This window comes from Pseudomonas kuykendallii, from assembly GCF_900106975.1.
Taxonomy (GTDB): Bacteria; Pseudomonadota; Gammaproteobacteria; order Pseudomonadales; family Pseudomonadaceae; genus Pseudomonas_O; species Pseudomonas_O kuykendallii.
The window spans coordinates 945594-1001650 of record NZ_FNNU01000002.1; the positions used below are offsets into that span (position 1 = coordinate 945594).

At 65.9% G+C, this 56057-nt stretch carries 50 protein-coding genes (1 of these 50 only partly in view); 34 read left to right on the forward strand and 16 right to left on the reverse strand.

What is annotated here, in order from left to right:
* The 11 genes from fdx to der form a co-directional block, all read left to right on the forward strand.
* Nucleotides 1-35 carry the 3' end of an ISC system 2Fe-2S type ferredoxin gene (gene fdx, locus BLV15_RS09580; RefSeq protein WP_090227112.1) on the forward strand. It extends 304 nt beyond the left edge of the window, so 35 of the gene's 339 nt are visible here — the last part of the coding sequence; its start codon lies beyond the left edge, outside the window; the stop codon is at nt 33-35.
* Nucleotides 36-42: 7 nt separating this feature from the next.
* A complete protein-coding gene (iscX, locus tag BLV15_RS09585; protein ID WP_090227114.1) occupies nt 43-243 on the forward strand; it encodes a Fe-S cluster assembly protein IscX in 201 nt (66 codons plus the stop codon).
* A gap of 133 nt (nt 244-376) precedes the next feature.
* Nucleotides 377-808, forward strand: a complete 432-nt coding sequence (gene ndk / locus BLV15_RS09590) for a nucleoside-diphosphate kinase (RefSeq protein WP_090227117.1) — start codon at nt 377-379, stop codon at nt 806-808.
* Between the two features lie 24 nt (nt 809-832).
* Complete coding sequence (gene rlmN, locus BLV15_RS09595; protein ID WP_090227120.1) at nt 833-1981, forward strand: dual-specificity RNA methyltransferase RlmN; 1149 nt, start codon at nt 833-835, stop codon at nt 1979-1981.
* A gap of 11 nt (nt 1982-1992) precedes the next feature.
* A complete protein-coding gene (gene pilW, locus BLV15_RS09600; RefSeq protein ID WP_090227123.1) occupies nt 1993-2751 on the forward strand; it encodes a type IV pilus biogenesis/stability protein PilW in 759 nt (252 codons plus the stop codon).
* A complete protein-coding gene (locus BLV15_RS09605) occupies nt 2751-3734 on the forward strand; it encodes a RodZ domain-containing protein (protein WP_090227124.1) in 984 nt (327 codons plus the stop codon). Before pilW ends, BLV15_RS09605 begins: the two co-directional genes overlap by 1 nt.
* Before the next feature lie 6 nt (nt 3735-3740).
* Entirely contained in the window at nt 3741-4853 is a 1113-nt protein-coding gene (gene ispG / locus BLV15_RS09610; RefSeq protein ID WP_090227127.1) for a flavodoxin-dependent (E)-4-hydroxy-3-methylbut-2-enyl-diphosphate synthase, read from the forward strand.
* Nucleotides 4854-4871: 18 nt separating this feature from the next.
* Nucleotides 4872-6170 carry a histidine--tRNA ligase gene (gene hisS, locus BLV15_RS09615; protein ID WP_090227129.1) on the forward strand — a complete coding sequence of 433 codons (1299 nt, stop codon included), beginning with the start codon at nt 4872-4874 and terminating at the stop codon, nt 6168-6170.
* Nucleotides 6171-6230: 60 nt separating this feature from the next.
* Complete coding sequence (locus BLV15_RS09620; RefSeq protein ID WP_090227454.1) at nt 6231-6839, forward strand: tetratricopeptide repeat protein; 609 nt, start codon at nt 6231-6233, stop codon at nt 6837-6839.
* Nucleotide 6840: 1 nt separating this feature from the next.
* A complete protein-coding gene (gene bamB, locus BLV15_RS09625; RefSeq protein ID WP_175534326.1) occupies nt 6841-7983 on the forward strand; it encodes an outer membrane protein assembly factor BamB in 1143 nt (380 codons plus the stop codon).
* A 104-nt stretch (nt 7984-8087) separates the two neighbouring features.
* On the forward strand, nt 8088-9554 hold the full coding sequence (gene der / locus BLV15_RS09630) for a ribosome biogenesis GTPase Der (RefSeq protein ID WP_090227134.1): 1467 nt from the start codon (nt 8088-8090) through the stop codon (nt 9552-9554).
* Between the two features lie 65 nt (nt 9555-9619).
* On the opposite strand, the gene cysE is transcribed toward der, so the two are convergent.
* Nucleotides 9620-10408 carry a serine O-acetyltransferase gene (gene cysE, locus BLV15_RS09635; RefSeq protein WP_407072466.1) on the reverse strand — a complete coding sequence of 263 codons (789 nt, stop codon included), beginning with the start codon at nt 10406-10408 and terminating at the stop codon, nt 9620-9622.
* Between the two features lie 185 nt (nt 10409-10593).
* Between cysE and BLV15_RS09640 the strand changes: the two genes are divergently transcribed.
* Both BLV15_RS09640 and BLV15_RS09645 read left to right on the forward strand, forming a co-directional pair.
* Entirely contained in the window at nt 10594-11742 is a 1149-nt protein-coding gene (locus tag BLV15_RS09640) for a pyridoxal phosphate-dependent aminotransferase (RefSeq protein ID WP_090227139.1), read from the forward strand.
* Between the two features lie 96 nt (nt 11743-11838).
* On the forward strand, nt 11839-12621 hold the full coding sequence (locus tag BLV15_RS09645; RefSeq protein WP_090227142.1) for an amidohydrolase: 783 nt from the start codon (nt 11839-11841) through the stop codon (nt 12619-12621).
* A gap of 116 nt (nt 12622-12737) precedes the next feature.
* On the opposite strand, the gene BLV15_RS09650 is transcribed toward BLV15_RS09645, so the two are convergent.
* The 3 genes from BLV15_RS09650 to BLV15_RS09660 form a co-directional block, all read right to left on the reverse strand.
* Nucleotides 12738-13799: an NAD(P)-dependent alcohol dehydrogenase gene (locus tag BLV15_RS09650; RefSeq protein ID WP_090227143.1), complete on the reverse strand. Its 1062-nt coding sequence runs from the start codon at nt 13797-13799 to the stop codon at nt 12738-12740.
* A gap of 212 nt (nt 13800-14011) precedes the next feature.
* Complete coding sequence (gene leuA / locus BLV15_RS09655; RefSeq protein WP_090227146.1) at nt 14012-15688, reverse strand: 2-isopropylmalate synthase; 1677 nt, start codon at nt 15686-15688, stop codon at nt 14012-14014.
* Between the two features lie 309 nt (nt 15689-15997).
* Nucleotides 15998-16666, reverse strand: a complete 669-nt coding sequence (locus BLV15_RS09660) for a glutathione S-transferase (protein WP_090227148.1) — start codon at nt 16664-16666, stop codon at nt 15998-16000.
* Nucleotides 16667-16796: 130 nt separating this feature from the next.
* On the opposite strand from BLV15_RS09660, the gene BLV15_RS09665 reads away from it, so the two are divergent.
* Complete coding sequence (locus BLV15_RS09665) at nt 16797-17207, forward strand: DUF6491 family protein (RefSeq protein ID WP_090227150.1); 411 nt, start codon at nt 16797-16799, stop codon at nt 17205-17207.
* Nucleotides 17208-17211: 4 nt separating this feature from the next.
* On the opposite strand, the gene BLV15_RS09670 is transcribed toward BLV15_RS09665, so the two are convergent.
* Together BLV15_RS09670 and xseA are read right to left on the reverse strand one after the other, a co-directional pair.
* Nucleotides 17212-18039, reverse strand: coding sequence for a M23 family metallopeptidase (locus BLV15_RS09670; protein ID WP_217632877.1), 828 nt, complete (start codon nt 18037-18039; stop codon nt 17212-17214).
* Nucleotides 18040-18093: 54 nt separating this feature from the next.
* A complete protein-coding gene (xseA, locus tag BLV15_RS09675) occupies nt 18094-19470 on the reverse strand; it encodes an exodeoxyribonuclease VII large subunit (protein WP_090227152.1) in 1377 nt (458 codons plus the stop codon).
* Nucleotides 19471-19576: 106 nt separating this feature from the next.
* On the opposite strand from xseA, the gene BLV15_RS09680 reads away from it, so the two are divergent.
* The 8 genes from BLV15_RS09680 (at nt 19577) to BLV15_RS09715 (ending at nt 28223) form a co-directional block, all read left to right on the forward strand.
* Nucleotides 19577-20128, forward strand: a complete 552-nt coding sequence (locus tag BLV15_RS09680; RefSeq protein WP_090227154.1) for a sugar ABC transporter ATPase — start codon at nt 19577-19579, stop codon at nt 20126-20128.
* A gap of 61 nt (nt 20129-20189) precedes the next feature.
* Nucleotides 20190-21080 (forward strand): alpha/beta fold hydrolase, encoded by an 891-nt coding sequence (locus tag BLV15_RS09685; protein WP_090227157.1) that lies wholly within the window; start codon nt 20190-20192, stop codon nt 21078-21080.
* A gap of 201 nt (nt 21081-21281) precedes the next feature.
* The gene (gene guaB / locus BLV15_RS09690) at nt 21282-22751 is read left to right on the forward strand and encodes an IMP dehydrogenase (protein ID WP_090227159.1); all 1470 of its coding nucleotides are present in this window, start codon (nt 21282-21284) and stop codon (nt 22749-22751) included.
* 150 nt (nt 22752-22901) lie between these two features.
* Nucleotides 22902-24479, forward strand: a complete 1578-nt coding sequence (gene guaA / locus BLV15_RS09695) for a glutamine-hydrolyzing GMP synthase (RefSeq protein WP_090227162.1) — start codon at nt 22902-22904, stop codon at nt 24477-24479.
* Nucleotides 24480-24779: 300 nt separating this feature from the next.
* Complete coding sequence (locus tag BLV15_RS09700) at nt 24780-26039, forward strand: tyrosine-type recombinase/integrase (protein WP_090227165.1); 1260 nt, start codon at nt 24780-24782, stop codon at nt 26037-26039.
* Between the two features lie 11 nt (nt 26040-26050).
* Complete coding sequence (locus BLV15_RS09705) at nt 26051-27016, forward strand: type IV toxin-antitoxin system AbiEi family antitoxin domain-containing protein (protein WP_245728153.1); 966 nt, start codon at nt 26051-26053, stop codon at nt 27014-27016.
* Nucleotides 27000-27944, forward strand: a complete 945-nt coding sequence (locus tag BLV15_RS09710) for a nucleotidyl transferase AbiEii/AbiGii toxin family protein (RefSeq protein WP_090227171.1) — start codon at nt 27000-27002, stop codon at nt 27942-27944. Before BLV15_RS09705 ends, BLV15_RS09710 begins: the two co-directional genes overlap by 17 nt.
* 36 nt (nt 27945-27980) lie before the next feature.
* The gene (locus BLV15_RS09715) at nt 27981-28223 is read left to right on the forward strand and encodes an autophagy-related protein 101 (RefSeq protein ID WP_090227458.1); all 243 of its coding nucleotides are present in this window, start codon (nt 27981-27983) and stop codon (nt 28221-28223) included.
* 25 nt (nt 28224-28248) lie between these two features.
* Here the strand turns inward: BLV15_RS09715 and BLV15_RS09720 are convergent, their stop codons facing one another.
* Nucleotides 28249-28611, reverse strand: a complete 363-nt coding sequence (locus BLV15_RS09720; RefSeq protein WP_090227173.1) for a helix-turn-helix transcriptional regulator — start codon at nt 28609-28611, stop codon at nt 28249-28251.
* A 414-nt stretch (nt 28612-29025) separates the two neighbouring features.
* Here BLV15_RS09720 and radC point away from each other — a divergent pair, with 414 nt between their 5' ends.
* Nucleotides 29026-29535 (forward strand): RadC family protein, encoded by a 510-nt coding sequence (radC, locus tag BLV15_RS09725; RefSeq protein WP_090227176.1) that lies wholly within the window; start codon nt 29026-29028, stop codon nt 29533-29535.
* A gap of 634 nt (nt 29536-30169) precedes the next feature.
* On the opposite strand, the gene BLV15_RS09735 is transcribed toward radC, so the two are convergent.
* From BLV15_RS09735 to BLV15_RS09745, 3 genes are all read right to left on the reverse strand, one after another.
* On the reverse strand, nt 30170-30889 hold the full coding sequence (locus BLV15_RS09735) for an SDR family oxidoreductase (RefSeq protein ID WP_090227461.1): 720 nt from the start codon (nt 30887-30889) through the stop codon (nt 30170-30172).
* Nucleotides 30890-30930: 41 nt separating this feature from the next.
* A complete protein-coding gene (locus BLV15_RS09740) occupies nt 30931-31596 on the reverse strand; it encodes a peroxiredoxin-like family protein (protein ID WP_090227179.1) in 666 nt (221 codons plus the stop codon).
* Nucleotides 31597-31664: 68 nt separating this feature from the next.
* Complete coding sequence (locus BLV15_RS09745) at nt 31665-32435, reverse strand: enoyl-CoA hydratase/isomerase family protein (protein ID WP_090227181.1); 771 nt, start codon at nt 32433-32435, stop codon at nt 31665-31667.
* Between the two features lie 129 nt (nt 32436-32564).
* Between BLV15_RS09745 and BLV15_RS09750 the strand changes: the two genes are divergently transcribed.
* The gene (locus BLV15_RS09750; RefSeq protein WP_090227184.1) at nt 32565-33449 is read left to right on the forward strand and encodes a LysR family transcriptional regulator; all 885 of its coding nucleotides are present in this window, start codon (nt 32565-32567) and stop codon (nt 33447-33449) included.
* Between the two features lie 50 nt (nt 33450-33499).
* Here the strand turns inward: BLV15_RS09750 and BLV15_RS09755 are convergent, their stop codons facing one another.
* On the reverse strand, nt 33500-34261 hold the full coding sequence (locus BLV15_RS09755) for an SDR family oxidoreductase (RefSeq protein WP_090227187.1): 762 nt from the start codon (nt 34259-34261) through the stop codon (nt 33500-33502).
* Nucleotides 34262-35464: an MFS transporter gene (locus BLV15_RS09760; protein WP_090227188.1), complete on the reverse strand. Its 1203-nt coding sequence runs from the start codon at nt 35462-35464 to the stop codon at nt 34262-34264.
* A gap of 82 nt (nt 35465-35546) precedes the next feature.
* Here BLV15_RS09760 and BLV15_RS09765 point away from each other — a divergent pair, with 82 nt between their 5' ends.
* A complete protein-coding gene (locus BLV15_RS09765; RefSeq protein WP_090227191.1) occupies nt 35547-36455 on the forward strand; it encodes a LysR substrate-binding domain-containing protein in 909 nt (302 codons plus the stop codon).
* A gap of 96 nt (nt 36456-36551) precedes the next feature.
* Here the strand turns inward: BLV15_RS09765 and BLV15_RS09770 are convergent, their stop codons facing one another.
* The 4 genes from BLV15_RS09770 to BLV15_RS09785 all read right to left on the reverse strand — a co-directional run bounded on the left by BLV15_RS09770 (nt 36552) and on the right by BLV15_RS09785 (nt 45655).
* Nucleotides 36552-37532, reverse strand: coding sequence for an aldo/keto reductase (locus BLV15_RS09770; protein ID WP_090227193.1), 981 nt, complete (start codon nt 37530-37532; stop codon nt 36552-36554).
* Between the two features lie 81 nt (nt 37533-37613).
* Nucleotides 37614-37850 carry a hypothetical protein gene (locus tag BLV15_RS09775; RefSeq protein WP_090227195.1) on the reverse strand — a complete coding sequence of 79 codons (237 nt, stop codon included), beginning with the start codon at nt 37848-37850 and terminating at the stop codon, nt 37614-37616.
* 301 nt (nt 37851-38151) lie between these two features.
* The gene (locus BLV15_RS09780) at nt 38152-44034 is read right to left on the reverse strand and encodes a two-partner secretion domain-containing protein (RefSeq protein WP_090227198.1); all 5883 of its coding nucleotides are present in this window, start codon (nt 44032-44034) and stop codon (nt 38152-38154) included.
* Nucleotides 44035-44065: 31 nt separating this feature from the next.
* Nucleotides 44066-45655, reverse strand: coding sequence for a ShlB/FhaC/HecB family hemolysin secretion/activation protein (locus BLV15_RS09785; protein ID WP_090227200.1), 1590 nt, complete (start codon nt 45653-45655; stop codon nt 44066-44068).
* 314 nt (nt 45656-45969) lie between these two features.
* On the opposite strand from BLV15_RS09785, the gene BLV15_RS21815 reads away from it, so the two are divergent.
* The 9 genes from BLV15_RS21815 to sorA all read left to right on the forward strand — a co-directional run bounded on the left by BLV15_RS21815 (nt 45970) and on the right by sorA (nt 56056).
* Nucleotides 45970-46581 (forward strand): hypothetical protein, encoded by a 612-nt coding sequence (locus BLV15_RS21815; RefSeq protein WP_139210698.1) that lies wholly within the window; start codon nt 45970-45972, stop codon nt 46579-46581.
* A gap of 364 nt (nt 46582-46945) precedes the next feature.
* Nucleotides 46946-47203: a hypothetical protein gene (locus tag BLV15_RS21820; protein WP_139210699.1), complete on the forward strand. Its 258-nt coding sequence runs from the start codon at nt 46946-46948 to the stop codon at nt 47201-47203.
* A gap of 199 nt (nt 47204-47402) precedes the next feature.
* Entirely contained in the window at nt 47403-49361 is a 1959-nt protein-coding gene (locus tag BLV15_RS09790) for a BCCT family transporter (RefSeq protein ID WP_090227203.1), read from the forward strand.
* A 229-nt stretch (nt 49362-49590) separates the two neighbouring features.
* On the forward strand, nt 49591-51015 hold the full coding sequence (sauS, locus tag BLV15_RS09795) for an acylating sulfoacetaldehyde dehydrogenase (protein WP_217632878.1): 1425 nt from the start codon (nt 49591-49593) through the stop codon (nt 51013-51015).
* A gap of 9 nt (nt 51016-51024) precedes the next feature.
* On the forward strand, nt 51025-52149 hold the full coding sequence (locus BLV15_RS09800; protein ID WP_090227208.1) for a succinate--CoA ligase subunit beta: 1125 nt from the start codon (nt 51025-51027) through the stop codon (nt 52147-52149).
* On the forward strand, nt 52146-53024 hold the full coding sequence (locus BLV15_RS09805) for a succinate--CoA ligase subunit alpha (protein WP_090227210.1): 879 nt from the start codon (nt 52146-52148) through the stop codon (nt 53022-53024). The genes BLV15_RS09800 and BLV15_RS09805 overlap by 4 nt, the downstream gene beginning before the upstream one ends.
* A gap of 126 nt (nt 53025-53150) precedes the next feature.
* On the forward strand, nt 53151-53333 hold the full coding sequence (locus BLV15_RS21825; RefSeq protein ID WP_139210700.1) for a hypothetical protein: 183 nt from the start codon (nt 53151-53153) through the stop codon (nt 53331-53333).
* Between the two features lie 73 nt (nt 53334-53406).
* Entirely contained in the window at nt 53407-54738 is a 1332-nt protein-coding gene (locus tag BLV15_RS09810) for an MFS transporter (protein WP_090227212.1), read from the forward strand.
* Between the two features lie 70 nt (nt 54739-54808).
* A complete protein-coding gene (gene sorA / locus BLV15_RS09815; RefSeq protein WP_090227216.1) occupies nt 54809-56056 on the forward strand; it encodes a SorA family sulfite dehydrogenase catalytic subunit in 1248 nt (415 codons plus the stop codon).
* The last annotated feature ends 1 nt before the right edge of the window (nt 56057 follow it).

Sequence of the window (56057 nt, forward strand, 5' to 3'; positions counted from 1 at the left end):
GCTACACCATCAACCAGGTTTCGGAAAGACACTGAGGGCGCCATGGGTCTCAAATGGGTCGATGTTCAGGAAATCGCCATCCAGTTGGCCGAGAGCAGGGCGGATGTCGATCCGCGCTTCGTCAATTTCGTCAATCTGCGCAGTTGGGTAGTGGCGCTGCCGGAGTTCGACGACGACCCGCAGCGGGGCGGCGAGAAGGTTCTCGAGGCCATCCAGGCGGCCTGGATCGAAGAGGCCGAGTGAGCGCGCCGTAGCACTGCGGAGCGCCGCCTTCGGCTCCGACGTGCGAGCACCGCAGCTTCTACGCATTTGACCGGAACCCGCGTATAATTCGCGGGTTTAATTTTTGCTTAATCCTTGTTTCATGGAGTTTTTCATGGCTGTCGAACGTACTTTTTCCATCATCAAGCCCGATGCCGTCGCCAAGAACGTAATCGGCGAAATCGTCACCCGCTTCGAGAAGGCCGGCCTGCGCGTCGTTGCTTCGAAGATGGTCCAGCTGTCCGAGCGTGAAGCGGGCGGTTTCTACGCCGAGCACAGCGAGCGTGGCTTCTTCAAGGACCTGGTTGCCTTCATGACCTCCGGTCCGGTGGTTCTGCAGGTTCTGGAAGGCGAAGGCGCCATCCTGAAAAACCGTGAGCTGATGGGCGCTACCGATCCGAAGAAAGCCGACGCCGGTACCATCCGCGCCGATTTCGCCGTGTCGATCGACGAGAACGCCGTTCACGGTTCCGACTCCGAAGCCTCGGCCGCTCGCGAAATCGCCTACTTCTTCGCCTCCACCGAGGTCTGCGCTCGCATTCGCTGAGGCGAAGAGCGCGAGGGTGAAACCATGACCGAAGCCACCGGCAAGACCAACCTGCTGGGTCTGACCCAGCCGGAAATGGAGCAGTTCTTCGAACGGATCGGGGAAAAGCGTTTTCGTGCCGGCCAGGTGATGAAATGGATTCACCACTTTGGCGTCGATGATTTCGACGCCATGAGCAACCTTGGCAAGGCCCTGCGCGACAAGCTCAAGGGTTGCGCCGAGGTTCGCGGTCCGGAAATCGTCAGCCAGGACATCTCCACCGACGGCACCCGCAAATGGGTGGTGCGCGTGGCATCCGGCAGCTGCGTCGAGACCGTGTACATCCCGCAGGGCGGGCGCGGCACCCTGTGCGTGTCGTCGCAGGCCGGCTGCGCGCTGGACTGCAGTTTCTGCTCCACCGGCAAACAAGGATTCAACAGCGATCTGACCGCGGCCGAAGTCATCGGCCAGGTCTGGATCGCCAACAAGTCGTTCGGCACCGTGCCGGCGAAGATCGACCGCGCCATCACCAACGTGGTGATGATGGGCATGGGCGAGCCGCTGCTGAACTTCGACAACGTGGTCGCCGCCATGACCATCATGATGGACGACCTCGGTTACGGCATCTCCAAGCGCAAGGTGACGCTGTCCACCTCCGGCGTGGCGCCGATGATCGACAAGCTCGGCCAGGTGATCGACGTGTCGCTGGCGCTGTCGTTGCACGCGCCCAACGACGCGCTGCGCAACAAACTGGTGCCGATCAACCGCAAGTACCCGCTGGCGGTGGTGCTGGACGCCTGCAAACGCTACATCGGCGGGCTCGGCGAGAAGCGCTTCCTGACCATCGAGTACACGCTGCTCAAGGACGTCAACGATCAGCCCGAGCACGCCGCCGAGATGATCGCTCTGCTCGCCGACGTGCCGTGCAAGGTCAACCTGATCCCCTTCAATCCGTTTCCCCATTCCGGCTACGAGCGGCCGAGCAACAATGCGATACGGCGGTTTCAGGATCTTCTCCACAAGGCCGGCCACAATGTTACCGTGCGCACCACGCGCGGCGAGGACATCGACGCGGCCTGCGGCCAGTTGGTGGGCCAGGTGCTCGATCGGACCCGCCGCAGCGAGCGCTACATCGCCGTGCGCGAGCTGAGTGCCGAGACAGAGACGCCGCGCAGCGCCGCGAATCGGACTTGAAGGGAGACACCATGACACTGCGCGTCGCGCTGCTCGTATGCGTTATCGGCTGGTTGACAGGGTGCGTGTCCACCGGCCATGTCGACCCGATGAAAACCTCCAAGGGTCGGGATCAGGCCCGTGATGCCTACATCCAGCTGGGCATCGGCTATCTGCAGCAGGGCGACACCGAGCGCGCCAAGTCGCCATTGAAAAGCGCGCTGGAGATCGACCCGAGCAACGCCGATGCGCATACGGCGCTGGCGCTCGTGTTCCAGGCGCAGATGGAGCCCAAGCTCGCCGACGAGCACTACCGCAAGGCCTTGGCCGAGCGCGGTAACGACCCGCGCATCCTCAACAACTACGGCGGCTTCCTTTTCGAACAGAAGGATTACAAGCAGGCCTACCAGCGTTTCGAGCAGGCCTCCACCGATACCCTGTATTCCGAGCGCTCGCGGGTGTTCGAGAACCTCGGCATGACCGCCCTGGCGATGAACCAGCGTGACCTCGCCAAGCAGCATTTCGAGCGTGCCCTGCGGCTGAACAACCAGCAGCCGAGGGCGCTGTTCGAGCTGGCGCAGATGTCCTACGAGGACAAGGAATACGTTCCCGCACGTGCCTACTACCAGCGTTTTAGTAGCCTGGCCCCGCAGAACGCCCGTACCCTGCTGCTCGGCATTCGCCTGGCGCGGGTCTTCGAGGATCGGGACACCGCGGCCAGCTATGGCCTGCAACTGAAACGGCTGTATCCCGGCTCGCCGGAATACAAGCAATATCTATCGGAGCAGTGATGAAAACGTCGCAAACCGAAGCTGTCGCGGCGACTCGTACCAACCCGGGCGAGACATTGCGTGCGGCGCGCGAAGAAAAGGGCTGGACGCTGGAGTACGCGGCCAGCCAGTTGAACCTGACGCCCACCTCGCTGGGCCAGATCGAAGCCGGTTCGTTCGACAAGCTGCCCGGGCACACTTTCGCCCGCGGCTACATCCGCGCCTACGCCAAGCTTCTGGGCATGGACCAGGCGCAGATGGTCAGCGCGTTCGACCATTACACCGGTACCGACGCCAGCGGCAGCAGCGTGCATGCGCTCGGACGCATCGAAGAGCCGATGCGGCTGTCGCAGAACATCCTGCGCTTCGTCAGCTTCGCCTTGCTGGTGGCCCTCGGCCTGGCCGGATTCTTCTGGTGGCAGGGGCAGAGCGACCAGGTCGCGCGCGAGCAGGCCGGTGCGCCGATCGAGCACGTGGAAGTCGAGAGTGCCGACGGCACCACCCAGATCCATCCGCTGGACGAGCCCGAGGACCAGGCCGTCGTCGAGGCGCGCGAGCCCGACGAGCTGAGCCTGCCGGTTTCGCCCGAGGTCGCCAGCGGCAACGACGAAGCGGCGGCTACGGCGCCGAATGCTGCGGCCGGCGTTGGCCAATCCGCTTCGGGCAGTGCGCCTGCCTCTGCTCCGCTGGCGCTGCCGGCCGCCCCGACCGCGACGCAGGCGCAAGCGGCAGCTTCCGAAGTACCTGTCGCCCCGGCGGCGGGTGAGGGCGTGGTCGCGATCCAGTTCGTCGCGGACTGCTGGACCCAGGTCACCGATGCCTCCGGCAAGGTGCTGGTGAGCATGCTCAAGCGCAAGGGCGACAGCCTGCAGGTGACCGGCAAGGCACCGCTCGAGCTTCGTCTCGGTTACGCCCGCGGCGCTCAGGTCAGCTACAACGGCCAGCCCGTCGACATGACGTCCTTTACCCGCGGTGAAACCGCCCGCCTGAAGTTGGGACAATAAGACCCCATGCACAGCGAATCCCCGATCAAACGCCGGCTGTCCCGCAAGATTTGGGTCGGCTCCGTGCCGGTGGGCGGCGATGCGCCGATCTCCGTGCAGAGCATGACCAACACCGACACCTGCGACGTGGCGGCCACGGTCGCGCAGATCAGCCGTCTCGAGCAGGCCGGCGCCGACATCGTGCGTGTTTCGGTGCCGGACATGGACGCCGCCGAAGCCTTCGGCCGGATCAAGCGCCAGGTCAACCTGCCGCTGGTGGCGGATATCCATTTCGATTACCAGATCGCCCTGCGCGTCGCCGAACTCGGTGTGGACTGCCTGCGCATCAACCCCGGCAACATCGGCCGCGAGGACCGCGTGCGCGCGGTGGTCGAGGCGGCGCGCGACAAGGGCATCCCGATCCGCATCGGGGTCAACGCCGGTTCGCTGGAAAAGGACCTGCAGAAGAAGTACGGCGAGCCTACCCCGCAAGCGCTGGTCGAGTCGGCGTTGCGCCATGTCGAGCACCTGGATCGGCTGAACTTCCCGGACTTCAAGGTCAGCGTGAAGGCCTCCGACGTTTTCATGGCGGTCGAGGCCTATCGCCTGCTCGCCAAACAGATCGAGCAGCCGCTGCACCTGGGCATCACCGAGGCCGGCGGCCTGCGTTCGGGCACGGTGAAATCCGCCGTCGGCCTGGGCATGCTGCTTGCCGACGGGATTGGCGATACCATCCGCATCTCGCTGGCCGCCGACCCGGTCGAGGAGATCAAGGTCGGCTTCGATATCCTCAAGTCCCTGCGCCTGCGTTCGCGTGGCATCAACTTCATCGCCTGCCCGAGTTGCTCGCGGCAGAACTTCGATGTGGTGAAGACCATGAACGAGCTGGAAACCCGTGTGGAAGACTTGCTGGTGCCGATGGACGTGGCGGTGATTGGTTGCGTGGTCAACGGGCCCGGCGAGGCCAAGGAGGCGCATATCGGCCTCACCGGCGGCACGCCGAACAACCTGATCTACATCGACGGCAAGCCGGCGCAGAAACTGACCAACGAAAACCTGGTGGATGAGCTGGAACGGCTGATCCGCCAGAAAGCGGCCGAAAAGGCCGAAGCCGACGCGGCACTGATCGCCCGCGGCTGACTTTTTTAAGGATTCTTTGTGAGTAAGACGCTCCAGGCCATTCGTGGCATGAACGACATCCTCCCCGAGCAGACCCCGCTCTGGCGCTACTTCGAGGACAGCGTGGCCCGCCTGCTCGATGGCTACGGCTATCGGCAGATTCGCATGCCCATCGTCGAGTTCACCGAATTGTTCAAGCGCTCCATCGGCGAGGTCACCGACATCGTCGAGAAGGAGATGTACACCTTCGAGGACCGCAACGGCGATTCGCTGACGCTGCGTCCCGAAGGCACCGCCGCCTGCGTGCGCGCCGTGCTGGAGCATGGCCTGACCGGCGGCGGGCAACCGCAGAAACTCTGGTACGCCGGACCGATGTTCCGCCACGAGCGTCCGCAGAAGGGCCGCTACCGGCAGTTCCACCAGATCGGCCTGGAAGTGTTCAACCTCGAAGGGCCGGACGTCGACGCCGAGTTGATCGTGCTGACCTGGCGCCTGTGGAAACTGCTCGGCATCCGTGACGCGGTGACCCTCGAACTCAACAGCCTGGGCACGCCCGAGGCGCGCGCGCGTTACCGCGAGGCGCTGGTCGACTACCTGTCCGCGCGTGAAAGCCAGCTCGACGAGGACAGCCGCCGTCGTTTGGCGAGCAACCCGCTGCGGATTCTCGACAGCAAGGACGCCAACACCCAGGCACTGCTGGTCGACGCACCAAAACTGGCGGATTACCTGGACGACGAGTCGCAGACGCACTTCGACGGCCTGAAGACCCGTCTGGATGCCGCCGGCATTCCCTACGTGATCAATCCCAAGCTGGTGCGTGGCCTCGACTACTACAGCAAGACGGTGTTCGAGTGGGTCACCGACCAGCTCGGTTCCCAGGGTACGGTGTGTGCCGGCGGCCGCTATGATGGGCTGGTCGAGCAGATGGGTGGCAAGCCGACGCCGGGCGTGGGTTTCGCCATGGGCATCGAGCGCCTGGTGCTGCTGCTGGAAACCCTCGGCAAGGTGCCCGAATCGCTGGCGCGCCAGGTCGACGTCTATCTGTGTGCCTTCGGCGAGGCGGCCGAAGTGGCCGCGCTGGCGCTGTCGGAGCGTCTGCGTGACCAGTTGCCGGACCTGCGCCTGCAGGTCAACGCCGGTGCCGGAAGTTTCAAGAGTCAACTGAAGAAGGCCGACAAGAGTGCCGCGCTGTATGCCCTGATCCTCGGTGAGGACGAGCTGGCGCAGCAGGTGGTCGGCGTCAAACCGCTGCGCGATTCGCTCAAGGAGCAGGGCAACGGTGAACAACGGACCATCGCCTGGGATGCTCTCGCCGAGCACCTGGCAAGCTGCCTCTAACAGGCGTGATCAAGGAGTAATGGCGTGACCTCGCGTACCGAAGACGAAAACCTGGCGCTGATGCGCGACTGGTGGCAGCGCAACGGCAAGCCGCTGTTGACCGGCATCCTGCTGGCGCTGGTGCTGGTGTTTGGCTGGCAGGCCTGGAAGAAGCACGAAACCAACAAGGAGCAGGGCGCCTCGGTCGTGTATCAGCAACTGCTGGAAAGCGTGCTGATGAGCACCGGCCAGCCGGATGCGGCGCGCGTCGCCGAGTTGGCTGGTGCGCTGAAGAAGGATTTCCCCGGCACGCATTATGCGCAGTACGGCAGCTTCTTCGTGGCCAAGGTGGCGGTCGAGTCGGGCAAGCTGGACGACGCTGTCGCCGAGCTGCAGCCGATCGTCGACAAGCCGGCCGACGCGGTGCTCGGCGAGCTGGCGCGTCAGCGTCTGGCGCGCGTGCTCGCGGCCCAGGACAAGGCCGAAGAGGCACTCAAGCTGCTCGATGGCGACGCCGACAAGGCGTTCGTCGCCAGCCGCGAAGAAATCAAGGGTGATCTGCTGGCGAAGCTGGGCCGTACCGACGAAGCGCACGGCGCTTACGAGAAGGCCAAGGCGGCGCTCTCCGACGAGGCTGCCGTGGGTAGCCTGCAAATGAAACTCGACGACCTGGCGAAAGGGGATGCGTGACGTGACGCACTGGAAATATGCCGCAGTGCTGACCCTGGCCGTCCTGGCCGTGGGTTGCAGCAGCAACAGCAAGAAGGAATTGCCGCCCGCCGAACTGGTCAAGTTCGACGCGGAGGTGAAGCTCGACGAACAGTGGAGCCGCTCCGTCGGCGACGGTCAGGGCGACCTCTACAACCTGCTGACTCCGGCCGTTGACGGCGACAGCATCTTCGCTGCCGGCGCGGACGGCGATGTCATGGCGCTGGACCGCGAAACCGGCAAGGTGCTCTGGAAGAAGGACCTCGAAGCGCCGGTATCCGGCGGCGTCGGCGTCGGCTCAGGAATGGTCCTGCTCGGCACCTTGAAAGGTGAAGTGATCGCCCTCGACGCCGCCAGTGGCGAAGAGAAGTGGCGTGCGCGAGTCACCAGCGAGGTGCTTTCGGCGCCCGCCACCAACGGTGACATCGTCGTGGTACAGACCCAGGACGACCGCCTGATCGGCCTCGAGGCCAGCACCGGCACGCAGCGCTGGATCTACGAAAACTCCCCGGCCGTGTTGACCCTGCGCGGCACCGGCGCGCCGGTCGTGACCAACAACCTGGCCATCGCCGGGCTGTCCACCGGCAAGGTCATCGCCGTCGACACCCAGCGCGGCCTGCCGGTCTGGGAACAGCGCGTAGCCGTGCCGCAGGGCCGTTCCGAGCTGGATCGCGTGGTCGACATCGACGGCGGCCTGCTGCTCTCGGGCACCACGCTGTACGTCGTCACCTACCAGGGTCGCCTGGCCGGTCTCGACCTGCAAACCGGCCGGGTGCTCTGGCAGCGCGATGCGTCCAGCTATGTCGGCGTCGCCGAAGGTTTCGGCAGCGTCTACGTGAGCCAGGCCAGCGGCACCGTCGAAGGCATCGACGAGCGCTCGACCTCGGCACTGTGGAGCAACGACTCCCTGGCCCGTCGCGAGCTGTCGGCACCGGCGGTGTTCTCCAGCTATGTCGCGGTCGGCGACATCGAGGGCTACCTGCACCTGCTCAGCCAGGTCGATGGGCGCTTCGTCGCTCGCGAGCGCATCGACAGCGACGGCCTGCGCGTCCGCCCGCTGGTCGTCGGCGACACGCTGTATGCCTTCGGCAACAGCGGCAAACTGGTCGCGATGAAAATCCGCTGACCTGCGGCGGACCGGCGTTTGCCGGTCGCTGTGCTTAACTTTTCGTCGGCCGCTGCCCCCGCAGCGGCCGACGTGTTTTCGTAGATTCAACGCTGGAGGAGCCAATGGTTCCGGTAATCGCCCTGGTGGGCCGCCCCAACGTGGGCAAGTCGACCCTGTTCAACCGCCTGACCCGCACCCGCGACGCGATCGTCGGTGACCTGTCGGGCCTGACCCGCGATCGTCAGTACGGCGAAGCCAAGTGGGAAGGGCGCAGCTACATCCTGGTCGACACCGGCGGCATTTCCGGCGACGAAGAGGGCATCGACGAGAAGATGGCCGAGCAGTCGCTGCTGGCCATCGAGGAAGCCGATGTCGTGCTGTTCCTGGTCGACGCCCGTGCCGGGCTGACCGCGGGCGACCAAATGATTGGCGAGCACCTGCGCAAGCGCAACAAGCGCAGCTACCTGGTGGTGAACAAGGTCGACAACATCGACCCGGACATCGCCCGGGCCGAATTCGCCCCGATGGGCCTCGGCGAGGCGCTGCCGATTGCCGGCGCGCACGGTCGTGGCATCACGCAGATGCTCGAAGTGGCGCTGGGCGACTTCGCCCGCGACGAGGAAGAGAGCGCCCTCGACGAGGACGTCGCCGAAGGCGAGGAAGCCAAGCGCATTCCCGGCCCGAGCGAGAAGGACGGCATCAAGATCGCCATCATCGGCCGGCCCAACGTGGGCAAGTCGACCCTGGTCAACCGCATGCTCGGCGAAGACCGCGTGGTGGTCTATGACCAGCCCGGCACCACCCGCGACAGCATCTACATCCCCTTCGAGCGCAACGACGAGAAGTACACGCTGATCGACACCGCCGGCGTGCGCAAGCGCGGCAAGATCCACGAGGAAGTCGAGAAGTTCTCGGTGGTGAAGACGCTGCAGGCGATCAAGGACGCCAACGTGGTGATCTTCGTCATGGACGCCCGCGAAGGCGTGGTCGACCACGACCTCAACCTGCTCGGCTTCGCCATCGAGTCCGGTCGGGCGCTGGTGATCGCGCTGAACAAGTGGGACGGCATGGAGCCGGGTGAGCGCGATTACGTGAAGACCGAGCTGGAGCGCCGGCTGTTCTTCGTCGACTACGCCGACATCCACTTCATCTCCGCGCTGCACGGCACCGGCGTGGGCAACCTGTACAAATCGGTGCAGGCCTCGTTCACCTCGGCGATCACCCGCTGGCCGACTAACCGGCTGACGCAGATCCTCGAGGACGCGGTGCAGGAGCACCAGCCGCCGATGGTCAGCGGGCGCCGCATCAAGCTGCGCTATGCCCACCTCGGCGGTGCCAACCCGCCGCTGATCGTGATCCACGGCAACCAGGTGGACGCGGTGCCGAAGTCCTACACGCGCTACCTGGAAAACACCTTCCGCCGCGTGCTGAAACTGGTCGGTACGCCGATCCGTATCGAGTACAAGGGCGGCGACAACCCCTACGAGGGCAACAAGAACACCCTCACGGATCGCCAGGTGAACAAGAAGCGCCGGCTGATGAGCCACCACAAGAAGGCCGAGAAGAAGCGTCGCGACAAGAAGCGCTGATCCTCCGGCAGGCGGACACGCCTGCCGTTGCCGCTCCCGCCCGAACGAGGCGCCGTCCTGGCGCCTCAGCTGTCCTGATCGAACGACTGATCCATATCCAGCGCCGGCTGCTCGTGGCGCGGCGTGCCTACCCGGCGCGCCGGGTTGCCGACCACCGTGGTGTGCGCCGCCACGTCGGCCAGCACCACGCTGCCGGCGCCGACCTTGGCGCCTTCGCCGATCTCGATGTTGCCGAGGATCTTCGCCCCCGCGCCGATCATCACACCGCAGCGCACCTTGGGATGGCGGTCGCCGCATTCCTTGCCGGTGCCGCCGAGGGTCACGCCCTGCAGGATCGAGACGTTGTCGCCGACCACCGCGGTCTCGCCGATGACGATGCCGCTACCGTGATCGAACATGATCCCCCGCCCGATGCGGCTGGCCGGGTTGATGTCGATGGCCAGGCGTTCGTTGCTGCGCGACTGGATGAACATCGACAGCAGGCGGTTGCCGTCGAGGTGCAGCCGGTGCGCGAGGCGGTACGCCTGCAAGGCGAGAAATCCCTTGGAGAAGAGGAACACCTCGAGCATCGACTCGAACGCCGGGTCGCGGCTGACGGTGGCCTGCAGGTCCTGCCAGGCGGCTTCGGCGAGCGCCGGCTCCTCGCGGTGGAGCAGGGCGAAACGTTCCGCCAGCGCGGCTTCCTGCTGGGTTCCCGATGCCAGGCCCTGGGCGACGCGGTGCGCCAGCGCCGTGCCGAAGCTTTCGTGGGCGAGTAGCGCGTGCTGCAGGATGGCGGACAGGGCCGGCTCGCGGGTGCTGGCGTGTTCGGCCTGCGCGCGAATCTCGTTCCAGGGCGATGGCGTGGGAATCATGCGGGTCATGCTGGGCTCTCCGCCGGCGTGGGGCGCGCAGGATAGGACAGCGCGGGCGATTGGCAAAGAGTCTACGCCTTCGCCGGCACCTATCGATGACGGCCTCGAATCCGCCCGCCGGCATCGGCTATTCTTGCCTGCCCGGTCCCCGCGACCCAGCCAGGCGTCCCGCCCAGATAGCCACCATGATCGTCAGCAAACTGCCCCACGTCGGCACCACCATCTTCACCCGCATGTCGCAGCTCGCCGCGCAAACCGGGGCGATCAACCTGTCCCAGGGCTTTCCCGACTACGATGGGCCCGAGGCGCTGCGCGAGGCGGTCGGCCGGCATATCGCCAGCGGCCACAACCAGTACGCGCCGATGACCGGGCTGCCGGCGTTGCGCGAGCAGGTCGCGGCGAAGACCGGCGCACTCTACGGCCGCGCGGTCGACGCCGACAGCGAGGTGACCATCACCCCCGGCGCGACCCAGGCGATCTTCTGCGCGATCCAGGCCCTGGTGCGCCCGGGCGATGAGGTCATCGTCTTCGACCCCTGCTACGACAGCTACGAGCCTTCCGTGGAGCTGGCCGGCGGCCGCTGCGTGCATCTGCAGCTGCAAGCGCCCGCCTTCACCCTCGACTGGACGGCGCTGGAACGCGCACTGAACGCGCGTACCCGGCTGATCGTGCTGAACACGCCGCACAATCCCAGCGGCTCGTTGATCGGCCGGGCCGACCTCGACCGCCTCGCCGAGCTGATCCGCGGCCGCGACCTCTACCTGCTCAGCGACGAGGTCTACGAGCACCTGGTGTTCGACGGCCTCGCCCACGCCAGCGTGCTGTCCCACGACGAGCTGTACGCGCGCGCCTTCGTGGTCAGCTCCTTCGGCAAGACCTACCACGTCACCGGCTGGAAGACCGGCTACGTGGTGGCGCCGCCGGCGCTCAGCGCCGAGCTGCGCAAGGTCCATCAGTACGTCAGTTTCTGCGGGGTGACCCCGTTGCAGTACGCCCTGGCGGATTTCATGGCCGAGCACCCGGAGCACGTCAGCGAGTTGCCGGCCTTCTACCAGGCCAAGCGCGACCTGTTCTGCGACCTGCTGGTCGACTCGCGCTTCGTCTTCACCCCGGCGGCCGGCACCTATTTCCAGTTGGTCGACTATTCGGCGATCCGCCCGGACCTCGACGATGTGCAGATGGCCGAATGGCTGACCCGCGAGCACGGCGTCGCGGCGATCCCGATCTCGGTGTTCTACCAGTCCGCCCCCAGCGACCTGCGCCTGGTGCGCTTCTGCTTCGCCAAGCGCGAGGAAACCCTGCGCGAGGCCGCGCGGCGGCTCTGCGCGATCTGAGCCGTTCGTAGGGTGCGCCATGCGCACCGTGCACTCACCCCCATCCTGGATCGATGTGCCAGAAGCATCCCGCGTCCTACGCAAAAGGAGCATCGCATGAGCAAGCAGGAACACCTCGAACTGGCACTGATCCAGACCACCCTGGCCTGGCACGATCCGGAGGCCAACCGCGCGCATTTCGAGGCGCGGCTGGAGCAGGCGCGCGGCGCGGACCTGATCGTCCTGCCGGAGATGTTCAGCACCGGCTTCTCGATGCATTCCGAGCACCTGGCCGAGCCCGAGGATGGTGCAACCAGCGTCTGGTTGCGCGAGCAGGCGCAGCGCCTGGCGGCGGTCGTGACCGGCAGCCTGATCGTGCGCGATGCCTCCGGGTTTCACCGCAACCGGCTGCTCTGGGCGACGCCGGGCGGCGAGCTGCTGCACTACGACAAGCGCCATCTGTTCCGCATGGCCGGCGAGCACCAGCACTATGCGCCCGGCGAGCGCCAGGTGCTGTTCGAACTCAAGGGCTGGCGGGTGCGCCCCCTGGTTTGCTACGACCTGCGCTTCCCGGTCTGGAGTCGCGATCCGCACAACACCGACCTGCTGCTGTACGTCGCCAACTGGCCGGCGGCGCGCCGGCAGCACTGGAACCGCCTGCTGCCGGCGCGGGCGATCGAGAACCTCTGCTACGTGGCGGCGGTGAACCGCGTCGGCGAAGACGGCAAGGGGCACGCCTACAGCGGCGACAGCCAGGTGCTGGACTTCCAGGGCGACTGCCTGCTGGATGCGCGGGATGCGGACGGCGTGTTCCGCGTCAGCCTGTCGGCGACCGGGCTGAACGCCTATCGCGAGCGTTTTCCGGCCTATCGGGATGCCGACGCCTTTCATCTCGAATAGGCGGTGCACGCGGCGCACCCGCCGACGCAAAACGGCGCCAGGGGATCACTCCCGCTGGCGCCGTTCTGCTTTTCCGTAGGGTGCGCCGTGCGCACCCGTTTACCGTCGCAAGAACATCAGGCCGCGCTGGCGCTCTTCAGGGTCGCCATGTCGATCACGAAACGGTACTTCACGTCGCTCTTGAGCATGCGCTCGTAGGCTTCGTTGATGTCCTGCATCGCGATCATCTCGATGTCCGAGACGATGCCGTGCTCGGCGCAGAAGTCGAGCATCTCCTGGGTCTCGGCGATGCCGCCGATCAGCGAACCGGCCAGGCGACGACGCTTGAAGATCAGGCTGAACACTTCCGGCGACGGATGCGGCGTTTCCGGGGCACCGACCAGCGTCATGGTCGCGTCGCGCTTGAGCAGGCCGAGGAAGGCGTCGAGGTTGTGCGGCGCGGCCACGGTGTTGAGGATGAAGTCGAAGCTGTTGGCATGGGCGGCCATCTCGTCCGCGTTCTTCGACACCACCACTTCGGCGGCGCCCAGGCGCAAGGCGTCTTCACGCTTGCCCGGCGAGGTGGTGAACAGCACCACGTACGCGCCCATCGCCGCGGCGATCTTCACGGCCATGTGGCCAAGGCCGCCAAGGCCGACCACGCCGACCTTCTGGCCAGGCTGGACGTTCCACTGGCGCAGCGGCGAGTAGGTGGTGATGCCGGCGCAGAGCAGCGGCGCCACCGCGGCCAGGTTGTCGCTGTGGCTGATGCGCAGAACGAACTTCTGGTTGACCACGATGTTGTCCGAGTAGCCGCCGAAGGTGTTCTCGCCGCCGAATACCGGACCGTTGTAGGTGCCGGTGAAACCGCTCTCGCAGTACTGCTCCAGGCCTTCGCCACAGGACGGGCAGGACTGGCAGCTGTCCACCATACAGCCGACGCCGGCGGCATCGCCGACCTTGAAGTTCTTCACGTTGGCGCCGACGGCGACCACCTTGCCGACGATCTCGTGGCCGGGCACGGACGGGTAGAGGGTGTTCTTCCATTCGTTGCGCGCGGTGTGCAGATCGGAGTGGCAGACGCCGCAGTAGAGGATGTCGATCTGTACGTCGTCGGCACCGACTTCACGGCGCTGGAACGAGTATGGCGCCAGGGGAGCGCTGGGGTTCTGGGCGGCATAGCCGAGGGTCTTGATCATGTCGGGTTCCTCTTGCGGATGGTCAAAGGCAAAGCCTACGGCCGATGCCGCGCCAATCGGTTGCTCAGAGCTGCTCGGTCGTTGCCTGATCGTCCGGGAGAGGGCCTGCAGGCGTTTCGGCACCGCCAGGGTATAGGCCCACCCAAGCCGCCGGCGACGGCAACGAAAAAGGGATGCCGAAGCATCCCTTTCTTGCGTTGCAGCGCGACGGATCAGGCGGCGCGGTGCTTCTGCCCGGCCTGTTTCACCGCGCGGTTGAGGGCGCTGAACAGCGCGCGGAAGCTCGCCGTGGTGATGTTCTCGTCGATGCCGATGCCGTGCAGCGGGCGTTCGCCATCGAGACGGATCTCGATGTAGGACGCGGCCTTGGCGTTGGCGCCGGCGCCGATGGCGTGCTCGTGGTAATCCATGATTTCCACCTTCACCGGCAAGGCGGACACCAGGGCTTCCAGCGGGCCCTTGCCGATGCCGTGCAGGTGCCGGGCTTCGCCGTCGACCAGCACGTCGAGGTCGACGGCACTGGTGCCGTTCTCTTCCTGCAGACGGTGGCTCTTGAGTGCGTAAGGCGCGCTGGTCTGCAGGTATTCGCGCTCGAGCAACTGGTGGATCTGCTTGGCGGTCATCTCCAGGCCGAGACGGTCGGTCTCGCCCTGTACCACTTGGCTGAACTCGATCTGCATGCGGCGCGGCAGGCTGATGCCGTACTCCTGCTCGAGGAGGAAGGTGATGCCGCCCTTGCCGGACTGGCTGTTCACCCGGATCACCGCCTCGTAGTCGCGGCCGATGTCGGCCGGATCGATCGGCAGGTACGGCACTTCCCAGAGGGTGCCTTCCTTCTGCTGGGCGAAGCCCTTGCGGATGGCATCCTGGTGCGAACCGGAGAACGCGGTGTGCACCAGGTCGCCCACGTATGGATGACGCGGGTGCACCGGCAACTGGTTGCAGTCCTCGACCACCTTGCGCACCGCGTCGATGTCGGAGAAGTTCAGCTGCGGGTCGACGCCCTGGGTGTAGAGGTTCAGCGCCAGGGTCACCAGGCAGACGTTGCCGGTGCGCTCGCCGTTGCCGAACAGGCAGCCTTCTACGCGATCGGCGCCGGCCATCACCGCCAGCTCCGAAGCGGCGACGCCGGTGCCGCGGTCATTATGGGTGTGCACGCTGATCAGCACGCTGTCGCGCCTGTTCACGTGGCGGCCGAACCACTCGATCTGGTCGGCGTAGTTGTTCGGCGTGGCGCACTCGATGGTGGCCGGCAGGTTGAGGATCAACGGGTTCGCCGGGGTCGGCTGGAACACCTCGATCACCGCGTTGCACACCTCGACGGCGAAGTCGATCTCGGTGCTGCTGAACACTTCCGGCGAATACTCGAAGCCCCACTGGGTGTCCGGCGCCGCGGCGGCCAGGCGCTTGATGGTGGTGCCGGCGGCCACGGCGATGGCTTTGACGCCCGCCTTGTCCTGGTTGAAGACGATCTTGCGGAAGCTCGGCGCGCAGGCGTTGTAGTAGTGGACGATGGCCTTCTTGGCGCCCTTGAGGGACTCGAAGGTGCGCTCGATGAGGTCGTCACGCGCCTGGGTCAGAACCTGGATGGTCACGTCGTCCGGGATGTGGCCGCCTTCGATCAGCTCGCGGACGAAGTCGAAATCGGTTTGCGAGGCGGACGGGAAGCCCACCTCGATTTCCTTCAGGCCCACGGCGACCAGGCACTTGAAGAAGCGCATCTTCTTCTCGGCATCCATCGGCTCGATCAGCGACTGGTTGCCATCGCGCAGGTCGGTGGACAGCCAGATCGGCGCCTTGTCGATGATCTTGTCCGGCCAGGTACGGTCGGGGATATCGATGCGCGTGAAGGGGCGGTACTTGTGCGACGGATCTTTGAGCATGCTCATGGGGCGTTCCTGAAATCGTGGGTTGGCCGACCGGCCGGAGAGGTTGCGGGCGTCGATCAGAGGAAGCGACGCAGTCGCGGACTGACCAGGCTCAGGCAGGCGAGTTGGCGAAGCAGCAGGAGGGTTTGATCGTTCGGCATGGGGCCACACTAATCAGCGTGGATGCTTATGGCAAGGAAGTTGAAAAAAACGATAGAAAAGCGCGCCAGAAGAATTTTTTCTATATTTTTAGCCAAGCCTTGCGCTTGAAATGCAGAATTATTGCGAAGGCATAGCGCGTCGCAGCAGCGCCGCGACGCGCCGGGGCGATCACTCGGCGTAGGCGTACTCGCCGCCACGCTCCAGGGCGCGCCGGTAGGCGGGGCGTGCGTGGATGCGTTCGAGGAAGGCCTTGAGCCGGGGCCGGCTGGCATCCAGCCCGCCGCGCGAGGCGGCCGCTTCCAGCGGGAAACTCATCTGAATGTCGGCGGCGCTGAAGGCGTCGCCGGCGAACCATTCGCTCTTGCCCAGTTCGCTTTCCAGGTAATCCAGGTTGCGCCGCAGTTGCGGCTCGATGAAGGCGCCCTTCACCTTGCCGGCGATGCCGCGCGCGATGGGCTTGGCGAAGAACGGCATCGGCGCCGTCTCCATCTTGTCGAACACCAGCTTGAGCAGCAGCGGCGGCATCGCCGAGCCTTCCGCGAAGTGCAGCCAGTAGGTGCAGCGCAGGCGCTCGGGCGAGTCCGCGGCCGGCAGCAGCCAGTCGCCATAGCGGCTGGCGAGGTATTCGACGATGGCCCCGGACTCGGCCAGGGTCAGCCCGCCATCGGTGATCACCGGCGACTTGCCCAGCGGATGTATCGCGCGCAGTTCGGGCGGCGCCAGCATCGTCTGCGGGTCGCGCTGGTAGCGTTTGATCTCGTACTCGGTGCCGGTTTCCTCGAGCAGCCAGAGAATGCGCTGCGAGCGCGAGTTGTTCAGGTGGTGGACGGTGATCATGCCAAGCTCCCTGGAAGGATGTTGTTATTCGACGGCTGCGTGCGCGCATCGTGCGGGCCGTATCCGCTATTTTCAGCGTACGCGCGGCAGTTGTCGTGCCTTTGCATCGTCATTCATTCAGGAGTGCCCCATGAACCGCCTGAAGATCCTCGGCCTGTCAGCGCTGCTCCTGCTCGCCGCCTGCGCGCAGCAGCCCTACCGCGACGAATCGTTGCCGCTGGACGAGCGTCTGGCCCTGCTCGGTTTTCGCCAGGGCGAGGCGACGGATTCGATTCTCGCCTTCAACGTCAGCGGCTGGCAGCACCTCGACAGCCGCCACATCACCCTGGAAAGCGGCATCGGACGCAACTTCCTGATCGTCTTCAGCAACCCCTGCTACAACCTCGAGTCTGGCAACCGCATCGGCTACAGCACCACCGGTGGGTCGCTGACCCGGTTGGACAGGATCGTCGCCGTCGACAACGGCATGCCGCAGTCCTGCCTGATCGGTGACATCTACCGGCTGGAGAAGCTGCCCAAGGCCGAGCGCAAGGAAAGCTGACGCGCTACGGCTTGAACGCGCCGATGAAGATCGCCGGGTCGACGCGCACGCCGTTGAGGCTGACGTTCCAGTGCATGTGCGGGCCGGTGGCGCGCCCCGTGGAGCCGACGCGACCGACCACGCCGCCACGCGGGACTTCGTCGCCGACCTTCACGTCGATCTTCGACAGGTGGCAGAACATGCTGATCAGGCCCTGGCCGTGGTCGACGAACACCGTGTTGCCGTTGAAGAACAGGTTGCCGACCAAGGTCACCTTGCCGGCCGCCGGCGCCTTGATCGGCGTGCCGGCGGGCACAGCGAAGTCCAGCCCGGAGTGGGCGTTGCGCTCCTCGCCATTGAAGAACCGGCGCAGGCCGAAGGGCGACGACAGCGGCCCGTCCACCGGCTTGTCGAACAGCAGGTTGCTCGGCTGGCGCGCGGCGAAGTTGTCGTAGGCGCGGTTCTGCTCGGCCAGCTCGCGGTCGATGCGGATCAGGTCCTCGGCCAGCGGATTGACCTGGCGGGTGTTCTTCAGGGTGATGCGCTGTTCCTTGTAGTGCTTGGCGCCGACCTGGAACGCCAGCGTGCGCCCCGAGCCTTCGAGCCTGAGCGACTGCGCGCCGGGCTTGGCGCTCAGCGGGATGCCGACGATGGCGATCCAGCGGTTGTCTTCCTTCACCACCAGCACCGGCTTGCCCAGGTAGCTGGCCCGTGGCGCCTGCGCCTGCTCGCCCAGCGGCACCACCGCCACGCCGCCGGGCACCGGCTTGTTCAACAGGCGACTGACGAAGCCCTCGGCCTGTACGGGCAGCGCGAGGATCAGGGCGAACAGCATCAGCAGCGGGCGGGACATCGGGAGTTCCTGGTGGAGCGCGCGGCCGGGGTCGCGCGGAGAAGGTCGAGTAACTCAGAGCAGCGGCAGGGTCACCGGTTCCAGGTGATTGTCTTCCACCCGGACTTCCAGCTCGCCATCGCCCAGGCGCGCCTTCAGGCGTTGGCCGGGGTGGGTCTGCGCGGCGGCGCGGATCGCCTTGCCGCGATCGTCGAGGAGTATCGAGTAACCGCGGCCGAGGGTGGCCAGCGGGCTGACCACGTTGAGCGTCTGCGCCAGCGCATGAAGGTTCTGGCGCCGTTGCCGGAGGGCGTCGTTCATCGCCCGCGGCAGGCGCGACTGCAGGTGTTCCAGGCGCTGGCTAAGCAAGGTCAGCGCGCGTCCCGGATGCTGCGCGGCGAGCCGTGTCTCCAGGCGCGCCAGGCGTTCGTGGGAGATCGCCAGACGCCGTTCCAGGGCGCGGCTCAGGCGTTGTTCCAGATCGTCGATGCGCTGCGATTGCTGCAGCAGGCGTTCGCCCGGATGACGCAGGCGGCGCGCCAGGTGCTCCAGGCGCTGGGCATCGCGGTGCAGGCGATCCTGCATGCGCAACAGCAGGCGCCGACGCAGGCCGTCGAGGCGCAGGCGCAGGTCGGCGCTGTGCGGGGCGAGCAGTTCGGCGGCGGCGGAAGGCGTCGGCGCGCGCACGTCGGCGACGAAGTCGGCGATCGACACGTCGGTCTCGTGGCCGACGGCGCTGACGATTGGCGTCACGCAGGCATCGATGGCGCGGGCCACGGCTTCCTCGTTGAAGCACCAGAGGTCCTCCAGCGAGCCGCCGCCGCGGGCCAGGATCAGCGCGTCGAAACCCTGGGCGTCGGCCAGTTGCAGCGCACGCACGATCTGCGCCGTGGCCTCGCGCCCCTGCACGGCGGTGGGCACTAGGGTCAACGCGACCTGCGGCGCGCGGCGACGGAACACGCTGATGATGTCGCGGATCACCGCGCCGGTCGGCGAGCTGACGATGCCGATGCGTTGCGGATGGGCGGGCAGGGCGACCTTGCGTTCGGCGGCGAACAGGCCCTCGTCGCCGAGCTTGCCTTTCAGCGCCTCGAAGGCCAGGCGCAGCGCGCCGTCGCCGGCGGGCTCCACCGAATCGAGGATCAGCTGGTAATCGCCGCGCCCCTCGAACAGCGAGACCTTGCCGCGCACGCGCACGGCCAGGCCGTCGCGCAGGGCCTGGCGCACGCGCAGGGCGTTCTGCCGGAACAGCGCGCAACGCACCTGGGCGGTGCTGTCCTTGAGGGTGAAATAGAGGTGCCCGGAGGCCGGCTTGGCGAGGTTGGAGATCTCGCCCTCGACCCAGACTTGGGCGAACACGTCCTCCAGCAGCAGCCGCGCGCGGCCGTTGAGTTGGGTGACGGTGAGGATGTCGCGGTCGAGGCCGAGTCGTTCGAAGGAGTCTTTGCGCATGCCGGCATGATAAGCGCCACGGCCGCCGCGCAGAAACTCCCGGCGGACGGATGCGGCGGGCCCGGGTGATATAGTTTCGCCCCGTCGTGCCCAGCCGAGCCCGTTCATGAGCGACAACCAGGCGATCATCGTCCCGCGTATTTCCACCTTTCCCGGTCACGAGACCAAGGCCTGGGCGATCCTGCGCTGGCTCGTCCGCCTGGACGTGGTGGCCGAGCTGCCGACCACCTGCGGGCTGGGTGGCGCGCGCATGGCCTATGCCATCGGCGAGGGCGCGCGGCGGGTGGTCGAGCATCCCGAGCGGCTGCCGTTCGGCCTGCCGGCGAACGGCCTGGAGGTCGTCACCCGGCGCTGCATCTATACGCCGACCCGCGGCTTCAAGGAGGAGGCCGGCTGCCCGGAATGCCGCCAGGAAATCGGCGAGGCGCTGTTCGATTCGCTGGACGAGTGGATGCCCGGCGAGACCGACCATTTCACCTGCCCGGAATGCCATTACGAGGACGAGATCAACAACTTCCTGTTCCTCCAGCCGTGCGCGTTTTCCAACCTGGGCTTCATCTTCAACGGCTGGGCCGAGGCGCAATTTCGTCCCGGTTTCCTCGAGCAGTTCGGCGAGCGGCTCGGCTTTCCGGTGGCGCTGGTGCGGGTCGACGGCTGAGGGAACCGAATCCTGCCGGGCGCTTCTACTGAGAAGTCCCCTCGAACAGCAGGAGCGCCGCATGACCGCTACCGTCCGCGCCGGGGTTCTGGACGTCGCCTACGAGGCGCACGGCCCGGAGCAGGGCACGCCCGTGGTGCTGCTGCACGGCTTCCCCTACGACGTCCACGCCTACGACGCGGTCGCGCCGCTGCTGGCCGGGCGGGGCTGCCGGGTGCTGGTGCCCTACCTGCGCGGCTACGGGCCGACGCGCTTCGTCTCCCGACACACACCGCGCTCCGGGCAGCAGGCGGCGCTCGGCCACGACCTGCTGGCGTTCCTCGATGCGCTGGGCATTTCCCGCGCGCTGCTCGCCGGCTACGACTGGGGTGGGCGCGCCGCGGGGATCCTCGCCGCGCTCTGGCCGCAACGGGTGGCCGCGCTGGTGATCGCCGACGGCTATCCGATCCAGGACATCGCCGCCGCGTCGCAACCTGCCGATCCACAGGCCGAGTGGCGCTACTGGTACCAGTACTACTTCCACAGCGAACGCGGCCGCGCCGGCCTCGCGGCCAATCGGCAGGCGCTGTGCCGGCTGCTCTGGGAACTCTGGTCGCCGACCTGGCGCTTCGATGCGGCCACCTTCGAGCGCAGCGCGGCGGCCTTCGACAACCCGGATTTCGTCGAGGTGGTGATCCATTCCTACCGCCACCGCTACGGTTTGGCGGAGGGCGACCCGGCCTACGAGGACAGCGAGCGGGCCTTGCAGGCGCAGCCGCGCATCGAGGTGCCGACCACGGTGCTGGCCGGTGGCGACGACGGTGTTTCCAGCTTGCGCGGCGGCGCGCTGGAGGCCCCGCATTTCGGCGCCGCCTACCACTACGAGGCCATCGCCGACTGCGGCCACAACATTCCCCAGGAACAACCGCAGGCATTCGCCGGGGCGATCCTGCAGCGGCTCGGCCTAGCCTGACGCATTCCGCGTTTGGCCTGCTCTGGGCTGGCGTCGCAACCCCAGGCTCGCGGTGAGCGTGCAGGGGGCCGTGTTTACTTCCGGCACGGGCCGGCTGGGGGACGCAGCGCTTGCCGCAACCGCCCGCGAAATCGCATTGAGACGCCGCGTGCGGCTAGGTATAATGCCGCGCTTCCTTTTTCCCGCCTGGGAGCCCCCGCCATGCTGCGCATCAGCCAAGAAGCCCTGACTTTCGACGATGTCCTCCTGATCCCCGGTTATTCCGAGGTTTTGCCGAAAGATGTCAGCCTCAAGACCCGTCTGACCCGGGGTATCGAGCTGAACATCCCGCTGATCTCCGCGGCCATGGACACCGTCACCGAATCGCGCCTGGCCATCGCCATGGCCCAGGAAGGCGGCATCGGCATCATCCACAAGAACATGAGCATCGAGCAGCAGGCCGGCGAAGTTCGCAAGGTCAAGCGCTTCGAGGCCGGCGTGGTGAAAGACCCGATCACCATCGAGGCCGACGCCAGCGTGCGCGACCTGTTCGAATTGACCCGTATGCACAACATCTCCGGCGTGCCGGTGCTGTCCGACGGCGATCTGGTCGGCATCGTCACCTCGCGTGACGTGCGTTTCGAGAACCGCATGGACGCCCGCGTCCGCGAGGTGATGACGCCCAAGGAGCGCCTGGTCACGGTGCGCGAAGGCGCCGACAAGAACACCGTGCGCGAACTGCTGCACAAGCACCGCATCGAGAAGGTACTGATCGTCGATGAAGCCTTCGCCCTCAAGGGAATGATGACCGTCAAGGACATCGAGAAAGCCAAGGCCTACCCGTTCGCCAGCAAGGACGACGCCGGCAGCCTGCGCGTCGGTGCCGCGGTCGGCACCGGTGCCGATACCGCCGAGCGCGTCGCCGCGCTGGTCGCCGCCGGCGTCGACGTGGTGGTGGTGGACACCGCCCACGGGCATTCCAAGGGTGTGATCGAGCGCGTGCGCTGGGTCAAGCAGACCTACCCGCAGGTCCAGGTGATCGGCGGCAACATCGCCACCGGCGCCGCCGCCAAGGCCCTCGCCGAAGCCGGCGCGGATGCGGTCAAGGTCGGCATCGGCCCGGGCTCGATCTGCACCACGCGGATCGTCACCGGCATCGGCGTACCGCAGATCAGCGCGGTCTCCAACGTCGCCGCGGCCCTCGAAGGCACCGGAGTTCCGCTGATCGCCGACGGTGGCATCCGCTTCTCCGGCGACCTGTCCAAGGCCATCGTCGCCGGCGCCAACTGCGTGATGATGGGCTCGATGTTCGCCGGTACCGAAGAAGCGCCGGGCGAAGTCGAGCTGTTCCAGGGCCGCTCCTACAAGGCCTACCGCGGCATGGGCTCGCTGGGCGCCATGTCCCAGGCCCAGGGTTCCTCGGACCGCTACTTCCAGGATTCCTCCGCCGGCGCCGAGAAGCTGGTGCCCGAAGGCATAGAAGGCCGGGTGCCGTACAAGGGCCCGCTGAGCGCGATCATCCACCAGCTGATGGGCGGCCTGCGTGCCTCCATGGGCTACACCGGCAGCGCCGACATCGAAGAGATGCGCACCAAGCCGGAGTTCGTGCGCATCACCGGCGCCGGCATGGCCGAGTCGCACGTGCACGACGTGCAGATCACCAAGGAAGCGCCGAACTACCGGGTAGGTTGAAATCGATTTGCCGCCGCCGCGCGTCCTCTTTCGGCTTCGCGGCGCGGCAATCGATTCGAGAAAAGGCTGAAAGCACGGGGCTGTTCCATTCAGCCCCGTGTTGTTTCTGAATCAAGACTGTTTCCGAACCCTTTCAAGCGAGACCGAATCATGTCCCTCGACATTCACGCTCACCGCATCCTGATCCTCGACTTCGGCTCGCAGTACACCCAGCTGATCGCCCGTCGCGTGCGCGAAATCGGCGTGTACTGCGAACTTCATCCGTTCGACATGGACGATGAGGCGATCCGCGAATTCGCGCCCAAGGGCGTGATCCTCGCCGGCGGGCCGGAGTCGGTGCACGAGGCCGACAGCCCGCGCTGCCCGCAGGCGGTGTTCGACCTCGGCGTGCCGGTATTCGGTATCTGCTACGGCATGCAGACCATGGCCGAGCAGATGGGCGGCAAGGTCGAGGGTTCCGACCTGCGTGAATTCGGCTACGCGCGCGTCGACGTCGTCGGCAAGAGCCGCCTGCTGGACGGCATCGAAGACCACGTCGACGCCGATGGCGTGCTCGGTCTCGATGTGTGGATGAGCCACGGTGACAAGGTCACCCGGATGCCGGAAGACTTCCACATCCTGGCCAGCACCCCGAGCTGCCCGATCGCCGGCATGTTCAGCGACGAGCGCCGTTACTACGGCGTGCAGTTCCACCCGGAAGTGACCCACACCAAGCAGGGCGGTCGCATCCTGTCGCGCTTCATCCTCGACATCTGCGAGTGCGAGGCGCTGTGGACGCCGTCGAAGATCGCCGAGGACGCCATCGCCCAGGTGCGCGCCCAGGTCGGCACCGACAACGTGCTGCTCGGCCTGTCCGGCGGGGTCGACTCCTCGGTGGTCGCCGCGCTGCTGCACAAGGCCATCGGCGACCAGCTGACCTGCGTGTTCGTCGACAACGGCCTGCTGCGCTTGCACGAGGGCGAGCAGGTGATGGCCATGTTCGCCGAGAACATGGGCGTCAAGGTGATCCGCGCCAACGCCGAGGACCAGTTCCTCGCCAATCTGGCCGGTGAAGCCGACCCGGAGAAGAAGCGCAAGATCATCGGCCGCACCTTCATCGACGTGTTCGATGCCGAGTCGAGCAAGCTGCACAACATCAAGTACCTCGCCCAGGGCACCATCTACCCGGACGTGATCGAGTCGGCGGGCGCCAAGAGCGGCAAGGCCCACGTGATCAAGTCGCACCACAACGTGGGCGGCCTGCCGGAAGAGATGAACCTCAAGCTGGTCGAGCCGCTGCGCGAGCTGTTTAAGGACGAAGTGCGTCGCCTGGGCCTGGAACTCGGCCTGCCCTACGACATGGTCTACCGCCACCCGTTCCCCGGTCCGGGCCTGGGCGTGCGCATCCTCGGCGAAGTGAAGAAGGAGTACGCCGACCTGCTGCGCCGTGCCGACCACATCTTCATCGAAGAACTGCGCAAGGCCGACTGGTACCACAAGGTCAGCCAGGCCTTCGTGGTGTTCCAGCCGGTGAAATCGGTCGGCGTGGTCGGCGACGGCCGTCGCTACGCCTGGGTCGTTGCCCTGCGCGCGGTGGAAACCATCGACTTCATGACCGCCCGCTGGGCGCACCTGCCCTACGAGCTCCTGGAAACCGTCAGCGGCCGCATCATCAACGAGATCGACGGCATCTCACGGGTCACCTACGACGTCTCGAGCAAGCCGCCGGCGACCATCGAGTGGGAATGACGGAGCGTCTTTCGAGGGCTATCGCCAGGTATCGATGAAAGTGACGTAACTTGTTGATCTTAAAAAGATAAGTTGCGGTTTCTATCGGTGGCTATCGCCGGCCAGCAGAACGGGTCGGCGACAGAACTGACGGTAAGCCCCGAAGGTCGGATCCAGACCCTCCTGTTTACTATTGAGACCGAACCGGTCTTTGACGGTAAAAAACTCCTGAGGAAAGCTTGTTTCATGCGGCTTTCCGAGCATCAACGGGTCTCCAGGTCCCTGACGGTAAAGCCGTCACGAACAGGAGGAACACCCTCAATGCTCACCGACACAGCACTGCGCAATCTCAAGCCTAAGTCGAAGATTTATAAGGTTTTTGACCGCGATGGCATGTACGTGGCGGTATCGACCGCCGGTACCATCACCTTCCGCTACGACTACCGTCTCAACGGGCGCCGCGAGACGCTTACACTCGGACGGTATGGGCCGGCCGGCATGTCGCTGGCCATGGCCCGAGAGCGACTGCTCGATGCCAAGCGGTCGGTTGCTCAAGGCGAATCCCCTGCGCTGGAGAAGCAGCGGGCCAAGCGGCGGCTGACGGCGGCCAAGACCTTCGGCGAGATGACGGAACGCTGGCTGGCCGATGCCCGCATGGCCGACAGCACGCGGGCGATGCGCAAGCACATCATCGATCGCGACATCCTGCCGGTCTTCCAGAATCGCAAGCTGAGGGAAGTCACCCCCGACGACCTGCGGGCGTTGTGCAACAAGGTGAAGGCGCGCGGCGCGCCGGCCACGGCCATCCACGTCCGCGACATCGTGAAGCAGGTCTATGCCTTCGCCATCCTGCATGGCGAGCGGCTCGTCAACCCGGCCGACGATGTGAAGGCGGCTTCGATTGCGACCTTCGTTCTCAAGGACCGGGCGCTCTCGCCAGCCGAAATCCGGCTGGCCTTCCACCAACTGGAGACCATCGCGTCCTATCCGACCATCCGGTTGGCCTTGCGCCTGATCCTCCTGACGATGGTCCGCAAGAGCGAACTGGTCGAAGCCACCTGGAACGAGGTGGATTTCGAGAACGCCACCTGGACGATCCCAAAGGTGCGGATGAAGGGACGCAAGCCGCATGTGGTCTATCTGTCGCGGCAGGCGATGGACATCTTCGTGGCTCTGCACACCTGCGCGGCGGGCTCGCGGTTCGTGCTGCCGTCGCGCTATGACCCCGATCGGTGCATGTCGCATGCAACGCTCAACCGGGTGACCCAGCTCATTGGTTCACGCGCGAAGGAAGCCGGGTTGCCGCTGGAGCCATTTACGGTGCATGACCTGCGGCGCACTGCGTCCACGCTGCTCAACGAGGTGGGCTTCAACGGAGACTGGATCGAGAAGTGCCTAGCGCACGAAGAAGGCAGCCGGACTTCGCGCTCGGTCTACAACAAGGCCGAGTACGCCGGGCCGCGGCGGCACATGCTCCAGGAGTGGGCCGACATGGTGGAGGCGTGGGTCGATGGGCGCACGCATGTGCCGAAGCTGGTGCCGGAGGACGTGTCGGTCCCGGTGCTCAGCCCGGCTTTGTGAGGGAGGAGCGCATGATGATCTTGGCTGGGAACGCTTTTGGCGGGTCGCTCGGGGTTTGTGTTTATCAGAAAAAGATCACTCTGGATGATCTTTTTCCTGCATTTGCAAACTCATGGCCATTGGCGGAGGTTTATAAAACTGATATTTTGAGCACTATGGATGCTCAAAATTCGGGAAAACTGAACCGATTGCTGGCCGAACTGGGCGATACGCGCCTTGTGTCCAGCCGCTGGCTGCGCGCGCATGACTACTCCAACAGCCTGGTTGCGCGCTATGTGGGCAGCGGCTGGCTGGTGTCGCCGGCGCGTGGCGTGTACATGCGCGCGGGCGGGCGGCTGCAATGGGATGGGGTGGTCCGCAGCCTGCAGGTCGGGGAGGGCATGCCACTGCATGTCGGGGGACGCTTCGCGCTGGCCTTGCAAGGGCACGAGCACTACTTGCGGCTGGGCGATGCAGGGACGATCACGCTTTACGGGCCGGTGCCGCCGGCGGGCTGGGTCGGCAAGCTGTCCATGGAGCAGCGCTTCGAGTACCAGGGCAAGGGGCCATTCGATCTGCCGGCCGTGTCCTTCACGGCGGAAGTCTCCGAGACGGCACTATCCAAGGTGGGGCTGGCCTTGCATTCCGCTGCACCTGGTGTCGATGCCTTGGTCTACTCGACGCCCGAGCGGGCCATGCTGGAGTTGTGCGATGGCGTATCGGATGCGGCAGGGGTCTACGAGGCCGATGCGCTGATGCAGGCCATGACCACGCTGCGCCCACAGCGCGTCGGCCTGCTGCTGCGCCACTGCCGCAGCATCAAGGCCAAGCGGCTGTTCCTGGCACTGGCCGATCGCCATCGGCATGCGTGGCTGGCGCATGTGCCGTTGGATGGCGTCGATCTGGGCCGGGGCAAGCGTGCGCTGGTGCCCGGCGGGCGCCTGCATCCGACCTACCAGATCACCTTGCCGGGAGACCTCGATGAGCACCTGGCTTGATCGGTGGGACCGGCGCTACACCGACCGGGTGCGGCTGCTGGTCGAGATCCTGCCGGTGCTGGCCCAGGAGCCGCGCTTCGCGCTCAAGGGCGGCACCGCCATCAACCTGTTCGAGCATGACCTGCCGCGTCTGTCGGTGGACATCGACCTGGCCTGGCTGCCGGTGCACGACTACGCCGAGGATGCGAAGCTGATCGCCGAAGCACTCGGACGACTGGCCGACGCGATGCGCGCTCGGCCTTTGCAATTGCAGGTGCAAGCTTCAGCGGGCGAAGGCGGGGCGGTCACCCGGCTGGTGGCCAGTCGCGGCCGCGCGCGCGTGCAGATCGAGACGACGCCGGTGATGCGCGGGACGGTGCATCCGGGGCGGGCCATGGTCGTGCGCCCGAAGGTGGAGGAGGCGTTCGGCTTCGCCGAAGTGCAGGTACTGGATTTCGCCGACCTGTATGCCGGAAAGCTGGCAGCGGCACTGTCGCGGCAGCATCCGCGTGATCTGTTCGACGTGGGCCTGCTGCTGGAGGATGAACGAGCGGATGCTGGTCTCTGGCGGACCTTTCTCGTGTACCTGACATGCAGCCCCAAGCCGGCGTGGGAGATGCTGACACCTCGCGTACCTGCGGATTTCGAGGCCACCTTCGAGGCTCACTTCAAGGGCATGACGTCTGAGCCCATTGAAGCGGCGGCCTTGCTGGAGAGCCGCAAACGTCTGTTGTCGCGCGTGGCGCATTGGCTGGACGAGCCGTCCTGCGCCTTTCTGCAATCGGTCGAGGATGAGCAGCCGGATTTCGGGTTGATCGGCCTTGCTCATGCGGTCGACCTGCCCGGTGTGCGGCGCAAGCTGCACAACCTGGGGAAGCGCACTGCGGCTAAACGCGCTGCGGATCGCGGGCAGTTGGCGGACGTGCTGGCGCGCATCAAGGCGCGCTGACGCAGCGGGTAATACAAAGGCGATGGGGTGATCGCGATGGCTCACGATTTCACACTGGTCTATGCGCTGAATCCTGAGTTGGATTCGCAGGATGAGGTCCTGAGCCGGCTGGCCAGCAGCGATTGTGCCGACGCCACGGTGGGCTGGGGGCGGCCTGGACATATCGCGCTGGCCTTCAGCCGGGAGGCACGGGACCGAGATGTGGCGGTCACACTTGCTGCGGCTCAGATGGCACAAGTGCTGGCCGGGGCAGAACTGGTCAAGGTGGACGCCGGGTAGTCGCCGTGAACGCCAGATAGCGGGTTCATCGAACAGGGCGGTGCCGACGCAGCCTCACGTTCGGGCCGGGCGATGTGTCGGCCTCTGCTGATCGCGAGGCTTGCTTGCGGCCTTCGATCCAGACTTCGACCTCTTCCAGATCCCACACTACGCAGCGCGGCGTCAGCCGGAAGCGCCGGGGAAACTCGCCGCGCTGCTCCATCTCGTAGATGGTGGTTTCCGCCAAGGGCACGATCTGGTGCAGCTCACGTCGGCGGATCGTGCGGCGAAAGGGGAGCGGCGAGCCCTTTGGGAACTGCGGAAGCTCGGCGTACTGCTCGGTGCCGGGGCGGGGCAGGGAAGCAGTGGGTTGTGCAGAGGTCCTGAGCGGTTCTGAGTCGGCAGCCATCGTCCAGATTCCGTGGAGTTCGCAATGAACGTCATGGTGGCTATCGCCAGCGATCACGACAACTTGCTGCGGCAAGGCCAGGCGTAGGAAAGGAACATCCCGGCGTTCCGCCGTCGGGCTCGCGGGCTGTGCCCCGCGCCTCTGCGAGTCGCGGCCATCCGGCTTTGATCCCTGATGCCTTCGGGCCTGGATCGCTGATCCGGGCCTGCGCGCTGCGCTTGCCTTCCACTTCCTCGTTGGAGATGGAGAGGCGGGCTTGCTGTTCCCTTCACCGTATCACGGCGTTCTCGCCGTCAATGACTGCGCGTGCTCGCACGCTTGCGGCCTGTCGGCCGTCTGTGATCCCTGACTGCTTGCGCTGCGCCGTGAGGCGCCGGTTCCGGGCAATTCCGCCCGAGCAACCGGAGCACGATCATGTCGCAACTGTCCTTTTCCTCGTTCGATTCGCTGCTGCATGTGCGCGACACTCAAGGCCGCTATCGGCTGGCTTCTGTCGAACAGATCCTTGAAGCGGCACGCGAGGCCATTGACCAGAAGATGCAGCGCGGAGCCGAGTTCAGTTCTCCAGCCGTCGTGAAGGATTACCTGCACGCCAAGCTGGCCGGCTTCGAGCATGAAGTGTTCGCCGTTCTGTTCCTCGACACCCAGCATCGCTTGATCGAGTACACCGAGATGTTCCGCGGCACCATCGACAGCGCATCCGTGCATCCGCGCGAAGTCGTCAAGGAGGCGCTGCGGGCCAATGCAGCAGCAGTGATCCTGGCACACAACCACCCCAGCGGACATCCTGAGCCCAGCACTGCGGACAGGGCACTGACGCGGCAGCTCAAGGCAGCCTTGGAGCTAGTGGACGTGCGCACACTGGACCACATCATCGTCGCTGGCGGTGCTACTACGTCATTTGCAGAGCGAGGTTTGCTCTGACCTCGGGGGCTTCGGCCCCCTTTTTCCACTTACGAGTGCAGCCTAATATGTCGTGAGACAGCGATCTAACTTTTTATAGACGTGGCTGTGTTGCGCCTGCCCAAAAGTCAAATGGACTAAGTGCGCATCCATACATCAAGTGGCTATCATTAAGCCGACTGGCGCCGTGGCTTTTGTTCATGACTATAAATTCTATTTCGATGGATTTGCCGATCTGATCGCCTTCCTGGCGTCCCCGCGGTCCGCTTCGATCGCAGGGGCCGAGTACCGGATCGACGGCGGCACCGTTCCCACGCTGTAGCAACAGCCGCCCTGGCTGACGAGGGCGAATCCTTCGCCCGGATCTTTCGTGCGAGGGCCGCGGCGATTGTCGAGCTGCCTGATACGGACGGTGGCCCTGCGGACGGCTGGCGCCTTCAGTGCCGGCCGGGTTCGCCGCAATGGATGCAAAGACGTTGATCCAACAGGTGCTGAAGGCTTTCAGGGCTCGAGTCGGCCTCGCTGGCTAACCACGGGGTTGTGAGGCCTGTCGCCGATCGAATGGGCGTGATGTGCCGCCCGCGGCGCCCGGCCATCGCGGCAGGGCACCGTGCTTCTGGCGCAGCACGTCATGCACACGCCGTGTCACTTTCCATCAGAACGCGGCGCGTCCGAGCGATGCGCCGCCATCCACGTGCAGCGTCTGGCCGGTCATGAAGGAGGCGTCGTCCGACAGCAGGAAGGCGATGGTCGCGGCGATCTCGTCCGGTTTGCCGAAGCGTCCCATCGGTACGCCCGAGAGGTAGCGCCGTTCACCTTCGCTGCCCGGCGGGTTGTTGGCGCGGAACAGTTCGGTTTCGGTCGGGCCGGGCGCCACGGCGTTTACCGTGATGCCGGTACCGGCCAGCTCCAGTCCCCAGCTGCGGGTGAAGCTCACCAATGCGGCCTTCGCCGCCGCGTAAGCCGTGCGCTGCGGCATGCCGAGGACGGTCAGGCTGGAGATGTTGACGATGCGGCCCCAGCCGCGCGCCTGCATGCCGGGCAATGCGGCCTGGGTAGCCAGCAGCGCGGAATGCAGGTTGACGCGCATGACGTCATCCAGCGCGGGCAGGGTCACCTCCGCCAGTGCCGCGGCATTGACCAGGCCGACGTTGTTCACCACGCCGTCCAGCGCGAACCGTTGGGCGATGTCGTCCAGCGCGGCGCGGGTGGCATCGTCGTCGCCGAGGTCGACGGCGACGAAGGTGCCGGGAAAACTCGCCGGCGCGTTGCGCGCGAGGCCGACGACGTGGTGGCCGGCGGCGGCGAGCCGTGTCGAGAGCGCCAGGCCGATGCCCTTGCTGGCGCCGCTGATGAGAAAGGTACGGGACATGATTGCTCCTTCGCGCTCGCCCGTGGCGAGCGGCATTGGGTGATTCAGAGCGCAGCCTTGCGGATGGCCGGCAGCATTTCCGCCGGATCGGGGCGGCGCGTGTAGTCGGGATTGACCTCGGCATAGACGATGGTGTCGTCCGGTGCGATCACGTAGCGCGCCGGCATCGGCAGCGTCCAGCTCGGATCCCCGTTGAACGCAGGCAGGTCATTCTTCAACGACTGGTAGAGTTCGACCAGATAATCCTGCAACTCGAAGCGCAGGCCGAACGCGGCGGCCACGTCGTTGTGCGGGTCCGAGAGGATCGGGAATTCCAGGGCGTTCTGGCGCACCGACTTGCGGCTGTTCGCGGCCACCTGAGGCGAGATCGCCAGCACGCGGGCGCCTGCGGCGCGGATGTCCGGCAGCGCGGCTTGCAGCGCCTGCAGTTCCAGATTGCAGTACGGACACCAGACGCCGCGGTAGAAGGTGACCACCAGCGGTCCTTCGCGCAGCAGCTCGGCGGACGACACGGGATGGCCGTCCGGATCGTCGAGCGTGAAGGTGGGCGCCGGGTTGCCCGCCTTCAGGGCGTTCTGCGCCGCGCCCGAGGCGATCAGTTCGGCGGTGGCGCGGTGCATGGTGTGGATGACCGAGGGCGGCACGTTGTACGGCGGCTTGCCGGCCTGGAAGTCGGCCTTGAAGGCATCGAGTCTGTCTTGCAGTGACATGGGGCGTTCTCCGGGAAAAGGACGGGGAGCAGCAGGCGGTCCGCGGCGCGGTCCGCCTGCCACGACGATCAGGCGGACGGATTCATCGAGCGCGCCACTTCGGCGGCGCTGATGCCTTCCAGTGCCAGGCCGTAGCCGGCGCCTTCGTCGACGATCCGGCGCAGCTTCTGGGTCAGCGCGATGCGGGTGTAGCGGCTGGTCAGCGGCGGCAGCTTCGCCAGTTCGCCGGCGACCTCATGGGCGCGCGCCAGCAGGCGGTCGGCGGGCACGATTTCGTTCACCGCGCCCCAGTCCTTGGCGGTCTGCGCATCGAGCTGCTGGCGGGTCAGGATGAAGTAGCGGCCGCGCACGCTGCCGATGACCTCCGGCCACAGCAGGTTGACGCCGTCGCCGGGGACGATGCCGAAGTCGAAATGCGGCTTGTCCTGGAACACCGTTTCCGGCGTGGCCAGCACGATGTCGGCCAGCAGTGCGTACTCCGAATGCAGCAGCACCGGGCCGTTGAGCGCGGCGATCAGCGGCACCTCGATGTCGAGGAGGTTCATCAGCACCTTCTTGCCCTCGCGGAAGATCTTGTCGTAGCCACGCGGGGTGAAGAAGTCGAAGCCTTCGGGGCTGATGGCGTCCATGAAGGCATCGCCGGTGCCGGTGAGAATGACCACGCGGTTGTCGGGATCGCTGCCGACGTCGTGGAACAGGTCCACGAACTGCTCGTGGGTGTGGCCGTTGAAGACCAGTTTGCCGCCGTCGCTGTGCAGGGCGATTTCCAGCACGCCTTCGGCAGAGCGGGTCAGGCGGGCGTTGGGATAGGCGTTCTGGTAAGCGTCGAAGCGGGGCATGCTGGAATCCTTATCGAGGTGAGGGTGTTTCGGCAGGAGCGCCAAACACCGTGATCGAGATTGTGGATACCCGCTAAATGGAATGGCAGATATGATGCAGAGATAACCTCTATTCCATTAAGGAATAAAATGGACCGTTTGCTGGCGATGGCCGCATTCGTGCGAGTAGTGGAGGCCGGTTCCTTCTCCGCGGCTGCTCGCGTGCTGGAGGTCGGGCAGCCGGCGGTATCGAAGACCGTCGCGCAACTGGAACAACGGCTGGGCGTAAAGCTGCTTCTGCGCTCCACCCACGGGCTGACGCCGACGGAAGCCGGCGTGCGCTTCTACGAGCGCGCGCGGGTCGCCATCCAGGAGGCGGACGAGGCCGAACTGGCCGCACGCGGCGCGGGCACCGGTCTGTCCGGGCGGCTGCGCATTTCGGCGGCACCTACCTTCGCGCGCCTGCACGTCATCCCGCATTTGCCGCGTTTCCTCGCCGCGCACCCCGATCTCGAGGTGGACGTGGTGCTGGACGATCGTACGATCGATTTGCTCGCCGAAGGCATCGACGTCTCGTTGCGGATGGGCGCATTGGCCGACTCTAGCGTGGTGGCGCGCAGGCTGGCGTCCTCGCCGCGCTCGGTGTTCGCCACCACCGGATACCTCGCGCGTGCCGGCGTGCCGCGGGTTCCCGCCGACCTCGCCGATCACGAAACGGTGCTGTTCAGCCAGTCGGGCAATGTGTGGAACTTCACCCGCGAGGGCGCGGAAGTCTCGGTGCTGGTGCGCGGCCGGGCGCGTTTCAGCGCCGCCGAAGGCATTCGCGCCGCGGTGCTTGCCGACCTGGGGCTCGCCATCGCGTCGGACTGGATGTTCGCACCTGAACTGGCCGATGGCCGGGTGCTGCGGCTGCTGGAGAACTGGGCGCTTCCCGACATCGACCTGTGGGCCGTCTTCCCGACCGGGCGCCTGGCCACGGCCAAGGCCCGCGCGTTCGCCGAATTCGTCGAGGACGTGATGCGAAACGGCGGTTGATCCGGACGGGCGCGCTGGCCGGTGGCGGGACGAAGGCACGTCCTTGCTGCCTACTTGCCCCCGGTGGCATCGAGGAAGGTACCCGTCACGAAGGAGGCTTCGGCGCTTGCCAGCCAGAGGATCGCCCGCGCCACTTCTTCGGGCTGGCCGCCGCGTCCCATCGGGATGCTGTCCTTGACGCGGTCCACCCGTCCGGGTTCGCCGCCGCTGGCATGCATTTCGGTGTAGATGTGTCCCGGCCTGACGCAGTTGACCCGGATTCCCTCCCGTGCGACCTCCTTGGCGAAGCCGATGGTGAAGGTCTCCAGCGCGCCCTTCGAGGCCGCGTAGTCGACATACTCGTTCGGGCTGCCGAGCCTGGCCGATGCCGATGAAACGTTGATCACCACGCCGCCCGGTCCGCCGTGGCGATGGGACATGCGCTTGGCGGCCTGCTTCGCGCAGAGCATCGGGCCGATCGAATTGACCGCGAAGATGCGCTGCATCCGCTCGAATCCGAGGTATTCCAGGCGGGACTGTCTGGCGATGATGCCGGCATTGTTCACCAGCACGTCGAGGCGCCCGAAGCGTTGGTCGATGCGCTCGAACAGCTGGATGACCTGCGCGGGGTCGGCGCTGTCCGCGCGTACCGCCAGCGCCTGGCGGCCCGCCGCTTCGACATCGGCCACCACGGCCCGGGCGGCGCCTTCATTGGACACGTAACTGATGGCGACGTCGTAGCCCTTTTCGGCGGCGAGGCGGGCCGTCGCCGCACCTACGCCACGGCTTCCGCCGGTAATCAGGATGACGGGAGTGTCCGAGGTCTTTTCCATTTATTCACCTTCGCGTGAGGGCTGTTGAATGAAACGGCTCAGTACCAGCACCAGCGGTACGACAGCGGCGGCGGTCGCCGCGGTGGCCAGCAGGCCGACCGTCTGGCTGCTGTGATCGGCGATGGCGCCGTAGAGGATCGGTGCGACGCCGCCGGAGCCGATCACGCTGGTATAGAAGACGGCAAACGCACGCCCGGTGTCCCCATCGGACAGTTCGGGGACGGTGCCGTAGAGGACCGACGAGGTGCCGTTCAGTACGATCCCCAGCAGTGGCAGCAGGATGAGCGTCGGGATCAGCGGGGTGAACAGCGTCCCGATGATCAGCAGCGCCGTGACCGTCTCGGCCAGCGCCACGCACCTGGTGACACCTACCCGTTCCCCGAGCCAGCTGAAGGTGAATTTGCCGAAGGCGCCGCCGAGGAACAGCAGCGCCAGCGCCAGGCCCACCGTCGGCGAGTCGCCGCCGCGGGCATGGATCAGGAAGGGCAGGAACAGCAGGTAGCCCATGCGTGTGGCGGTATCGAGCGCGCCTATCGTCGTCAGGATGCCGAAGCCACTGCGGCCGCGCCCGGCCCTGGCCTGCGCGGGCGCATGGCGGGCCGCGCGCGTATTGGGTGCCAGGGCCAGCAGGGCGATCACCAGCGCGACGCCCAGCACCGCCATCAACGCCAGCACCGGCCGCCATGCCAGAAGCGGCAGCAGCAGCGCGACCACCGCCGGCAGCACCGCCTTCCCGAGATCGCCCGAGAAGTTGTAGATGCCCAGCGGCCGGCGTGAATCGGCTCCATAGGTATCGGTGACCAGCATGGAGCCCCTCGGGTGCTGGATGCTCGACCCGATGCCGGCCACGACCAGCCCGACGCACAGGCCGGCGAAGCCGAGCGGCAGCGCCATCAGAAGCAGGCCGGCCGACGCCAGCAGGGTCGAGAGAATCAGCGTCGCCCGCGGCGACCAGTTGCGCAGCACGCGGTCGGCCGGAATCTGCAATCCGCCCATCGTCCCGTAGTAGAGCGCGCGAACCATGGCCAGCGCGGCGTAGGAGAGGCCGAACTGTGCCTGCCACACCGGCAGGAAGGCATACAGGCCGTCCGTGTAACCGTCATGCAACGCATGGGTCAGGCACGCGGCCAGCAGGCTGCGGGACCTGGGCGTCGTGGCGGCGGGTGAAGTCGATGCTGCACGGAGATTGAGTGACGTCTTCATGCAATCAGGGTAAATATGATAGAAAAAATTGAAAATCGATATCTTCTTACCTATAAATTTCAGATTTTCTAAAGGAATAACGATGCGCCGTCTTCCTCCTCTCAATGCGCTGCGTGCATTCGAAGCCGCCGTCCGCACGGGCAGCTACGCCGATGCGGCCCTGCAGCTCGGTGTCACCCATGGCGCGGTGAGCCAGCAGATCGCCACGCTGGAAAGCTGGTTGGGCGAAAAGCTCTTCACCAAGGAAGGCCGCCGCATGGTCGCCACGCCGATGGCCCGCGCCTTCGCCGCGGAGGTCGGCCTGTCGTTCGATCGCCTGGCGGTTGCCGCGAGTGCCTGCGGCCGGCCAGGTGTGCGGCGGATACTCCGGGTCAGCGCTCCGACCAGCCTGGCGATGCGCTGGCTGATCCCCCGGCTGCACCGCTACCACGCCGAACATCCAGACGTCGAAGTCGTCGTCACCACCGTTTCATGCGTGGTCGAGGACATGCGCGGCGGTGTCGACGTGGCGATTCGGCGGGGCGTCGCGAGGAACGACCTCTGGCCGCAACACCACGTCGTGCCGCTGCTGGAGGACGTCGACACGCTGATCATGAGCCCTGCGCTGTTCGCCCGGCGACCGATCCACGCGCCGGGCGACATCGAGGGGCACAACCTGCTCGCCAGCGAGACCAGGGCCGGCGACTGGGACAACTGGCTGGAGGCGGCCGGGCTCCAGCACCTGGCGGGGTTGCCACGGCAGACCTTCGATCACTTCTTCGTGACCCGCCAGGCGCTGGAGGATGGGCTGGGGATCGGCATCGGCCCGATGCCGATGCTGGAGATCGACATCGCCCGCGGCAACCTGATGATGCCGCTGCCGGACATCCGTGTTCCGCGCACGGGCTACGTGGCGATCTACCCACGCCAGGCCGATCCTGCGCAGCTGTACGCGGGCTTCGTCGACTGGCTGGCGGGCGAAGCCTCGCGACCCGCGGGCGTGGCGCCCTGATTCAAGGCGCCCGACCAGGCGAAGGCTTCAGCGGTGAGGGTTATTCGTCGACGCTGCCGGGTGTCGCACGGTCCCGGCAGCGGACCGATTCGCCGATCAGGAGAAACCGACCACGGCGTGCGGCACGTAGGGCGCCTCGAGCTGGGCGATCTCTTCGTCGCTCAGCGTCAGTTGCAGGGCGGCCAGGGCATCGGGCAGATGGTGGGGTTTCGAGGCGCCGATGATCGGGGCGCTGACGCCGGGCCTGGACAGCACCCATGCCAGCGCCACCTGCGCAGGGGGTACGCCGCGCGCCGCGGCGACCGCCGCCACCGCCTCGATCACCTTGCGGTCGGCCTCGGCGGTGTGGGCGTAGAGCGACTTGCCGAACTGGTCGCTTTCCGCGCGCTCGCTGGTCTCGTTCCACGGCCGCGTGAGGCGGCCACGCGCCATCGGGCTCCACGGAATCACACCGATGCCCTCGGCCCGGCACAGCGGCAGCATCTCGCGCTCTTCCTCGCGGTAGAGCAGGTTGAGGTAATTCTGCATGGTGGCGAAACGGGTCCAGCCATTGGCGCGGGCGACGTGCAGCATCGAGGCGAACTGCCAGGCGTACATCGATGAGGCCCCGATGTAGCGGGCCTTGCCGGCCTTCACCACGTCGTGCAGCGCTTCCAGGGTTTCCTCTATCGGCACCTGATAGTCGAAGCGGTGGATCTGGTAGAGGTCGACGTAGTCGGTGCCCAGGCGGCGCAGCGAGTTATCGATCTCCTGCATGATCGCCTTGCGGCTCAACCCGGCGCCATTCGGCCCGGCGTGCATGCGGCCGTTGACCTTGGTGGCGATCACCACTTCTTCGCGGCGGGTGAATTCCTTCAGCGCGCGGCCGACGATCTCCTCCGAGGTGCCGTCCGAGTAGATGTTGGCGGTGTCGAAGAAGTTGATCCCGGCCTCCACGGCCTGGCGGATCAGCGGCCGGCTCTGCGCCTCGTCGAGCGTCCAGGGGTGGCTGCCGCGGTCGGGCACGCCGTAGGTCATGCAGCCGAGGCACAGCCGTGATACGTCGAGGCCGGTGCGGCCGAGCTTGTGGTACTCCATGCGGTTCTCCTGATCGGTGAGGGCGGCGTTGTGGCCGCCGGTGGAGGCGTATTGGTCGCGCCTGTCGCCTGGCGCCGGGACTCAAATGAATAGGCGCAGTTCCGGCTTGAACAGGCCGATGAGAAACCATATGGCCTGGAACACCAGGATGCACAGCGCATAGAGCCTGATCTGCTCGGCGTTCCAGCTCGGCGCCATCCAGTGGATCAGCCAGAACGATGTCCATCCTTCGACGACGCGAGCACCGCCCCAGCAGAGAATCCATAGCCAGAACGTCGCGGTCAGCGCATGCCAGGACAGCCAGGCGAGTGTGGTCATCATCGGACTCCTTTCCAATCGGACAAGTGCCGGCGGGGCACGCCCAGCGGCCGTACGCCCGTGCTCTGCATGCCTGGGCGCAGCGGACAGGGTACGCGATACAGGGCGCTTTTGGAGCGGTGCAGAAGCCTGGGGGCCAGGCGCACGGCGGGGCGTATCCAGCGATTCGGCGCCGAGCCTCCTGCACGAGAAGGGCGCGCGGCGGTTCAGCGTGGGCGACTGCGGCGCCGCTGCGAGATTCCTTCACCCATGAAAAAGGCCGCCGGGTTGCCCCGGCGGCCTCTGGTCTTGCAGTGGTGGTTTACTTGGCTTCGAACACCAGGTTGCCTTCGCCGTCTTCTTCGAAGCCGGTGGCGGGCTGGATGTCGCCTGCATTCAGCGGGCCGGCGACGAGCAGGGTGCTCATCGGGTTGCGTGGCTGCAGCGCGGTGTGCACCAGGTTGTCCATCGCCCGACGGGTGTCCTCGGTGAGGTTGCCGCCGATCAGTCGATCGTCCTGGTTGACCTGCGCCGCACCTCCGAGATCACCCACCAGGTCCTTGATCAGACCCGAGCTGGTGCTCGGCGATTTGACGTCCACCACCCAGCCCTTGACGTTGCCCACGCCGGGCATGGCATCGAGGATCTGCGGCGCGATGAAGGTCACCGTGCCACCGCTGCGTGCGGAGCTGGTTTCGATCTGGCCGATGCTCAGGCGGTCCTTCGCGGAGTAGCTGATGTTGCCGCTGTCCGAGGTGGTTTTCGCCAGGTTGCCCATGTCGATGGAGCCGCCGCTGACCAGGGCGATGGCGCCACGGCCCTTGGTGCTGATGGTGCTGTCCTGATCGATGTCGCCGCCCGCATTGATCGCTACGCTACCCGCGCCGCTGGCGATCGCCGCGGCCTGGTGTACGTCGCCGCCGGACTTGATGACGATGTTGCCCTTGGTGGTGTTGATCGCCGCATCCTGCTGCACGTCACCGTTGGCATTCAGCGTGATCGCGCCATTGTTGGTGCTGATCGCCGCGCTCTGCTGGATGTCGCCCGCCGCGTTCAGGGTCACATCGCCGGTGCCGGTGTGGCTGACGCCGCCGTTCACCTGCAGATCGCCCGCGGTGGTCACCTGGATGGCGCCGCCGGTGGCCTTGAGCGCCGGGTAGGACACCAGGTTCATGCCGCGGAACAGCGAGGCGTAGGTGGGCGTCAGTTCCAGGGTCTGGGTGCCCTGGTTGTTGACGTAGATGCCACCCGTGCCGCCGTTGGCGTAGAGGCTTTCCAGCTTCACCTGCAGCGCATCGCCGGACTGGCCGATGCCGCTGCCGGCGATGGCCTGCAGGCCCTGGGCGGAAACGTCCAGCAGACCGGCTGCCTGGGTGCCGCGGATGCTGCCGCCGGCGGTCAGGCTGACGGTGTGGCTCAGGCCGGTGTCGCTGATCGCGTTGGCCAGTACCAGCGAGCCGTCGGTGTCGAGGCTGATGTCGCCGTCGCCGGAGACGCCGCTTACCGCGCCCTGGGTGGAAACGGTGAGCAGCTTGCCGCCGTTGGCGTTGCTGATGGACACGCCGTCGTGGCCGCCGGCCGCTGCGAGACGCTCGGTCCGCGTGGCGACGCCCTGCTGGGTGCCGATGCCGTTGCCGGCGAGCAGCGACAGGTCCGGGGCGATCAGCGTCCCGCCGGCACCCTGGATGGCGCCGCTGGCCTTCAGCCCGATGAAGGTGTCGCTCTTCACGTTACCGACGACGTTCAGGTTGCCCAGCGTGCTGGCGATGATCTGCTTGCCGCTGGCCACGGCGATGTCGCCCAGGCCGAGGGTGCCGGTGGAGTTGAGGTACAGGCTGGTGTTCAGCGTGCCGCCCTGGTTGACGTCGAGGCGGTTGGCGATGATCCCCAGCGGCTTGTCGGCCGAGCTGTCGATGTCCTTGTTCAGGTCGTAGGCGCTGACCGCCTGCTTGCGTACCTGCTCGCTGGCATCGCGGGCCACGTTGGCCTTGAACACCGCCAGGTCCGCCATGTCCCGGGAGGTCTGGGTGGTGTCGCGGATGGTGGTGGTGGTCACCAGGTTGGTCGCGGCGGTGTTCACCGCGGCCTGCGCCACATCGAGCTGGTTGTTCAGCTCGGTGAGGGTGTCCTGGGCCGGCGCCACGGTGTAGCGCTCGTAGCTGTCCAGCGCCAGGGAGGCGGCGGACATCACCAGGTCGACCACGGCGAAGGCGGCGTCGGCACCGGCGTCACCGGAGAACGGCACGGCCTGTGCGGCACCGGCGATCACCGCGGCGGCGTTACGCACCACGGTGGCGGCGTTGAGCGCGGTGTTCAGCGCGTCGACTTTCGCCGACATGGTGTCCACGGTGGCCTGCTGGGTGTTGACCGCGACCTGGGTGAGGTACTCGTTCAGTGCGGCCAGCTGGTCCTGCAGCGTGGCGCTGGTGACCATCGCCTCGTAGCTCTTGAGCTGTTGCTGGAGGATTTCCAGTTGCAGCAGCTTGGCGGCGGCCTCGGCCACCTTCGCCGAATAGTCGGCGATGGCGGTGTCGCGGCTCAGTTCGGCGTCGCGCATCGCCGGGGTGCTGGCGCTGAGGCTGATGTGGTTGCCACGGATGTTCGCCGCGGTGCCGTTGCCGTCGAGGATGATGCCCTTGCGCGACTCCACCTTGACGTTGCCGCCGGCGCCGGCGTCGAGCATGCCGATGGTGATGTTCGACTGGGCGACGAGGCTGATGTCGCCGTTGTCGGTCTTCAGGTTGCCGGCCACGATGACGCCGTTGTAGCCGTCGAGCTCCGACTTGGAGAGCGCGGTCAGGCTGATGCTGCCGCCACCCGGCAGGTAGATGGTGTCCTTCTGGTTGATGAACACGATGTTGCCGTTGGTGGCGGTCATGCTCAGCTTGCCACCGTCCATGGTGATGACGCCGCCGTTGTTGTTCAGCACGGTGATGCTGGTGGCGATGATCGAGATTTCGCTCAGGCCCTTGCCGGTCAGCGTGGTGCTGTCCACCGCGATGGCGCCGGCGTTGGAGGCCTTGACGCCACCCGTGCCGCCCGCCGCGGAGAGGAAGCTGACGTCCAGTGCCAGGTCGCCGTTGTTGCCGATGCCGCCCGGTGCGCGGATGTCCAGCGAACGCGCGCTGACGTTGGCCGCGCTGTTGCCGTTGCGCGCATCTTCGATGGCGCCGGCAGCGCTGAGGCTGACGTTGTTGCCGCCGGCATTGATGGTGCCGAGGTTGATGTCGCCGTCGGCGTCGATGGCCACGTGGCTGCCGCTGCCGCCGGTGGTGGCGCTGATCAGGGCCAGCGGCTGGCCGCCGGTCTGACGCGCGTAGATGCCGCCGTTGGCGGTATCGATCACCAGGCTGTCGACGTGCAGTTCGAGCTTGTCGCCGCTGGTGCCGAAGGACTTGGCGTTGACGGTGAGGCCACTGGTGACGAAGTTGGCGTCGTCGCCATTGCCGTCGGTGACGTTGCCGCTGACCTTGAAGGCGATGGAGTCGCCGGCTTCCAGGGTGCCGAGCACCACGTCGCCGCTGTTGTTCAGCACCATCCGGCCCGTGGCGCTGGCCGACAGCAGGCTGATCGCGCCGGTGTTCTGGACGTACAGGTCGCCGGTGCTGGTCAGGGCGACGGGGCCGCTGACGCTGCTGTTGAAGGCCTTGCTGGCCGAACCGATCTCGCTGCCGTAGAGGCTCAGCGAGGTCGCGGTCACCGCCGGTGCGCCGTTGCTCGCGGCGGAGCTGATGGCGCCGCCCGCGGTCAGGGCCACGGCGTTGGTCGCGCGTACCGATTTGACCTGCAGATCGCCGGCCTGCTTGACGGTCACCGCGCCGCTGCTGCCGGTGGCGCTGGCGGTCAGGTTGAGCGGGCTGGCGGACTGGTTGTCGACGTTGATGGTGCCGTTGCGGCTGATCAGGTTCAGCGCTTCGGCCTTGGTCAGCAGGGCGCTGGCGCCACCGATGTTGCCGCTGGCGTCGAGGTTGACGTTCTTCGCCAGGATGCTGCCGCTGCCCTTGGTGATGTTGCCGGCGGCGACCAGGTTCAGGCTGTTGCCCGCGCCCAGCGCCAGGCCGTTGACCAGGATGCCGGCGGCGCTGTTGGTGAAGGACAGGTCGAGGCCGCTGGCGTCGGTCAGGGCCAGTGCGTTGGTGCTGTGGTTGTGGCTCAGCGAGCCGCTGCCGATGCCGACCTGCACGTCGCCGTTCGGCGTGCTCAGGCTGAGGGCATTGAGGGCCTTGTCGTTGCTCAGGTAGATGCCGGCCTGGGCCACCTTGGTGCTGGCGGTGATGGCGTCGGCGGAGGTTTCCAGGGCATTGGCGGCGGTGCCGATGGCGTTGTTGGCGCTGATCGTCAGTTCGCTGCCGCTGAGGTTCATCGCGCTACCGTTATTGTCGGTGATCGCGCCGTTGTCGGCGGACAGGCTCACCTTGCCGGTGGCGGCGATGCTGCCGAGGGCGACGTTGCCCTGGGCGACCCGCACGGCGACGTCATGGCCGGCGCCGCCGGCGAGGATGCTGCCGATGGTCAGGCCGTTGCTTTCGCTGAGGTACACGCCACCGTCGGCGGCGCTGGCGTTCAGCGTCTCGCTCTGGATGTTCAGCGCGCGGCTGGCGTCGCCGACGTTCTTGCCGGCGTTCAGGGTCAGCGTCTTGCCGGTCAGGGTGACCGCGTCGGCCGCGCTGAACACGCCGCCGTCGGTGGAGGTGATGGTCAGGTCCTTGGTGGCGGAGACGGCGTCGGTGAGGAACACGCTGTCCTGCGAACGGATGCTGACGTTCTTGCTGCCGGCGGCGCCGTTGGACAGGGTGACCTTGCCGTTGGCATCGCCGATGGCGCCGAGCGAGGTGCTCTGGCCATTGACGGTCACGGTTTCACGGGCGGTGACGTTGCCGACCAGCAGTTGGCCGAGCTTGTTGTCGACATTGATGCCGCCGTTCTGGGTCGAGGCGTTGAGCACGTCGACCTGGGTGTTGAGCGCCTGGGCATCGCTGCCGATGGCGCCGTCGGAGCGCAGCGTGGTCGACCAGCCCGTGATGTTCACCTTGCTGCTGTCGGCGGAGGTGATGCTGCCGTTCTGCGCGGTGATGATCACGCGGCGCTGTTCGGTGTTGCTCTTGTCGCCGGTGCTGACTTCGCCGAGGGCGACGCCGCCGTTGACGTCGGTGACCAGCACGTGGCCGTTGACGGCGTGCGCGTTGAGCACGTCGGCATCGACGCTGAGGGCGTTCTCTTCGGCACCGATGGAGGCGCCGTCGGCGGTGACGGCCAGGTTCAGGGTGGCGGCGCGGGTGCTGCTGCCTGTGGCGGTGGCGATGCTGTCGGTGGCGGTGAGGCTGGCGCTGCCGCTGACGTTGATGTTGCCGCTGGACGCCTGCTGGATGCTGGCGGCGCTGATGTCCAGGCCGGTCGCCTCGATCAGGCCGCTGTTGTTCACCACCGAGGACATCAGGCCGCTGGCGCTGTTGCCGGCGAGCACGACGGTCTGCGCCTTGATGCTGCCGCTGTTGCTCACGCCGAGGGCGTCGGCGTCGCTGGTGGCGGCGCCCAGTGCATCGGCGGAAACGTTGAAGTTGATCAGCTTGTTGCCCTGCAGGTCGACGTTGAAGCGGTTGCCCGCGGCAACGGTGACCTGGCCGACGTTGGCCACGCCGTAACCGATGATCTGCCCGGCGTTGTCGACTTTCGGCGCCACCAGGTAGACGAAGCCGTCGGTGGCGTTGAGCTTGATCTCGCCCTGGTTCTTGATCGAACCCAGCGCGTTGCCGCTGAAGTTCAGCGTGCTGCCGTTGAGGAAGGCGGTGTTGTCCACGTCGAGGGTGGAGGCCAGCAGGCCGGCCACGTCGATCTGCGCGTTGGCGCCGAAGACGATGCCGTTGGGGTTGATCAGGAAGACGTTGCCGTTGGCCTGCAGGGCGCCCTTGAGGTTCGAGACCTGGTTGCCGAGCACGCGGTTGAGGACGACGGCGTCGCGGCTGCCCTGGGCGAATTTGACCAGTTCGGCGGTATCGATATCGAACTGCTGCCAGTTGATGATCGCCTTGGCGCTGGTCTGGTTGATCAGCGTCTGGTTCAGCGTGCTGCGGTCGATGGTGACGTTGCCGGACACCACGGTTTCACCGCTCGGCGCGGCGTGGGAGAACGAGGCGTAGCCGGCACCGATGAGGGCGATCGACAGCGCGGTCAGTACGGACGGATGACTTTTGGTTGTGCGTGACATGAGTGCTTATCCTTCGAATGGGGGCCGTCGATCAGAAGTGGTAACGCGCCTGGGCGTAGACGTAGGAGCTGTCCTCGGTCTTCTCGCCGACCGGGAGGCCCCAGTCGAGGCGCAGGTCGACGCTCTTCAGCGGGCGGGCCAGCAGGCCGATGCTGAAACCGGTCAGGTCTTCGCTGTCGTTCTGCTCGGGCAGCGGGTCCTTGATCCAGATGCGGCCGTGTTCCAGGCGCGAGGTCAGTTGATAACGGTCGCTGTCGGAGAACAGCGAGTAGCGGCCCTCGACACTTGCGGTGACGCCGTGGTCGCCGGAGTAGGCCGACGCCGGATGTCCGGCCACCGAGCCGAAGCCACCGATCGCCCACTGCTCGCTGGAGACCAGCGAATCGGCGCTGTACTGGCCGTAGAGGCGCGGAATGACCAGCAGGCGGGCATTGATCTGCTGCAGGCGGGTCAGGTCGAAGCTCAGCTTGGTGAAGTCGTTGTCCGCGTGGGCGTAGGCACGACTGGACATCGACGAGCTGTCGTCCATGCCGCCGAGCGCTTCGCCGAGGCCCTGGTGCAGGTCGAGGCTGGCCAGGGTGCGACCGTAGAGGTCGGTGTTGTCCAGGCCGAAGCTGAAGCGCAGCTTGCGGATCTTGTCCTCGGCGGTGCTCTGGCCGAGCATCGACTGGTCCAGATCCTGGTATTCCAGCCAGGCACCGGCGGTGTAGATCGTGCGCGCCGAGCGGACGAAGTCCTGCGACAGGCCGAGGCCCCAGCTGGTGTTGTCGCCTTCGATCTCGAGGATGCGGAACTGGCTGCCGATGTCCACGTTGCCCTGCGAGTAGTACGCATGCGCGTGGGTGCCGACGGCGTTGAGCGGGGTGGTGTAGTCGACGTATTCGAAGTGCAGGTCGCCCTCACCGAGGGACTGCATCGCCAGCAGGTTCAGCTCGTCGCCGCGACCGCTGAGGTTGGCGAACTGCAGGCTGGGGATCACGCGGTATTCGCCGGTGTTGTCGTTGCCGTAGTTGTTGGCTTCGAGGGCGCCCTGGATGCGAGGCGACTCTTCCACGTTCACCAGCAGGTCGGTGGAGCCCAGCTCCTTGCCCGGTTGCAGGGTCGAGCTGACTTCGATGCCGGACTGGCGGTTCAGGCGAGTCAGCGCGCGCTCGACGTCTTCCAGGGTGAACGGCTTGGAGGTCTCGACGCCGCCGGCCTTGAGCGCGCCGATCACGCGTTGGTCGCTGTAGCGCTGGTTGCCGTTCACTTCGATCTTGCCCAGCCAGCCCTCGAGCACCACCATCTGCAGGGCGTCCTGATGAGCGAAATCCTGCTGCGGAACCACCACCTTCGCCAGGCGATAGCCGCTGAGGTGGTAGTAGGCCTCGATCTTCTTCGCCAGGGCGTTGATGTCCTTGAACGTCAGCGGGCGGCCGAGATCGGCGGCGAGTTGGGCGCTCAGCTGGTCGCTGGTGAAGGTCTTGTTGCCGGTGAAGGCGACCTTTTTCACCATCACGCGGCTTTCCGCGGCGGGCGCGTTGGCGACCGGTGCGTCCGCGGCGAATGCCAGGTTGGCGGTCATCACGGCAAGGCTGAGTGCGCAGAAGAGGATTCTGGCGGGTTTATCGGAGTACGACATAAGGCCCCTTGTTTCCATATCGATGGACGTGGTTTTGGCTGTGTGGCGAACGGCGACTGGTGGCATGTTTTCTGGTTCTCACGGTCTTCTCCGGTCGTTCCGGACCGCGCCCGGAAGCGCGATTCGATAAAGTCGAAGAAGGCGTTTGGATTTCTTCGGGCAAACTTTTCCCGCGACCTTTAATAACGGCCGAAAAACAGTTGAATGACTCACTGCAACTTTTTTAAAACGTGGGATGCCCGCTAAACGAAGTAACGCGCACTTCGCAAAGTTTCATCACAACATCGGGGCTGGCTGTATCAGGAATCGGCGCAATGCGCCTGGCGATGCCTACTACGTTCAGGTACCTGACGGTCGACTGGACTGCATCTCACGGGTCGGTTTTGTCTACACGCTCTGTCTGCTCACACGGTTCGCTTCGGGTGTGGCTGAAGCCGAACCGGTTCACGGTCGCCTCTTCAGTCGGATGGCTTATCGTCGCTTCCGGAAAAAGCTGGATTACCGTTCGTCGCCACCATCTCGTTGTTTTTCAAGCGTTTAACCAGGGTGTTTGCGACGAATGGGGCTGGCGGCTTGATGCCCTTTTGTGCGTTTGGCCGCATTTTTCATGCGGTTATGAACTTGAGCAAATGCAACTACCGTTCGGCGATCCGAGGAGCACCAGGGCGTTCGCTCGGAATGGTCATGCCATTTCGCTGGCGCCAGGAGATCGTCCGCAGGGGGAAAAACAGGTTCGTGTTGCAACTGTTTTATTCAATCGAATTAACGCGCAATCGATGAAGGCGGAAAAAGGGTCTGGCGAACTTCGGCGTTTATATGGCTCTGCGCATGCACTCTTTAGGCAAAATAAGTTGAGCCTTGAAGTGAGAACGTGGAAATTCGTTAGCTTGCTCAAGTTGGCAAAGCGAAGTTTCGAGGTGAATTGATTTCATCGTGTCCGGTATAGGTTCGCCGCTGCTGGCGACATGGCAAAAACACTGCCGGACCGACCAGTGGTAAGGATTGGCAGGGCGTTGTGAGGCAATCCACGCTTTCGCGGCGGTTTAGTAAAAGGCCGGTGCTTTTGCGGTTGCGACGAAAGGCGAGGTGCGCGGAGTGCGTTTGGGCTGGCTGTTGGCCCTCCCACTCGCCTTGTTACCGGACGAGCGGTACTAAAGTTCGTTCGGTGAAGGGGAACTTTTGTTCTCTCGGTGGCCATCGGGTGCCGAAAGAGTGAAGGCAGGAGACGACAGTCTCCGGCAGCCTTACCGATGATGAGCAACGCGGGACCGGCCGGAGGCAAGGAAGGCCATGAGCGACAGCAACCGATGCAGGGGGCACCACCACCCGGTCGAGGTCATAGGCACTGATCGCGCGGCTCGGCGTGCAGGCCGCCCGGCGACGTTGCGCGTCAATTCCGTGATCGCCGATGCCGATGGTGAAGCAGGCGAGGGCGGCGAGAGTTCGGTTACAGGGCCGCACGGGCCGATGCCGGCGCTCGAAGGGCGCTCGGGCACGGCGCGAGTCTCGTTGAAAACTCCCCGATCCCCCCTCAGCGATCAGGAATGAAGACCTCGAGCCGCTCAGGCACGCGCATTCGCGCTGGGTCCTGTGCGCAGGTGAAGTGGTCGTCCTGGCTATGGAAAAGGCTTTGCTAGGAGTGTTCCGGCACATGAGTTGTCCATAGCGAGTAGCCGTGGCTGTTAGGTGGTTGGCCCGTCAGGAATGGTCACGGCGGGAAGTGCATTGGAAAATTGGAGAAAGCTGTATGGAGATACCCGCTACTCGCACGATCAATCCGCCTGTTTTCGTCAGCGCTGCGGTCCTCATCCTGGCGCTGGTGCTGTTTACGGTGGGGATGCCAGAAACGGCCCAGGCGCTGTTCCAGGAAATCCAGCGCTGGATCATCGCCAACGTCAGCTGGTTCTACATTCTCACCGTCGCGATCATGCTGATCAGCGTGGTGTTCCTCGCCATCAGTCGCTACGGCGACATAAAGCTGGGCCCCGATCACAGCGAGCCGGATTACCGCAACGTCACCTGGTTCGCCATGCTGTTTTCCGCCGGCATGGGCATCGGTCTGATGTTCTTCGGCGTCGCCGAACCGGTGATGCACTTCATCACCCCGCCGTTCGGCACGGGCGGCGACGTCGCTGCGGCGCGCGAAGCGATGAAGATCACCTTCTTCCACTGGGGCCTGCACGCGTGGGCGATCTATGCGATCGTCGGCCTGATGCTGGCGTTCTTCTGCTATCGACACGGGCTCCCGCTTACCCTGCGTTCGGCGCTCTATCCGCTGATTGGCGAGCGCATCTACGGTCCCATTGGCCATGCCGTGGACGTTTTCGCAATTATCGGCACGGTCTTCGGTGTCGCTACCTCCCTCGGGCTTGGCGTGGCCCAGATCAACAGTGGCCTGCACCATCTGTTCGGTCTGCCAATCAGCGTCGGTGTGCAGGTCGTGCTGATCGTCGCCACCTGCGCGCTGGCGACGCTGTCCGTGGCCAGCGGCCTGGACAAGGGCATCCGCATCCTCTCGGAAATCAACCTGGCGCTGGCGGTGATCCTGCTGCTGTTCGTGCTGATCTTCGGCCCGACGGTGTTCCTGCTGCAGACCTACGTGCAGAACACCGGCGCCTATCTTTCCGAAATCGTCAGCAAGACCTTCAACCTCTACGCCTACCAGCCCAGCGACTGGATCGGTGGCTGGACGCTGTTCTATTGGGGCTGGTGGATTGCCTGGTCGCCCTTCGTCGGGCTCTTCATCGCGCGGATCTCCCGCGGCCGGACGATTCGCCAGTTCGTCGGCGGCGTACTGCTGGTGCCCGCCGGCTTCACCCTGCTGTGGATGACCGTGTTTGGCGACACCGCGATCCACTTCATCCTGGTGGATAACCTGCAGTCGCTGGCGGCGACGGTGGACCAGGACAGTTCGCTGGCGCTCTTCGCCTTCCTCGAACAGCTGCCGTTCAGCGGCGTGGTTTCGCTGGTCGCGGTGGCCATGGTGGTGGTGTTCTTCGTGACATCGGCGGATTCCGGCGCGCTGGTGGTCGACCTGCTGGCCTCTGGCGGGCAGGATCGCACGCCGGTCTGGCAGCGCATCTTCTGGTCGGCGTTGATGGGCATCGTCGCCATCGCGCTGTTGCTCGCCGACGGCCTCAAGGCACTGCAGACCGCAACCATCGCCAGCGCGTTGCCGTTCTCGGTGATCCTGCTGTTGAGCATCTGGGGACTGTTCCGCGCGCTCGGCGCGGACGCCACCAAGCGCAGCATCCGCTTCCAGGCGGTGAGCCTGTCGCAACCGGCGGTGCACGGAGAGAGCTGGCAGCGCCGGCTGCGCGGCATGCTTATGATGCCGCGCCGGTCGCAGGTAATGCGCTTCATCGAGGAGACGGTGGCCCCGGCGTGCGAGGCGGTGGCCGAGGAACTGCGCAAGCAGGGCCTGGAAGTCGACGTGGTGCGCGAGGAACAGCAGGTCAGTCTGGATGTGCATCACGGCGAGCAGCTGGATTTCCGCTATGCGGTGCTGGCGCGGTCGTTCACCCAGCCGAGCTTCGTCATGCGCGACACCGGAGATACCGAGGAGCGTAAGTATTTCCGCGCCGAGGTTCACCTGCGCGAAGGCGGCCAGGACTATGACGTCATGGGCTGGAGTCGCGATGGCGTGATCGGCGACATCCTCGATCAGTACGAACGTCACCGGCATTACCTGCACGTCGTCCGCTAAGGCATTCGCCGTCCTGCCGGGCAGCGCTGCCCGGCACTTCTCCCTGATCTTCGTCCAACGGCTCTGCGCCGCGCCATGCAAGGCGCGGCGCGGGGTTCACGCATGCCTGGCCAAGCATTATTTGGCTCCAGCCGCTGTGACCGGTTGGTCCTAACTGTGACCAGATCGCAGGACTACGTTCGCTGGGCAGCATATTCCGAATAAAAACAATTAAGGGGGATGCATGTCCATGCACGCACTATCCAAAGCGGCCGCAGACGGCGACCTCGCCGAGTACGTTTCGGCGATGATGCACAGGGCCAGACAGGCCATGGAGGTGTTCGCCGATGCCGATCAGGCGCGCGTCGACGAAGCGGTCACCGCGGTCGCCTGGGCCTTGTACAAGCCCGAGAACGCCCAGCACCTTGCCCGTCGCGCCGTCGAGACCACCGGCATCGGCCGGGTCGACAGCAAGGTCATCAAGAACCAGCGCAAGACCTTCGGCGCCCTGCGCGATCTGCTCAGGGTGAAATCCGTCGGCGTCATCGAGGAGCTGCCCGAACGCGGTCTGGTGAAGTATGCCAAGCCGGTCGGCGTAGTCGTCGCCATCACCCCCTCCACCAATCCTTCGGCGACCCCGGTGAACAAGACCATGTTCGCCATCAAGGGGCGCAACGCGATCATCATTTCGCCTTCGCCGTCCGGCGACGATGTCACCGTGGAGACGGTGGATCTGGTGCGCGCCGAGTTGCGCAAGATCGGCCTGCCGGAAGATCTGGTGCAGGTGCCGGACATGCCGCCGTCCAAGGCGCTCACGGCCGAGCTGATGCGCCAGGCCGACCTGATCGTCGCCACCGGCTCGCAGAACAACGTACGCCAGGCCTACAGCAGTGGCACGCCGGCGATCGGCGTCGGGGCGGGCAACGTGCCGGTGATCATCGACCAGAGCGCCCGAATGGACGAGGCGGCGGAAAAGATCTGCGCCTCGAAGACCTTCGACAACTCCACCTCCTGCTCCTCGGAGAACGCGCTGGTGATCCTCGACGCCGTCTACGATCAGGCGATGGCGGCGCTGCACAAGGCCGGCGGCTACCTGGCCAGCGCCAGCGAAGCCGAGGCGATCCAGGAAAACCTCTGGCAGCACGGCAAGCTCAACCGCGACCTGATCGCCCGCGACGCGGACGTCTTCGCTACCCGCATCGGCCTGCCGGAAGCGGCTCGGCGGGCGAAGTTCTTCATGGTCGAGCAACAGGGCATCGGCCCTGGTTACCCGTTCTCCGGGGAAAAACTCTCGCTGGTGTTGAGCGTCTATCGCGCCCGCGATTTCGACGACGCCTGCCGCCTGGTGCAGACCCTGCTCGCCCACCAGGGCCGCGGCCACTCCTGCGGCATTCACACCCAGGACCTCGACCGGGCGCGCCAGCTCGCCGAGCAGACCGACGTGGTGCGGGTGCTCGTCAACCAGGCGCACACCTTCGGCAATGGAGGAAGTTTCGACAACGGGCTGAATTTCACCCTGAGCATGGGCTGCGGCACCTGGGCCGGAAACAGCATCAGCGAGAACCTCAACTACCGGAACTTCATCAACGTCACCCACCTGGTCCAGACCATTCCCAAAGACGAGCCGACGGCGGAGGAACTGTTCGGTTCCTATTGGTCCCGGTACGGCAAATAGGAGCGAATCATGGATTTCGTCGAATACGCGGGTAAGCAGATTCTGGCCGCCGCGGGGCTCGCCATACCCCGAGGAATTCACTGCACGACGGCCGAGGACGTGGTGGATGCGGTGCGCATCCTCGGCCCCAGCGCGATCAAGGCACAGGTGCCGATCGGCAAGCGCGGCAAGGCCGGCGGCATCAAGCTGGTCGGCGATGAGACCGAGGCGCGCAGCGCCGCCGGACAGATACTCGGCATGAGCATCGGTGGGTACAGGGTTCCGAGCGTGCTGGTCGAGCAGAAGGCGGCGATCAGCCGCGAGTTCTATGCCGCAGTGATGAACGACACCGCCGCGCGCCAGCCGCTGGTCCTGTTCTCCGCCGAGGGCGGGATGGATATCGAGGAACTGGCGCAAAGCCGGCCGGAGGCGATCTGCCGGATCGCCGTGGATATCGAAAAGGGCCTGGATGCCCGCCAGGTCGGCGCCGCGCTGGCGGCGGTCGACCTCGGTGCGCAGCGCGACGCGGTCGCGGAGCTGCTGGTGCGCCTGTACGAGGTCTATCTGCAGCGCGATGCCGAGCTGGTGGAAATCAACCCGCTGGCGGTACTGGCCGATGGTTCCCTGGTGGCGCTGGACTGCAAGTTCCGTATCGACGATTCGGCCGCCTTTCGCCAGACCGAGCAACTGGCGCAGGGCACGCCGGAGCCGCGCAGCGAACTGGAGGCTCGTGGCGCCGAACTGGGGTTCAAGTACATCGAGCTGGACGGCGAGGTCGGCCTGCTGGCCAACGGTGCCGGGTTGACCATGACCACCATGGACGTGATCGCCCACTGCGGGGGCCGTGCGGCGAACTTTCTGGAAATCGGCGGCGACGCCTACACCAAGGCGACGCCGGCCCTGGAGCTGGTGCTCGCCAATCCGAAGGTGAAGAGCCTGGTGGTGAACTTCTGCGGGGCCTTCGCGCGTACCGACGTGATGACCCAGGGCGTGGTGGACGCCTGGGCGACGCTGCGGCCGACGGTGCCGGTGTTCTTCTCGATCCACGGCACCGGCGAGGAGGAAGCGGTGGCGATCCTTCAGCAGCACCTGGGTATCGAGCCCTATGACCGGATGGAAGACGCGGTGCAGGCCGCGGTGGAGGCTGCCCGATGATTCTGAGAAAACAGCACAGCGTTCTGATCCAGGGGATCACCGGCCGTCAGGGCCGTTTCTGGAGCGCGAAGATGCAGGAGTACGGCACCCGTATCGTCGGCGGGGTCAATCCCAAGCAGGCCGGCGAGACCTGCTGCGACGTACCGGTGTTCGCGTCGGCCAGGGAGGCTGCCGATGAACTGGGCGGCATCGACCTGTCGGTGATGTTCATTCCCCCGGTGTCGGCCAGGGACGCCGCCATCGATGCCATCGAGGCCGGGGTTCGCCAGCTGGTGGTGCTCACCGAGCACATTCCCGCGCAGGACGTGATGCGCATCCATGCCGCCGCGCGCCACCACGGCACACGCATCGTCGGGCCGAACACCGCGGGCATCGTCACGCCCGGCGAGGCGTTCGCCGGGATCATGCCGGCCTTCAATCGGCGCGTATTCATGCCCGGCGACATCGGCGTGATCTCGCGCTCCGGCAGCCTCGGCACGCTGATCTGCCTGAACCTGGTGAATGCCGGTTTCGGCCAGTCCGCGTTTCTCGGCATCGGCGGGGACCCGATGCTTGGCACCACCACCGTCGAGGCGCTGCGCGCGCTGCAGGCCGACGAGCGCACGCGGGCCATCGTCATCGTCGGCGAGATCGGCGGCGCGATGGAGGAGGAGGCTGCCGACGCGCTGCGCGAGGTGGGCAAGCCGGTGGTTTCCTTCATCGCCGGCCGCGCCTCGCCACCGGGCAAGAAGATGGGGCATGCCGGCGCCATCGTGATGGGCGACCAGGGCAGCTACCGCTCCAAGCGCGAACGCCTGGAAACCGGCGGCGCGCAGGTGGTCGATACCCCCGGCCAGATCGCCGACGCGCTGCGGCAGGCCCTGGCCCGCGCATGAACCAACGTCTGCAAGGAGATCGTTGAACGGAGTCAGCAACCGGGGAATGCCTCGCCCCGATCGGCCTGAAGATCAATAACAAGACAGGCGGGACCGCCCATGCGGTTCCCGCGCAGGAGAATACCGATGCCCGCTGAAAGCAACCGCTTCACCGTCATTCCACGTCCTGCCTCCTCTTCCCCGCAACGAACGCCGTTGCCCCGTCGCCTGCGTCTGCTCTGGGCGACGTTCGCGGCCGCACTGATCGGTGCGTCCAGCCATGCGCTGCTGCCGCCGCCATTGCAGGACAGTCCCTCGCACCAGCCTTGAGTTGTAACCCGGCGCCTGCGCGCGCCGGGTGTTCCCGGCTTTTTCTTTCGGCACTCACAGGTGAAAAACAACAATGAACACCACACCTCCCTCGGCGGCCGTAGGGCCGCGCGTGAAGAATCCTGCTACCCACACCGGCCTCGACGGCTTCCGCGGTCGCGTGCGCGGGCGGGTCCTGCTGCTGCTCTGCGCGATGTACTTCATTACCTACGTCGACCGGGTGAACATCGCCACCGCGGCGCCGTTCATCAAGCAGGACCTCGGGCTTTCCAACAGCGAACTGGGCATGGTGCTCTCGGCCTTTGCCATCCCCTATGCGTTCTTCCAGATATTCGGCGGCCTGCTCGGCGACCGTTTCGGCCCGCGCAAGGTGCTCACCGTCGTCGGCATCATCTGGGCGATCGCCACCGCCGCCACCGGCTTCTCGATCGGCCTCGCCTCGCTGTTCGCCGCGCGCCTGGCGCTGGGCTTCGGCGAAGGGGCGACCTTCCCGACGGCCACCCACGCCATGGCGAAATGGATGCCGCCGGATCGCCGCGGCTTCGCCCAGGGCATCACCCATGCCGCGTCACGCCTGGGCAACGCGGTCACGCCGCTGCTGGTGGCCGGCTGCATCGCGCTCTACGACTGGCGCCTGAGCTTCTGGCTGTTCGGTGCCATCAGCCTGATCTGGGTGTTCTTCTGGAACCGCGAATTCCGCGATTCGCCCTCGGACCACCCCAAGATGACCCAGGCCGAGCTGGACGAGCTGCCGCGCGAGCAGTGGAAGCACGAACACAAGCGCGTGCCCTGGCGGATGCTGCTCAAACGCATCCTGCCGGTGACCTTCGTCGACTTCTGCTACGGCTGGTCGCTGTGGGTGTTCCTCACCTGGATTCCATCGTTCTTCGAGAAGAGCTACGGGCTGGACCTGAAGAACTTCGCGCTGTTCACCACCCTGGTGCTGTGCGCCGGGGTGGTCGGCGACACCCTCGGCGGCATGCTCTCCGACAGCCTTCTGCGCCGCACCAACAGCCTCAAGCTCGCTCGCCGCACCAATCTGGTGGTCGGCTTGCTCGGCTCGCTGGTGTTCATCATGCCGGTGCTGTTTATCCACGACCTGTGGGTCGCGGCGATCTGCCTGTCGCTGTCGTTCTTCTTCCTGGAACTTACCAACGCGGTGCTCTGGGCGATCCCGATGGATATCGCGCCACGTCATTCCGGGGTCGGCGGCGGGCTGATGAACACCGGTTTCGGCATCGCCGGAATCCTTTCGCCGATGCTCTTCGGTTTCATGCTCGATCTCACCAGCAGCTGGACGATTCCGTTCGCGGTGTCCGCCACGCTGCTGTTCATCGGCGCCATGGTGTCGCTGGGGATCGATCCGCGACCGATGGCGGAGGAACCGCAACAGGCGCCCGCCTGATTAGTCGCCCGGCGTTGGCGAATAGCACCGGCGCCGGGCGTTTTCTGATAACCCGGACAAGGAGAAACAGATGGAACACGACCAGGCCGCAGAGGCCCATGACGCCACGCGCCGACGCTTGCTGAAAGCCCTCGGAGTGGCTGGCGCCAGCGCGCTGGCCGGAGCCCCGGCATTCTCCGCGCTGGCTGCCGGCACCCAGGTGACGCTGCCGTTCGATAATGGCGAGCGCGATTTGCTCAGCTTTCCGCAGAAGCGCCCGATGATTGTGCTGACCAGCCGGCCGCCGCAGCTGGAAACGCCGTTCTCGGTGTTCAATCAGGGGCTGATCACGCCCAACGACGCCTTCTTCGTGCGCTACCACTGGGCAGCGCTGCCGACCTCCATCGACCCGCAGGCCTACCGGCTGAAGGTCGGCGGCAAGGTCGGGACGCCGCTCGAACTGTCCCTGGACGAGATAAAGAAGCTGGCCGATCCGCTCGAGGTGGTGGCGGTGAACCAGTGTTCGGGCAACAGCCGCGGGCACTTCCAGCCACGGGTGAATGGCGGCCAGCTGTCGAACGGCGCGATGGGCAACGCGCGCTGGACCGGCGTACCGCTCAAGGCACTACTGGACAAGGCGGGCGTACAGGCCGCGGCGCGGCAGGTGACGTTCAATGGCATGGATAAACCGCCGCTGGGCAACGGACCGGACTTCGTCAAGGCGCTGGACCTGGACCACGCGCTGGACGGCGAGGTAATGCTCGCCTGGGCGATGAACGGGGAAGATTTGCCACTGCTCAACGGTTACCCGCTGCGCCTGGTGGTCCCCGGCTATTACGGCACCTACTGGGTGAAGCATCTCGACAACATCGAGGTGATCGACGGGGAGTTCGATGGCTTCTGGATGAGCAAGGCCTATCGTATTCCCGACAATGCCTGCGGTTGCGTGCCGCCCGGCACCGCGCCGGAAAAGACCGTCCCTATCAACCGCTTCTCCATCCGCTCGTTCATCACCAGCCTTCAGGACGGTGCGCAGGTGCCGGTCGGACGCGCCACCCAGGTTCGTGGCATCGCCTTCGACGGCGGCTACGGCATCACCGAGGTGGAGTTCTCCGCCGACGACGGCGCCTCCTGGCAGAAAGCTCAACTGGGCAAGGATCTGGGCCGCTATTCGTTCCGCGAATGGACGGCGAGCTTCACGCCGCCCAGGCAGGGCGACTATGCGCTGAAAGTGCGTGCGCTCAACCGGATCGGCCAGCAGCAGCCGCTGCAAGCGCAGTGGAATCCGGCCGGCTATCTGCGCAACGTGGTGGAGACCACCCGAGTGGTGGCCGCATGAG

What these genes read in the sequence shown, in the direction of transcription:
- iscX (WP_090227114.1), top strand. Translation starts at nt 43, where the DNA reads ATGGGTCTCAAATGGGTCGATGTTCAGGAAATCGCCATCCAGTTGGCC.
- ndk (WP_090227117.1), top strand. Translation starts at nt 377, where the DNA reads ATGGCTGTCGAACGTACTTTTTCCATCATCAAGCCCGATGCCGTCGCC.
- rlmN (WP_090227120.1), top strand. Translation starts at nt 833, where the DNA reads ATGACCGAAGCCACCGGCAAGACCAACCTGCTGGGTCTGACCCAGCCG.
- pilW (WP_090227123.1), top strand. Translation starts at nt 1,993, where the DNA reads ATGACACTGCGCGTCGCGCTGCTCGTATGCGTTATCGGCTGGTTGACA.
- BLV15_RS09605 (WP_090227124.1), top strand. Translation starts at nt 2,751, where the DNA reads ATGAAAACGTCGCAAACCGAAGCTGTCGCGGCGACTCGTACCAACCCG.
- ispG (WP_090227127.1), top strand. Translation starts at nt 3,741, where the DNA reads ATGCACAGCGAATCCCCGATCAAACGCCGGCTGTCCCGCAAGATTTGG.
- BLV15_RS09620 (WP_090227454.1), top strand. Translation starts at nt 6,231, where the DNA reads ATGCGCGACTGGTGGCAGCGCAACGGCAAGCCGCTGTTGACCGGCATC.
- der (WP_090227134.1), top strand. Translation starts at nt 8,088, where the DNA reads ATGGTTCCGGTAATCGCCCTGGTGGGCCGCCCCAACGTGGGCAAGTCG.
- cysE (WP_407072466.1), bottom strand. Translation starts at nt 10,408, where the DNA reads ATGATTCCCACGCCATCGCCCTGGAACGAGATTCGCGCGCAGGCCGAA.
- BLV15_RS09640 (WP_090227139.1), top strand. Translation starts at nt 10,594, where the DNA reads ATGATCGTCAGCAAACTGCCCCACGTCGGCACCACCATCTTCACCCGC.
- BLV15_RS09645 (WP_090227142.1), top strand. Translation starts at nt 11,839, where the DNA reads ATGAGCAAGCAGGAACACCTCGAACTGGCACTGATCCAGACCACCCTG.
- BLV15_RS09650 (WP_090227143.1), bottom strand. Translation starts at nt 13,799, where the DNA reads ATGATCAAGACCCTCGGCTATGCCGCCCAGAACCCCAGCGCTCCCCTG.
- leuA (WP_090227146.1), bottom strand. Translation starts at nt 15,688, where the DNA reads ATGAGCATGCTCAAAGATCCGTCGCACAAGTACCGCCCCTTCACGCGC.
- BLV15_RS09660 (WP_090227148.1), bottom strand. Translation starts at nt 16,666, where the DNA reads ATGATCACCGTCCACCACCTGAACAACTCGCGCTCGCAGCGCATTCTC.
- BLV15_RS09665 (WP_090227150.1), top strand. Translation starts at nt 16,797, where the DNA reads ATGAACCGCCTGAAGATCCTCGGCCTGTCAGCGCTGCTCCTGCTCGCC.
- BLV15_RS09670 (WP_217632877.1), bottom strand. Translation starts at nt 18,039, where the DNA reads ATGTCCCGCCCGCTGCTGATGCTGTTCGCCCTGATCCTCGCGCTGCCC.
- xseA (WP_090227152.1), bottom strand. Translation starts at nt 19,470, where the DNA reads ATGCGCAAAGACTCCTTCGAACGACTCGGCCTCGACCGCGACATCCTC.
- BLV15_RS09680 (WP_090227154.1), top strand. Translation starts at nt 19,577, where the DNA reads ATGAGCGACAACCAGGCGATCATCGTCCCGCGTATTTCCACCTTTCCC.
- BLV15_RS09685 (WP_090227157.1), top strand. Translation starts at nt 20,190, where the DNA reads ATGACCGCTACCGTCCGCGCCGGGGTTCTGGACGTCGCCTACGAGGCG.
- guaB (WP_090227159.1), top strand. Translation starts at nt 21,282, where the DNA reads ATGCTGCGCATCAGCCAAGAAGCCCTGACTTTCGACGATGTCCTCCTG.
- guaA (WP_090227162.1), top strand. Translation starts at nt 22,902, where the DNA reads ATGTCCCTCGACATTCACGCTCACCGCATCCTGATCCTCGACTTCGGC.
- BLV15_RS09700 (WP_090227165.1), top strand. Translation starts at nt 24,780, where the DNA reads ATGCTCACCGACACAGCACTGCGCAATCTCAAGCCTAAGTCGAAGATT.
- BLV15_RS09705 (WP_245728153.1), top strand. Translation starts at nt 26,051, where the DNA reads ATGATGATCTTGGCTGGGAACGCTTTTGGCGGGTCGCTCGGGGTTTGT.
- BLV15_RS09710 (WP_090227171.1), top strand. Translation starts at nt 27,000, where the DNA reads ATGAGCACCTGGCTTGATCGGTGGGACCGGCGCTACACCGACCGGGTG.
- BLV15_RS09715 (WP_090227458.1), top strand. Translation starts at nt 27,981, where the DNA reads ATGGCTCACGATTTCACACTGGTCTATGCGCTGAATCCTGAGTTGGAT.
- BLV15_RS09720 (WP_090227173.1), bottom strand. Translation starts at nt 28,611, where the DNA reads ATGGCTGCCGACTCAGAACCGCTCAGGACCTCTGCACAACCCACTGCT.
- radC (WP_090227176.1), top strand. Translation starts at nt 29,026, where the DNA reads ATGTCGCAACTGTCCTTTTCCTCGTTCGATTCGCTGCTGCATGTGCGC.
- BLV15_RS09740 (WP_090227179.1), bottom strand. Translation starts at nt 31,596, where the DNA reads ATGTCACTGCAAGACAGACTCGATGCCTTCAAGGCCGACTTCCAGGCC.
- BLV15_RS09745 (WP_090227181.1), bottom strand. Translation starts at nt 32,435, where the DNA reads ATGCCCCGCTTCGACGCTTACCAGAACGCCTATCCCAACGCCCGCCTG.
- BLV15_RS09750 (WP_090227184.1), top strand. Translation starts at nt 32,565, where the DNA reads ATGGACCGTTTGCTGGCGATGGCCGCATTCGTGCGAGTAGTGGAGGCC.
- BLV15_RS09755 (WP_090227187.1), bottom strand. Translation starts at nt 34,261, where the DNA reads ATGGAAAAGACCTCGGACACTCCCGTCATCCTGATTACCGGCGGAAGC.
- BLV15_RS09760 (WP_090227188.1), bottom strand. Translation starts at nt 35,464, where the DNA reads ATGAAGACGTCACTCAATCTCCGTGCAGCATCGACTTCACCCGCCGCC.
- BLV15_RS09765 (WP_090227191.1), top strand. Translation starts at nt 35,547, where the DNA reads ATGCGCCGTCTTCCTCCTCTCAATGCGCTGCGTGCATTCGAAGCCGCC.
- BLV15_RS09770 (WP_090227193.1), bottom strand. Translation starts at nt 37,532, where the DNA reads ATGGAGTACCACAAGCTCGGCCGCACCGGCCTCGACGTATCACGGCTG.
- BLV15_RS09775 (WP_090227195.1), bottom strand. Translation starts at nt 37,850, where the DNA reads ATGACCACACTCGCCTGGCTGTCCTGGCATGCGCTGACCGCGACGTTC.
- BLV15_RS09780 (WP_090227198.1), bottom strand. Translation starts at nt 44,034, where the DNA reads ATGTCACGCACAACCAAAAGTCATCCGTCCGTACTGACCGCGCTGTCG.
- BLV15_RS09785 (WP_090227200.1), bottom strand. Translation starts at nt 45,655, where the DNA reads ATGTCGTACTCCGATAAACCCGCCAGAATCCTCTTCTGCGCACTCAGC.
- BLV15_RS21815 (WP_139210698.1), top strand. Translation starts at nt 45,970, where the DNA reads ATGCGCCTGGCGATGCCTACTACGTTCAGGTACCTGACGGTCGACTGG.
- BLV15_RS21820 (WP_139210699.1), top strand. Translation starts at nt 46,946, where the DNA reads ATGAGCGACAGCAACCGATGCAGGGGGCACCACCACCCGGTCGAGGTC.
- BLV15_RS09790 (WP_090227203.1), top strand. Translation starts at nt 47,403, where the DNA reads ATGGAGATACCCGCTACTCGCACGATCAATCCGCCTGTTTTCGTCAGC.
- sauS (WP_217632878.1), top strand. Translation starts at nt 49,591, where the DNA reads ATGCACGCACTATCCAAAGCGGCCGCAGACGGCGACCTCGCCGAGTAC.
- BLV15_RS09800 (WP_090227208.1), top strand. Translation starts at nt 51,025, where the DNA reads ATGGATTTCGTCGAATACGCGGGTAAGCAGATTCTGGCCGCCGCGGGG.
- BLV15_RS09805 (WP_090227210.1), top strand. Translation starts at nt 52,146, where the DNA reads ATGATTCTGAGAAAACAGCACAGCGTTCTGATCCAGGGGATCACCGGC.
- BLV15_RS21825 (WP_139210700.1), top strand. Translation starts at nt 53,151, where the DNA reads ATGCCCGCTGAAAGCAACCGCTTCACCGTCATTCCACGTCCTGCCTCC.
- BLV15_RS09810 (WP_090227212.1), top strand. Translation starts at nt 53,407, where the DNA reads ATGAACACCACACCTCCCTCGGCGGCCGTAGGGCCGCGCGTGAAGAAT.
- sorA (WP_090227216.1), top strand. Translation starts at nt 54,809, where the DNA reads ATGGAACACGACCAGGCCGCAGAGGCCCATGACGCCACGCGCCGACGC.